Origin of the sequence: Bradyrhizobium forestalis (assembly GCF_002795245.1) — a bacterium.
Taxonomy (GTDB): Bacteria; Pseudomonadota; Alphaproteobacteria; order Rhizobiales; family Xanthobacteraceae; genus Bradyrhizobium; species Bradyrhizobium forestalis.
Genome location: NZ_PGVG01000005.1, coordinates 1 through 56,899, shown reverse-complemented (window position 1 = coordinate 56,899; position 56,899 = coordinate 1). Strand labels below are relative to the sequence as shown.

The window sequence follows — 56,899 nt, the reverse complement described above, 5'->3', positions numbered from 1 at the left end:
TTCTCCTCGACCTCCTGCACGGCATAGCCCTTGGCGGCGATCAGCGCATTACCCAGCGCGATGCGCAGCTCGAGCTCCATCTCGTCCGCGCCCTGCATGCGGGCATTGGCCTGCACGACGCTGAGGCCGCGGCGCAGATGGCCGATCGCCTCCAGATTGGCGCCACTCCTGGCAGCCTGCTTGCCGGCCTTGAGCCAAAAGCTGGCGGCACCCTCGCTCTGGCCGGATTCGGTCAGGTGATGGGCGAGCAGCTCCGGTTCGCGCTCGGTCTTCTCCGGATACATCTCGGCGAGCACCTGGGCGATGCGGGAATGCAGCTTGCGCCGCTCGCTGTGCAACAGGCTCGCATGCGCGGCGTTCTGGATCATCACATGCTTGAAGGAGTAGAGCGCGTCCGGCGGATGGCCGCGGCGCATGATCAGCCCCGCCTCCTCCAGATGATTGAGTGCCGCCTCGATCTGCTCGGCCGGCGTATCGGCGACGGCATGCAGCGTCTCGTAGGAGAACTCGCGGCCGATCGTGGCGCCGATCTGCGCGATCCGCTTGAACGGCCCCATCCGATCGAGCCGCGCCATCAGAGAATCGGTCAGGGTTGCCGGGATTGCGAGCTGCCGCCACGGTCCCGACAGCACATAGCGCCCGTGCCGCTCGGTCAGGAGGTTGGATTCGAGAACCGTCTTGGTCAGTTCTTCCAGGAACAGCGGCACGCCGTCGGTCTTGACGATGATCTCCTCGACGACCTCCTTGGGCAACTCGCGTCCCGCGACACGCTCGACCAGCGTCGTGCGGAGCTGCCGGCTCAGGCGGTTGAGGACCAGGGTGGTGATGTGTGAATGCGCGTTCCAGCTCGGCTGGAACTCCGAGCGCGCGGTCATGATGACCAGCATCGGCCGGTTCTGCGCCCGGTCGACCAGGAGATCGATCACCTCGCGGGAGGTCGGGTCGATCCAGTGCAGATCCTCGAACGCGATCACCAGCGGCATCTCGCGCGCAAGGCCGAGGAAATGGTTCACCAGCGCCGCAACGGTCGCATCCTTCTGCTGCTGCGGCGACAGTTCGAGCGGCGGATAGCGGTCTCCGGTCGGTATCGACAGCAGCGCGGCAAACAGCGGCGCGACCTGCTCGATGTCGCCATGAGCGGCGGCAATCGCGGTCTCGAGGCCCGCCAGCGACAGCGCTGACGGATCCTCGCGATCGAGGCCGAGGGAGAATTTGAGCTGCTCGACGAACGGATGGAACGCCGTGGAGGTGTAGTAAGGCGAGCACTGGAGCGAGACTTGTCCATGGCGGTCGCCGGATATCCGCTCGAAGATTTCCTGGATGATGCGCGACTTGCCGATGCCGGGCTCGCCGAACTTGACCACGACCTGGCCGTCGCCGTCCTTGGCCTGCTGCCAGCGTCCCATCAACAGCGCGATCTCCTCCTCGCGGTTGACGAGCGGCGTCAGGCGCGTGCCCATGGCGGCGGCGAAGCGGGTCTCCACCCGCGAGGCGCGCACCACGTGCCAGGCCTGCGCCTTCTCCGCAATGCCCTTCAGCGCATGGACACCGAGATTGCGGTAGTCGAACTTCCCCTTCAGCAGAGACTGCGTCGAAGCGGAGATCACCACGCCGTTGGGCGGCGCCAGGGCTTGCAGGCGCGCCGCGAGATTGACGGTTTCTCCAACCGCGGAGTCGCGTTCTTCGGTGCCTTGCCCGACGAGGTCGCCGACCACGACGAGGCCGGTCGCGATCCCGATGCGGACGGCGGGTGAATGGCTGAGCGCGCCCCGCGGCTCGACCGCGTGCGCCGTCGACAGCACCCGCACGATCTCGAGCCCGGCGCGCACCGCACGCTCAGCATCGTCCTCATGTGCGGTCGGATAGCCGAAATAGACCAGGATACCGTCGCCGACGAAACGGGCGGCAAAGCCCTCGTACTGCTTGACCACGCGGACGCAGGTTTCGCGAAAGCCAGCGATCATGTCGCGGACGTCTTCCGGATCGAACTGCGCGGAAAGCGAGGTGGAATCCACCATGTCGCAGAACATGGTGGTGAGCTGGCGCCGCTCGGCCCCGACCTCCGCCCGTGCTTGCGGACGCACCGCCGCTGTTGGCGCCTCCGCCGTTTCCGCTCGAAACAGCGCCGCCATCGCCCGCTGCAGCCGCTTGCGATCGCCGAGCGGCAATCCGAGCTCGACCAGATCGGATTCGGTCAGGTCCCCCATGACGTCGAGATCGAGACGGTGCTGCACGAAAAGATCGGTGTAGTGCCCGAGGCCGATACCTTCGAGCCAGCGCTTCAGCCCGCCTTCCGATCCCGTGTCCGGCTCATTCTCCAGCATGGTGATTCTGCCCGACCATCACTCCGTCGAAGGGCTTTAGGGTCCCTCAACCACAGATTTTGGGGACCAAACTTCACCTCGGACTGGACGCGTTCCCTAACTTCTTGGAAGAATAGCTCAATCGGATCAAAAGGGAATGGCGTTGTCGGACATTGCATCCGGAGCGGAAGCAGGATCAGCCGGTACGGCGGCCGAAACCAAGATATTTGCGCATATCGGCGGCCTTCTCGAATTTTACGCCCGCAAGACACCGGCGGCGCCCGCACTCCTCGCCCCTGGCAGGCCGGTCCTCAGCTATGGCGCGCTGGACGGATCGATCCGGCAACTGGTCCGTAGCTTGCGTGAACTCGGCATCGGCCCTGCAGACCGCATCGCGGTTGCGCTGCCGCGCGGCGCCGACAGTGCGCTGGCATTGGTCGCGGTCGCCTCAGCCTGCGCCTGCGTCCCCGTCAATCCCGATCTGACCGCGGACGAGCTGCAACGCTATTTCAGCGAATTGAAGCTGACGGCGCTCGTGACCCGGGCCGACATCAACTCGGCGAGCCGCGACGTCGCCAGGGCGCTCGATATCGCGGTGATCGATTTCGTGGCGGGGCCGGTCGGCGATCTCGGTGGCTGCGCGTTCATCGCGCCGACGATCGGGCCGGCGAATGCCGGCGGCGGCACGCGCGGCGACGACGATGCGTTCATCCTGTTGACGTCAGGCACGGCGGCGCGACCGAAGATGGTACCGCTGACCCAGCGCAATGTCTGCCTGTCCGCTTACAATGCCGGCCATGTGCTGTCGCTCACGTCGCACGATCGCCTGCTCAACGTCCTTCCGCTGTTTCATGCCCATGGCTTGATCTCCGGTCTTCTCACGGCGCTGGCCGCGGGCTCCAGCGTGATCTGCACCGACGGTTTCGACGCATCCTCCTTCTTCGGCTGGATGCGGGAGCTGCAACCGACCTGGTACACGGCGGTGCCGACCATTCATCGCGCCCTGCTGACCGCGGCGGAAGCGAACCCGGACCGCGCTCGACCGTCGTCGCTGCGCGTGATCCGCTCGGCCTCGGCCTCGCTCGCGCCAGCGATTCTCGCAGGGCTGGAGGCGACGTTCGGCGTTCCCGTGCTCGAGACCTACGGGATGACGGAGGCGGCCTCGCAGATCGCCGCCAATCCGTTCGAGCTGCGCAAGGTCGGATCGGTCGGCCGCGCCGCAGGTCCCGAGATCGCGATCATGGACGAAGCCGGCCGCACGCTCGCAAGCGGCGCGCACGGCGAGATCATGCTGCGCGGGCCGAACATGAGCCGCGGCTACTACAATGACGACGCGGCGACAGAGGCCGCGTTCCGCAACGGCTGGTTCCGGACCGGCGACCTCGGCTATCTCGATGCCGACGGCTATCTCTTCATCGTCGGACGCATCAAGGACGTCATCAACCGCGGCGGGCAGAAGATCTCGCCGCTGGAGGTGGAAGAGGTTCTGCTCAGCCATCCCGCGGTGCTCGAGGCCGGCGTGTTCGCCGTTCCGCACCAAAAGCTCGGCGAGAACGTCGCCGCCGTCGTGGTGTTGCGGCCGAATTCCGAAGCGACCTCCGACCAGTTGCGCCAGTTCGCTCGAAAACGGCTTGCAGCCTACAAGATACCGAGCCTGATTCGCAGCGTCGCGGCGCTGCCAAAAGGCGCCAGCGGCAAGGTCAAGCGTAACGCGCTAGCCGGGTTGATCGCGGAGACGGCGGATGCCGGCGAAACGCGACTGCCGCGCAACGCGCTGGAGACGCAGCTCGCCGAGATCTGGGCCGGCCTTCTGGAGCTGCCGCAGGTCGGCGTCGACCAGGATGTCTTCACGCTTGGTGCGGACTCGCTCGCGGTGACTCAGATGCGCTCGCGCCTGCGCGAACGCTTCCATGTCGACTTCTCGTTCGAGGACATCTTCGATTGCTCCACCGTCGCAGCACTCGCGGTCCGGATTGAGACTGCCGCAAGCCGGCGCGAGACGGCGCTGCCGGCCTGGCGCCGCGCTGCGGGCACAGACGCACCGCTGTCATTCCAGCAGCAGCGGATGTACGTGCTCTCGCGGCTCGACCCGACCCGCTACAATTACAATGTCGTCGAAGTCGCGCTTCTCGATGGCGCGGTCGACGTTGCCGCGCTTTCTGCGAGCCTCGCTGCAATCTGCACGCGCCATGAGGCGCTGCGCTCGGTCGTCATCGAACGCCACGGCGAGCCGGCACAGCTTGTGCTGTCATCGCCGCCGCGGTTCGAGCGCATCAAGCTCAAGCCCTGCCCTGCGGAGAAGCGGCCCGCGGTTATCCGGCGCGAGGCGCTCAAGCTCGCGCAACATCCGTTCGACCTGGCCCGCGAGCCGCCGCTGAAGGTCTCACTGCTGTCGTTCGACAAGAACAGCCATGCGCTGGTGATCAACGTCCATCACCTCGTCACCGACGGCTGGTCGCAGCGGCTGTTCTGGGAAGAGCTCGCCATCCATTACGCCGCGGCGCGCAAGAAGCACCCGGCCGCCCTGCCTGCGCCTGCCTTCCAGTATCGCGACTTTGCGCTGTGGCAGCAGAGCTGGGCGCAGACGCCGGCGGCGAAGGAGCAGCTCGACTATTGGAGGGCGCAGCTCGACGGCGTCACCACGCTACCGCTACGGACGGACCGACCGCGGCCGGAGGTCTGGAGCGGTCACGGCGCGCGCCACTATCTCGAATTCTCCAAAACGCTGTCGGGCCAACTGCACGCGCTGAGCCAGAACCAGGGCGTCACACCGTTCATGACGCTGCTCGCCGTCTTCCAGTGCCTGTTGTTCCGTCATACCTCGCATGAGGATGTCGCCACCGGCTCGCTGATCGCCAACCGCAACCAGATCGAGAGCGAGCGCCTGATCGGGCTGTTCGCCAACACCCTGATCCTGCGCAACGATTTCAGCGGCGATCCGAGCTTCGGCGAGATGTTGCGGCGGGTGCGGCAGGTCACGTTGGACGCCTACCGCAACCAGGACCTCCCGATCGAGGAGATCTTGCGCGCGCTCCAGATCCCACGGCGGAGCGACGGCAATCCGCTGTTCCGGATCATGTTCATCCTCCAGAACGCCTCGATCGAGACGGCACGCTTCCCGGGCCTGTCGACGCGGCGGCTGGAAGTCGATCCCAAGGTGGCGCGCTTCGACATCACGCTCGAACTGGTCGAGGCCGATGGCCGCTTCACCGGCTTCTTCGAATACGCCACCGATCTGTTCGACGCCGCGACGATCGAAGGCTTGGCCGGCCAGTTCAGGACGCTGCTCAAGGCCGTCATCGCCAATCCGGAGCAGCGGATCTCGCGCCTGCCGCTCCTGACCGAGGCCGAACGCCAACGGCTGCTGGCGAAAGGCCGAGGCGTGCCGGCCAATTTCAGCACACGCGGCAACTTAAGCGAACGCTTCGACCGCCAGGCAAAGAAGACACCGGACGCCGTTGCGGTGTCGGACGGCCGCGCGTCGCTGAGCTACCGCGAGCTGGCGCGCCGCAGCCAGTCGGCCGCACGCTGGCTGGCCCGCGAAGGTGTTGGCGCCGAGAGCGTCGTCGCCTTGCTCGCGGAGCGCGGGCCTGACCTGCTCGCCGCGATGATCGCGGTGCAGCGCGTCGGCGCGGCCTTCCTCAATCTCGATCCCGACCAGCCGCCGGCAAGGCTCACGACCATCCTCGGATCGAGCTGCGCCCGCGTGCTGCTGACCGGGCGGGCTCAGTCCGCCATGGTCGAGGTCCTGCTCGAGCCGCTGGTCGAGCGCATCCAGGTGGCCGGGCTGGACGACGCTCTTGCAGCCGGATCGACAAAGCCGGCGCGCGCGCTGCGGCGCGCCGGCTCCAGCCTCGCTTATCTCGTCTATACCTCCGGCTCCTCCGGCGCACCGAAGGGCGTCATGATCGAGCAGCGCGGCCTGTCGAACCATCTGGCCTCCCTCATCTCCGAGCTCGGGCTCTCGGCCCGGGATGTGATCGCGCAAACCGCGCCGCAGAGCTTCGTCATCTCGGTCTGGCAATTCCTCGCCGGGCCCATGGTCGGCGCGCGCGTGCATGTCTGCGGCAACGCGATCGTGCAGGACCCGATTCTGCTGGCGCGGGAGATCGAGCGCGAAGGCATCACGGTGATCGAGATCGTGCCGTCGCTGCTGCGCGTCATTCTCGATCGCATGGACGAGGCGCCGATGCTCAGCGCTTTCTCCAAATTGCGGCTGCTGATCTCGACCGGAGAGCCGTTGCCTGTCGATCTCTGCCGCGCCTGGTTCGCCCGCTGTCCGAGAGTGCCGCTGATCAACGCCTATGGCGCATCGGAATGCTCCGACGACGTCTCCCTGCATCGCCTGACCAAGGCGCCGGCGATCGCGACGGGCAACGTTCCGGTCGGCGCGCCGCTGCCGAACACCCAGCTCTACGTGCTCGACGCAAACCTCCAGCCGCAACCGACCGGCGTGACCGGCGAGCTCTGCATCGGCGGCGCCGGCATCGGCCGCGGCTATATCAACGACCCCGCGCAAAGCCGGCAGCGCTTTCTGCCCGATCCGTTTTCGCGCCAGCCAGGCAGCCGGCTCTACCGGACCGGCGATCTTGCCCGGCGCCGCGCCGACGGGACCATCGAATGCCTCGGCCGCGCCGACCAACAGGTCAAGGTCCGCGGCTATCGCATCGAGCTCAAGGAGATCGAGAACGCGCTGGCCCAGCATCCAAACGTGCGCGCCGGCATCGTCGAGCCGCGCCGCGAGGCGAGCGGCGATATCAGGCTGATCGCCCATATCGTCGCCGAGCCCGGCAGCCGGAGCAGCGCCAGCGAGCTACGCGAGTTCCTGAAAGGCAGGCTGCCGGCCCACGCCATCCCGTCCGCCTTCCTGTTCCTGGACCAGATGCCGCTCAACGCCCATGGCAAGATCGACCGCTCCGCGCTGCTGGCGCCCACTCCGCCGGAAACGTCCGGGCCGGATGCGGCCGTGCCGGCGCGGCGCTTCACCGAAAAAGTTCTCTCCGACATCTGGATCGACCTGCTGACGGTCGAGAGCCTCGGTGTCGCCGACAATTTCTTCGATCTTGGCGGCCATTCGCTGCTGGCTGGCCAGGTGATGGCGCGCGTTGCCCGCGCGCTCGGCGTGTCGCTGCCGATCAAGACCATCTTCGAGGCACCGACGATCGAAGCGCTCGCCCGGCAAGTCGACGAGGCCGTGGCGGCGAAGCCGCACAAGCCTGCCGCAAGCGTGCCGCGATTAGCTGCGAGCGGACCGCCTGCGCTTTCCATCGCGCAGGACCAGATGCTGCGGATCGAGCGCAATCTGCCGGGGCTGCCGCTGTTCAACCTGCCCTTCGCCTTCGGGCTGCAGGGCCCGCTCGATTCGGCCGCCCTGGCAAGGGCGATCGATGATGTCGTGCGCCGGCACGAAACGCTGCGGACCGCGTTCGCGTGGAACGGCGATGAGCCGGAAAGCCGCATCGTCGCGCCGCGCACCCTCGGCCGAGTCATGACCGTCGAGACGATCGGCGACGGTCATCCCCACAACAACAAGCGGCGCAAGGCGCTCGAACTCAGGAAGATCAATCTCCTGATCGAGCAGGAGACCTATAGCCCGATCGATATCACGCGCGCTCCGCTGTTGCGTGCCCGGTTGTTGCGGCTCCACGACGACGATCATGTGCTGCTGCTGACGCTGCATCACGCCGTTGTCGACGGCTGGTCGATCGGCGTGCTGTTCGAGGAATTGTCGAACCGATATGCGGCGCTGGCCGGATATCCGTCGGTGCCGCTACTGAGGCCGCCTCCGGCCTTTTCGGCCGTCGCACGCTGGCAGCGCTGGTGGTGCGGCACCGATGCCGCGCGCCGCCAGGCTGCCGACTGGACCGAGAATTTGCGCGGAGCGGGTCCCGTCTTCGACGGCGAGTCAAGCCCGGGCGCCTCCACCGGGCATCATCCGGTCAACATCGAGCGCGAGCTGATCGTCCGGCTGACGGCGTTCGCCGGCCAGCACAATTGCACGCTGTTCATGTGCCTGCTCACCGGCCTGAAGGCCATGCTGCTGGCCCGGACGGGCCGCACCGACACCGCGGTCGCCACCGCCATGGCCAATCGTGCCCAGCCGGACACCGACCGAATCATCGGCCCGTTCGAGAACACGGTGATCGTCCGCACGACCATCACGCCGGATCTGTCGTTCGTGCAGGCCTTGCAGCGCGTGCGTCAGAGCGTGCTCGACGCGCATGCGCGGCAGGAGCTGCCGTTCAACGTCCTCGCCGATCATCTTGAGCAGGAGGGGATCGGTCCGTCCTCGTTGCTGCAGGTCTATTTCACGCTGCAGAATCCGCTGCGCCAGCCGCTCGATCTCCCAGATCTCGCGACAGGATCGATCGGCAACATCGCGCGCGAGGGCCAGCCGGTGCTGCCGATCGACCAGACCTGGCTGTCGCTGATGCTCAAGGAGCGCCCGACCGGCATCACCGGCTCGTGCAATTACAAGCGCGAGTTGCTCGAGGGCCGAATGGTCGGCGAGTGGATGGAGGATCTCGTCGCGCTGCTGACGGCGGCCGTCGCTCAACCCAATGCACCGCTCGGCCGATTACTCGCGCGCAGGGCGGCCTAAAGCTACATCACGTACGAATACGGATTCACGCGTCAAAGCTGTGAATGATCAAGTTGCGTCTTGATTATTTGGCGTCACCGCGCAAGATTATTCCCGCGTTTTGATTTGGACGATTATTTTCAACCGGGGGAGTGTTATGGGTTTCATCAAATTTACCAAGGGCACGTCGCTGAGCGACAAGGACCGCAAGGCCCTGCAAAAGTTGCTGACCGAAGAGAAGAAGAAGCTCCAGTCCGCGCTGAAGGACGTCGACGCCAGCCTTTCGATGCTGAGTGCGGCGAAGAAGAAGGCCAAGAAGAAGAAGTAAGATTCGTCGGCCGGGACGCCGCACGAATTTCCAGCCTTCATCCTTCGAGCTTCAGTTTTCGGAATTGGGCCGCTCGCTCGTCGAGTTGGGGTCTCGCACAAGCTTGCGCCTGTAAACCGGCCTGCAAATCGACAAGAATTCGCCTGGGTGGACCGTTAGGAAAGGTCCTCTTGGTTGATTCTTGCTCAGCTAATTCTTCCGTCGGGACCGGGGATTTGGCCTCGCCTGACGCCATGGGCCCAATTGATGGCAGACGACAGAATTGAACTCTTTGTCGGGCTGATCGAGACCATTGACGCGCCGGGCGCGGTCGAGGCGTGCCGACGCCTGCTCTCGGTCGACGAACGGGCCCGGGCCGATCGCTTCATGTTCGAGCGGCATCGGCGGCAGTACATCTTCGCACATGCCATGTTGCGCCTGGCGCTGTCGCAGGTCGCCTCCAACGTCGCGCCCTCCGACTGGTCGTTCGGCGCGGGCCGCTATGGGCGACCGTTCGTCGCAGCGCCCGTCACCTCGACCGCGCTGCATTTCAGCCTGTCGCATGCCGACGGCTGCGTCGCCTGCGTGGTGTCGCGGCATGAGGCCGTCGGGGTCGACGTCGAAACCGTGTCACGGCGTGTCGCCCCGCTGTCCACCGCGCATCGCTTCTTTGCGCCGGAGGAGGTCGAAACGCTGCGCGGACTGCCGGAGCCCGCGGCGATCGAGCGCTTCTTCGACTATTGGACGCTCAAGGAGGCCTATCTGAAGGCCAGGGGCTTCGGGCTCAATTTGCCGCTCGACGCCTTCGCGATGCAGGTCTCACGCGAGGCCATCGAGATCAGCTTCAAGCCCGGCATTGCCGACGATCCGGACGGCTGGCGTTTCTCGCTGTGCTCGCCATCGCCCTCGCATCGCCTCGCGATCGCCGATGGCTCCCGTGCCGACGGCGGCCTTCCCATCAGCCGCCATGCCTGGCCGCTCCAGGAAGCGGCTGAATGACACCGCCGCGGCGGCGCGATTGGCGTGAGACCCGTCCCCCCCACCCGGAATTTGCTTGCGCAAATTCCGACCTCTCCCCGCAAGCGGCAGGGCTATCGCATTTGAAGCTTCTTCGTCTGCGTCCATCCTTCGAGACGCCCGCCTGTGGCGGGCCCTCAGGATGAGGACGGAGTGTGCGGCAGCAGTTTCAACGGGCACTGACGCTGCTTAGCCTCATCCTGAGCCCCCAGCGCCGAAAGCGGGCGCTGCACATGGAACCATGAACCACCTGTCAGACGTCGTCTGACAGGTGGTTCATGGAGAGGAGACTGCGGAGCAGTCGTCTCGAAGGACGAGGCGCGCGCTCAGGCGCCTCCAACAGTCAAATGCGATAGCCCTGCCGCAAGCGGGGAGAGGCGAAGAGATCTCACCGCGCCTGTTCGAATCCTGCCAGCACCGAAGTCAAATTCGCGCCGAGAATGTCGGAGAGATAGCCGCCTTCCTGCACGAACACGGTCGGCAGGCCCATCCTCGCGATGGCCTGGCCGATGCGGCGGAAGCCGGGCGTGGTGACGGCAAGGCCCTTCAGCGGATCGTGCTCGGAGGCATCGAGGCCAAGCGCGATGACGAGGGCGCCGGGGGCGAAGGATTCGATCGCCTTGCGCGCGAGATCCAGTGCCTGGATGTAGCCGTCATCGCCGGTGCCGATGGCGAGGGGAATGTTGAGATTGGTGCCCAGGCCCGGGCCTTCGCCGCGCTCATGCGCGTAGCCCCACACGAAGGGGTAATAAGCGATTGGGTCGGCGTGGATCGAGATCGTGTAGACGTCGGGCCGCGCATAGAAGATGCCTTGCGTGCCGTTGCCGTGATGGACATCGACATCGAGGATCACGACGCGCTCGTGCTTCTGCCGCAGATGCGCCGCGGCGATCGCGCTGTTGTTGAGGAAGCAGAAGCCGCCGGCCATATCGCGATAGGCGTGATGGCCGGGCGGACGGCAGAGCGCGTAGGTTGCGTCCTCGCCGTCCATCACCATTTGCGCGGCGGTCACCGCAACGTCGGGCGCGGCGCAGGCTGCAGCCCAAGTCCCGGGGCCGATCGGCGCCGCGGTGTCGGCCGTGTGCCAGCCGAGCTTGCCGACGATGTGAGTGGGATAGGTTGCGGCGTGGCGCACGGGATGGATGTTGCCGATCATCTCCGGGCCGGAATCGCCGAGCGCGGTCCAGGCGTCCCAGGCTTCGCTCAGGAACGTAAGGTATTCCGGGCTGTGAATGCGTGCGCGCGGCCCCTGCCCGAACTTGGTCGGCTCGACCAGCTGGTGCTTGCCATCCCGTAATCCCTTGAGCAGGCGGTCGGCGCGCTCGGGCTGCTCGGTGGTGCGCTTGACGACACCGCGAACCAGGAAGAATTGCGGATCGTGGCTGCGGTGCAGTTCGGTATGGACAGCTTTCACTCAAACACTCCGTGGTCGCTTTGACGGTGCCACAGATGTCTTGATCCCCGCGGCGGCCAGATGCAAGCAAGAACAATGCCGCACCTGTCGCGTGAGGCTCGATCGCGGCAACGAGCTCGGTGCACTCCCTCTCCCGCTTGCGGGAGAGGGTTGGGGAGAGGGTGTCTCCGCAATGGGACAATCCCTAAAAGGAGAAAGCCCTCACCCGGCGCTTCGCCATAGCCGAGGCTTCGCCTCGGCGTTTCCAGCACGGCCGCCGAAGGCGGCCTACGCCTCTCCCGCAAGCGGGAGAGGTGAACCACCCGCGGCAACCGATTCAACCTAAGGCAATTGCGCTCAGCAGCGCCCGCGCTGAAGGCAGTGCTCGCGCCCCGGCTGGTCGGTGCGGAAGGATTCGATGAAGCCGCCCTGGCGCTGGGTGACGAAGACGGTCTTGCCGTCGTTGCCGCCGAAGGCAAGGTTGGTCGGCTCCTTGGCCTTCAGCGCGATCTCGCGCTCGACCGCACCGGTCGGCTTCATCAGCGCGATCGTACCCTTGAGAATGCGCGCGACATAGAGACGGCCGGCAACATCGGTGCGCAGACCGTCGACGGTGTCGGGCTGAAACGACTTGACGAGTCTTGCACCGGCGAGCTCATTGCCGCTGATTGCATAGGACCAGATCTGGCCGCTGCTGGATTCGCCCACATAGAGCGTCTTGCCGTCCGGGCTGAGATCGATGCCGTTGGTGGTGCCCATCGCGCGCGGCGCCGGCATGATCTGCCCCTGCACCCTGCCGTCGGCGGCCTTCGCGATGCGCCAGATGTGGCCTTCCCTGCCCTTCCAGTTCGGATCGCTCGCATAGATCGTGCCGTCGCGGGCGATGGTGATGTCGTTGGGCTGGTTCATCTCGTCGGAATGAAACCAGAGGGACGGCTCGGTCGCGCCCTTCGCAATCGCGAAGATGTTGTGTTTCTTGTAGTCGGCAATGAACATGGTGCCGTCGCGTGCAAAGCGGATGGCATTGCCGACACTGCCTTCGGGCAGCGCCGTGAATGGCTCCGACGCCGCGCCGCCCGCCGGCAGCCTACCGATGGTGCCGGGCTTGCCGAGATTGACCACGAAGAGGTTGCCGTCGAGGTCGGCGGCGGGTCCTTCGATGCCGAACGTGTATTCGCCGGCGGGCGTCACCTGCACGCTGTCGAACAGTTTTGTTTCGGCAGCGGCCGGCGGCGTCGCGACGAGCAAGATGCTACTGCACAGGCACCAGAAATTCCTGCCGGATGTAATAGCCATCGTCGTCGGTGCACTCGCCATTCAGATAGGGATCGGCCGGACGGAAGAATCGGCTGAAGCCGGGTTTGTCTACAGCGCTCCTTTGTGTCACGACAACGACCTTGGCGGCCGGTATTTCGCCGCATTCCTTGTTGGTCTTGCCATAGAACTTGCGCTGCGGCGGACCGGCCTTGATCCGCATCCGCGTGCCCGGAACCATCTTCGCGACGAGCAGATCCGCCGCATCCAGCAGACGTTTGTAGCCTAGTTCGGTCTTCGGCAGGCTCTCGCCACCCGGCGGCATCAGCTTCTCGGCGCCAAGGCCGCGCAGGCGCGTGCGCAGCTTGCCGGCGTCGGGATCACCGGGATAGATCCAGCCGTCCTGCGACAGCATGAAACGGAGCACGGCGCCGTCCTTCTCTGCCTCCGACTGGCCCGGCCTCAAGCCGAAATCCGTGTGGCAGCCGACGCAATGCTTCTCGACGAGGCCGTTGCGCAGCGTGGTCAGCCGGGCACTGTTCTGTGCATCCCTGGCGACGAAAACCGCGAGCTGGTCGATCATGGCCTGGCTGCGCATGTCGCACGGCAGCGGCGCCGGCGGATCACCCGCGGCGCGATCGATGCGGATCACGGTCTTGTTCTTGTCCTCGACCAGCCAGATCGCGCCGTCCTCGGCAACCGTCATGCCGACCGGGGCGCCTTGCGGCCGCGCGCCGTTGACGCGGTGCCAGCCTGCAATCAGCTCCTCGAACGGCGCAACAGCGACCTCGCCGGCGTCGGTCTGGAAACTGCGCGTCGGGTCAGCCGCGCAACTGACGTGATAGCGCACCGGTGCCGGCGCAGGTTTGGGGAAGCCGTGATCGTCGACGTCATAGACCAGCAGCCGGCTGCCGGTCGGCCGATAGCCGTGCAGGCCGACCAGCAGCTTGCCCTCCAGCTCCGGGAATTTGGCGCCGTGGTAATACAGCATCGCGAGCGGCGCCCCGTGCGGCGGCAGCAGCGAGAGCGGCGCCTTGTAGAGCGCATTGGCAGAGCAGAGCGACTTGTAGACCCCCGATTGCAGCACGAGCCTGAATTCGGGGCTCGGCGTCGACAGATCGTAGCAATAGGGCCAGCCATAGTGCTTGCCCTGCTCGATCGCGTTGATCTCCTCATTCGGCTTGAAGATGTCAGGCAGATCGCGCGCGTTCTCGGCCTGCAGGAAGGCGTAGCCGGCATCCGGGAAATTCGGATGCAGCGCTAGCGCCATCGAGTTGCGCAAGCCGCGCGCATAGACGGTGTGCGGCGGATCGGGTTCGCGGGGCTTCAATGCCGGGAAGACGCCGCCCGCAGGCGGCGTGAACAGCCAGATCGATGCCAGCGCGGACGCGCCCTCGGCCGCCGCACAGGGTTTTGTGATCGGCGCCGGCGTGATGCAGTCGTCGCTGTGGGAGCCGACATTGACGAAAAGCCGGCCGTTCCTGTCGAACACGAACTGCTTGAGCGGATGCGCGCTCTCATCGAGCCTCGTGCCATCCGGCAGCGTGATCCGGCGGCCGGGCATGTGGCGGATGATGGTCTCGACCGTGCTCCGTGGATTGTCGGCGAGCGGATCGAACCGGAAGATCGCCTCCGCGGTCGAGGCATAGAGCTTCCTGTCCGGGCCGATGACGAGGCCGAACGGATATTCTATCCCCGTCAGCAGCTCCTTGAACCGTAGCCCCTGGGGCGCATGCGGATCGAGCAGCAGCAGCCGCCCGTCGGCATGACCCCAGCCGCCCATGTCGGCGACCACGAACAGGTCACGGCCGGGCACCTGGACGATCGAGCGTGGGAATCTGAGGCGGTCCTCTTCGCTGGCGACGAGGCCGGCGCAGAATCCAGCCTTCATGTCGATCTGGATCCTGGGAAAGGCGAGATCGCCGCTGCCGCAGGATTCCGTGCCGATCGCATAGCCGCTCTTCCTGACCGGCTCGGATGAGGCCGGGGCGAGGCCGAGCAGCGCGGCGGCCAAGACTGCGGCAGGCAAGACCGCTGCAAGCGAGCGCAGATTTCGTCGTCCGCTCTCGAATGTGAACTGGCTCACGGTCGCCCCCGACTTCCCGCGGACGTTGTTCCATGGCGCCTCGGCGCCGTCCAGCCATCACCCGCCTGTGATCAAACCTGTAACGACCTTGGTGCCGACCAACCTCCGTAAATTCCCTTACCGGGCTCGACCCGAATGTTTCGCGAAGGCTTGGGGTGGTATCGATTTGCCGTCCCAATCGCTTTCTACAGGAGGCGCTTATGGTCCAGGTCTATTTTCACTGCTCCAACACCGAGGGCACGCTGATCGACCGCTACGGGGCCGCCGTCGCCAATCTGACCGAGGCGCGCGACCGCGCCACCCAGATCATGAACTCGATGATCCAGACGCCCGGTGCCGAAGACTGGCGCGACTGGGTGATCCATGTCAGCGACGATGATGGCGAGGAGATTTTCGACCTCCCCTTCACCGCCATGCTCGGCAAGCCGCATTGAGGTGATGCCATGTTGCTCGCTTCCTTGAGCCTGCTCCGCCAGCCCCTGAGCTTCGTCGCCACCAAATGGCAGACGCTGATCCGCGTCGCGGGCAACCCCTATCGCCCCGAGCTGCACTACATGCGCGGACCTGGCCCGAAATGGCGCGCCAAGTATCAGGCCAGCCGGCTGGATCGCATGCGCTGAGCGCAGCGGCTTCGCCGTTTTCTCATTGATCTCCGTGGTCATGGCCGGGCTTGTCCCGGCCATTCACGTTGTTGGATCCCGCGCCTGTTTCACACCAGCCATGTCGCGCCTCCCTTTCGATGTTCTCGTTGGCCGCAATGTGCCATTGTCCGCGCGCTTCGCCAATTGCGGAGCCTCGACGTCGACGCAGCGAAGCCAAGACAACAGACCGCAAACATCAAGACGACATCATGCCTCAGCAATTCAGCCTCAACCAAGCCGTCCGCAAGCCCGCCGTCACATCCAAGGGCGGCATTGTCGCCTCGCAATCGCGGCGGGCGGCTGAAGTCGGAGCAGAGGTGCTGGCCGCGGGCGGCGACTGCGTGGACGCGATCGTCGCGACCACGTTTGCCCTCAACGTCCTGGAGCCCTGGAACAGCGGTATCGGCGGCGGTGGTGCGATGGTGCTCTACCGCGCCAAGGAAAATCGCACCGAGGTGATCGACTACGGCATGTGCGCGCCGCAGAGCCTGCGCACGGCCGATTATCCGCTCAGTGGCGAAGGCGCGGCTTCCGACCTGTTTCCCTGGCCGCGAGTGAAGGATGACCGCAACATCCACGGCCCCGGCTCGATTGCCGTGCCCGGCGTCGTTGCCGGAATGGAAGAGGCGCATCGCCGCTACGCCAAAATGCCGTGGAAGGATCTGGTCGCGCCGGCAGCCGTGCTCGCCGGCGAAGGCCTGCTGATCGATTGGTGGACCACGCTGACGATCGCGGGCTCGGCGGCCGATCTCAGGCGCTATCCCGCAAGCGCGGCCGCGTTCCTGAAGGACGGCCTGCCGCCGAGCGCGCCATGGGGCATCAAGTCCGAGACACGGCTGCCGCAGGACACCCTGAAGGCGACGCTGTCACGTCTCGCTGAGGCCGGCCCCCGCGATTTCTACCAAGGTGATCTCGCCAAGAGCATTGCCTCCGACATCAAGGCCGACGGCGGGTCGCTGTCGGTGGAGGATCTCGCCGCGTTCCGCGCCCATTTGCGCGCGCCGCTGGCGATCCCCTATCGCGAGGGCAAGGTGTATGCGACGCCGGAGCTCACGGCGGGGCCGACGATGGCGCATGCGCTGCGCCTGTTGCAGCAGGGCCTGACGCCCGCAGGCGCGCCGGATGGCGCCGCCTATGTCGAATATGCGCTCGCCTTGCAAGCCGCCTTCCGCGAGCGGCTCAAGGACATGGGCGACGCCGACGGCAGGCGCTCGCTCGGCGCGGAATATCTGGCGCCCGCCTGCACCACGCATTTCTCGGTGGTCGACCGTCACGGCAACATCGCGGCGGTGACGCAGACGCTGCTCTCGTCCTTCGGCTCGAAATATGTGACACCGCACACCGGCATCCCCATGAACAACGGCATCATGTGGTTCGATCCGACGCCGGGTACAACCAACTCGCTTGCACCCGGCAAGCGCTGCCTTTGCAATTACACGCCTGTGATCGCCGAGACAAAGCATGGCAAGCGCCTCGCCGTCGGCGCCTCCGGTGGACGTCGCATTCTGCCATCCGTGATGCAGCTCGTGTCCTTTGCGATGGATTTCGGCATGGATCTCGACGCCGCCATCCATCAGCCGCGCATCGACGCCAGCGAGGGCGCGATCGTGATCGGAGACGCCCGCCTGCCGGCGGAGGTGCGCAAAGCCCTGGCCGCGCGCTTCGACTTTGAAGAGAGCCGCGTGCAGGCGCTGCCGCAGAAGTTCGCCTGCCCGAGCGTGGTGATGCGCGAGGGCGAGGTCAATTCCGGCGCAGTCGAGATTTTCCAGCCCTGGGCCGACGCAGTCGCGGAAGGCTGAGCGCACGGATCGATGCGAGATGATGCCAGCGCGCGTTGAGCCCTCGCGCGACCACGTATCTGCGCGAGCGTCACGACTCCTCCACATTCGCAGGGAACTAAGCTGCACATCGTTCGTTCATTGAATGGACAAGTGCGCTCGCCCCACTGGAGGACATGATGAAGAAACTTGCGCTCGCCGCGTCGCTGATCATCGCGGCCGGCTTTACGTTTGCTGGCCCCGCGGTTGCAAAGGGTGGGCATGGTCACGGACATGGTCATGGTCATGGCCACGCGATGGGCCATCATTACTATGGCTCACCGCCCGGCTGGTCGCATGGACGCAAGGTCGGCTGGCGCGGTCACGGGTGCCCGCCCGGGCTTTGGAAGCAGGGCCGCTGCTGACGCCATCTGCAATTCCTGAGAAAGCGCCGCCCGAAACCGGGCGGCGCCTTTTTCATATGCCGAGCCGGTCCCGCACCCGGCCCGCAATCACGGCGGTCGTCACGCCGACCGGCCAGAACGCGTGCATCGGGATCGGCTTGATGCCTGATATCGGCATGTCGATCTCGGCCCTGGCGCCGCCGATCAGGCGGCGGGCGAGCTGCGCGCCCATCGCGGTCGAGAGCGCGACGCCGCGGCCGTTGCAGCCGAGCGAGATCAAAATGCTCTCGGCGGGCTCGTGCACGTGGGGATAATGGTCCCCGGTGATGGCGAGCCGGCTGTTCCAGCCGTGGGTCCAGGCAACGCCCTTGAGCTGCGGCCAAAGCCGCTCCGCATAACGCATGAGATAGGCGACGTCATGCGGCGATTTGATCCAGCGCATCGGACCGCGTCCACCCATCAACAGACGGTTCTGCTGATCGATGCGATAATAGACCGTGATGTGACCGCTCTCGTAGAGCACCGGACGCGTCGGCATGATCGAACGGGCGACCGCGTCGGACAGCGGCGCGGTCGCGGCGATCGAGGAAAATACCGGCACGATGGTGCGGCGGAGCGCCGGCCAGAGATCGTCGGTGAACCCGTTGGTGGCGAGCAGGACCTTGTCGGCATGCACCACGGCGCGCGGCGTCTCGATGCGCCAGCGCGAGCCGTCGCGGCGCAGGGACAATGCCGGCGTCTCGCCATGGACTTTCGCTCCGGCGGAGATCGCGGCGCGCGCGAGGCCACGGGCGTAGCTCAGGGGATGCAGATCGCCGCCGCGCGTATCCAGCATCGCGCCGATGTAGCGGTCGGTGCCGGTCATCTCGCGCAGCTGCTCGCGGTTCAGGTATGTCACCGGCATGCCGCGGCGGATGCATTGCTGCGCAGTCTTCTCGATCGCGGCGGCGCTGGCCTCGTGATAGGCCGCGCGCAGCGTGCCGTTCTGCCGCGCCTCGCAGGGAATCTGGTAGCGGCGGATCAGGTCGTGCGTGAAGTTCGTGGTGCCGTAGGCGAACGCGATCATGCGGCGGCCGAGCTCCGCGCCGAAATCGGCCTCGATCTGATCTGGATCGTGCTTCAGTCCAGGATTGGTATGGCCGCCATTGTTGCCGGATGCGCCCCAGCCCGGCTCCTGCGCCTCCAGCACCAGCGCCTCGACGCCCTGCTCGGCCAGATGCAGCGCCGTGGAGAGGCCGGTGTAGCCGCCGCCGACGATCGCGACAGAGACGGTCTTGTCGGTATCGAGCGGTGGCGTCGCCACCGGCGCGACGGCGGTGTCGGCATAGACTGATGGCGGCAGAGGCAGGCGCGTCATGGCGAAGTCCGGTCAGAGCGGATGCAGCACGCGGCGCAAGAAATCCTGCGTGCGCGGATGCTGCGGCTGGTTGAGCAGCGCCTTGGCTGGCCCCTGCTCGACGATCACGCCGCCGTCGATGAACAGCACGCGGTCGGCGACGTCGCGGGCAAAGCCCATCTCGTGGGTGACGACCACCATGGTCATGCCGTCGTCGGCGAGCTTGCGCATCACGCCGAGGACGTCGCCGACCAGCTCTGGGTCGAGCGCCGAGGTCGGCTCGTCGAACAGGATCGCCTTGGGCTGCATCGCCAGCGCCCGCGCGATCGCGACGCGCTGCTGCTGGCCGCCGGAGAGCTGCGGCGGATGCGCGTCGGCCTTTTCCGCAAGCCCGACCTGGGCGAGCAGCGCGCGGCCGCGCTCCAGCGCAGCGACTCGCGATTCCTTCTTCACATAGAGTGGCCCCTCGACCACGTTCTCCAGCGCGGTGCGATGCGGGAACAGGTTGAAGCGCTGGAACACCATCGAGACTTGGGTGCGGATGTTCACGATCGACGGCGCATCGCGATCGACCTTCAAGCCTTCAACGCTGATCTCGCCGCGATCGTAGCTTTCGAGCCCGTTGATACAGCGCAGGATGGTCGACTTGCCGGAGCCTGATGGCCCGACGATGCAGACCACCTCGCCCTTCTCGACCGAGGCCGTAATGCCCTTGAGCACCTCGACCTTGCCAAAGCTCTTGTGGACGTCGTTCAGCTCGATCATCGCTTGCCCGCCCGCTTCTCGAAGTGACGGACCAGCAGGATCAGCGGGATGCTCATGGTGAGATACATCAGCGCGACAAGCGTGAACACGCTGGTGTTCTTGAAGGTCGAGGACGCGATCAGCTTGCCCTGCAGCGCGAGCTCGGCCACCGTGATGGTGGAGGCCTGCGAGGAATCCTTCAGCATCATGATCATGACGTTGCCGTAAGGAGGCAGCACGATGCGCACCGCCTGCGGCAGCACCACGCGGCGCATGGTGAGCCACCAGCCCATGCCGATCGACTGCGCCGCCTCGATCTGGCCCTTGTCGATCGCCTCGATGCCGGCGCGGAAGTTTTCGGCCTGATAGGCCGAATAGGCGATGCCGAGCCCGAGGATCGCGGCCTGCAAGGCCGTCAGCGTGACGCCGAGATCGGGCATCACGAAATAGAGGTAGAACAACAGCACGATGATCGGGATGCCGCGGATCACGTTGATCAGGCTGGCGCTGAGCATCGACAGCACCTTGATGCCGGAGACCCGCATCATCGCCCAGACGAGGCCGAGCACCGTCGAGAGCAGCAGCGAGCCGACCGTGACGACGATCGTCAGCGCGACGCCGTTCAGCAGGATCGGGAAGAACTCGACGGCGTCGCGCCAGAAGCCTTTCATCGGGCAGCCTTCGATCAGTCGTTATCGATCAGACTTTGACGATCAACCCTGCGCCTTCAGGCCCCATTTATCGAGGATCTTGTCGATGGTGCCGTTGGCTTTCAGCTTCGCCAGCGAGGCGTTGATCTTGCCGAGCAGCGCGGTCTCGCCCTTGCGCACGCCGATGCCGACCGAGCCGACCGTGACCGGCTTGTAGCCGTCGACGAGGCGCACCTCGGGGAACCCGCCCTGCTTCAGATTGTAGGCGAGGATCGGATAGTCGGCGTAGCCGGCCTTGAGGCGGCCGGTGTTCACGTCGCGCAGGATGTCGGGGATGGTGTCGTAAGCCTTCACCTCGGCGAACAGGCCGGTCTTCTTCAGCGCGTCGACGAAGGCGGTGCCGACCTGGGCGCCGACGGTCTCGCCCTTCAGATCGTCCTGCGTGGCGTAAGCCTTGGTGTCGGTCTTCGGCACCACGAGGCCCTCGCCGTAGGTGTAGATCGGGTCGGAGAAGTCGACGACCTCCTTGCGCGGCGGCGTGATGAACATCGCTGCCGCAATGATGTCGATCTTGCTCGACGTCAGCGACGGGATCAGCGCCGAGAACTGCATCGGCTCGATCTGCACATTGAATCCCGCATCCTTGCCGATCTCGGTGATGAGATCGACCATGATGCCCTGGATGGTGTTGGTCTTGGTGTCGAGGAAGGTGAAGGGAATGCCCGTCGGGGTCGATCCGACCTTCAGCACTTGTTGCGCCGAGGCCGGCACTGCTGCGGCAATGGCGAGCGCCGCGATTGCGGCCTGAACAAAACGCTTCATCGCATCCCCCTTTGGGTCTGGCCGGTGGCGGCGGTCGCGCATGTCGTGATCAGACGTTGCGGGCCGGGCCGTTTCGGCCTATTTTCACCAATATGAAAATTTGGTCACACTTTCGCGGACGATGCAAGCGGTTTTCATGCACATGAAGGAAGCGGTTTGACGTGAGCGGTGGCAAAAGAATGCGCAAACCGGCGGCCGCAAAGCCGGCCAGGAAGGTGAAAGCCAAAGCCATCGTCAAGCCGGCCGAGCCGGCGATGGACGTCGCGGTCGGCCGGCGCATCAGGGATCTCAGGCGGATCAGGCAATTCTCGCTGGAGACGGTCGCCGCGCGCACGGAGCTGTCGATCGGCTTTCTCAGCCAGATCGAGCGCGGCCTGTCGTCACCGTCGCTGCGCGTGCTGGCGACGCTCGCCGACGTGCTCGGCGTCGGCATCGCCGCGCTGTTCGGCGCGAGCCCGAGCAGCGACGGTGCATCGGACCAGGTGGTGACGCGCGGCCTGCAGCGGCCGGAGCTAAAACTCTGGCGCACGGGCGTTTCGAAGCAATTGCTGAGCCCGGCCAGCGCCGACAACAAGCTCAACCTGTTCCTGGTGCATCTGGAGCCCGGCGGCTCCACCGGCGACGAGCTCTACACCCATGATGGCGAGGAAGCCGGCCTGGTGCTCGAAGGCGAGATGATGCTGACGGTGGACAGCGAGACGTGGTCGCTGAAGACGGGTGACAGTTTTCGTTTTGCAAGTCGCCGGCCGCACCGGTTTTCCAACCCGGCGCAGGATGCGAAGGCCGTGGTGCTGTGGGTGAACTGCGTGACGGGGGCGTGAGCCTCCTCTTTCCGCGCGCACACTCTCAGCCCGTCATCCTGAGGTGCGATGCGTGGGACGCAACGCGTCCCACGGGGAGCCTCGAAGGATGCACGGCCCCGCTAGAGCCGGGCCGTCGCCCTTCGAGGGCCGCTGAAGAAGCGGCCACCTCAGGGTGACGGTGATGGAGCTATCCGCGGGGAGAGAGTTCTACCCGAACCGGTGCTTGTACCGATCCACCGTCAGCGCGCTGACATCGATGTCGGGCTTCTTGCCTGACAACATGTCGGCGAGCACGCGTCCCGAACCGCAGGACATGGTCCAGCCGAGCGTGCCGTGGCCGGTGTTGAGGTGGAGGTTGGCGTATTGCGTCGGGCCGATCACGGGCGGGCCGTCCGGCGTCATCGGACGCAGGCCGCTCCAGAACGTCGCCTTGGCGAGATCGCCGCCGCGCGGGAACAGGTCGGTCAGCGAGTGATCGAGCGTAGCCCGGCGCGCATCGTAGAGCTTGTCCGAATAGCCGGAGATTTCGGCGGTGCCGCCGACGCGGATGCGATTGCCGAGGCGGGTGATCGCGACCTTGTAGCTCTCGTCCATCACGGTCGATTCCGGCGCGCCGGAGGCGTCCTTGATCGGCACCGTGATCGAATAGCCCTTCACCGGATAGACCGGCAGCGAGATGCCGAGCGGCGCCACCAGCCGCGGCGACCAGCTGCCGAGCGCGAGCACGTAAGCGTCCGCCTGCAACAGGCCGGCGCTGGTGGCGACACCGCTGACGCGCGCACCGTCAGTGACGATGCGATCGATGCCGGTGTTGAACAGAAAACGCACGCCGAGCGCCTGGGCATGCTTGGCCAGCGACTGCGTGAACATGTGGCAATCGCCGGTCTCGTCCTGCGGCAGGCGGAGCCCGCCGACGAACTTCTCCTTCACGCTGCCGAGCGCCGGCTCGACCGCGATGCAGCCCTCGCGGCTCAGCACCTCGAAAGGAACGCCGTATTGCTTGAGCACGGCGATATCCTCGGCCGTGCCGTCGAGCTGGGACTGGTGCCGAAAAAGCTGCAGCGTGCCTTGCGACCGCTCGTCATACTGGATGCCGATGTCGCGGCGCAGATCGCGCAAGGCATCGCGGCTGTATTCCGCGATCGGAATCATCCGGCTCTTGTTGACCGCGTAGCGCGCGCTGGTGCAGTTGCGCAGCATCTTGAGCAGCCAGACCCACATGACAGGATCCAGCTTCGGCCGGATCACCAGCGGGCCGTGCTTCATCAACAGCCACTTGACCGCCTTCACCGGCACGCCGGGGCCGGCCCAGGGCGAGGAGTAGCCGGGCGACACCTCGCCGGCATTGGCGAAAGAGGTCTCCAGTGCCGGCTCCGGCTGACGGTCGACGACCGTCACCTCATGACCGGCACGAGCGAGGTAGTAGGCAGAGGTGACACCGATGACACCGCTGCCGAGGATCAGAACTTTCACGCTTCGTCAAACTCCCGCGGCGCTCGCCGCTGCAAGGACACAACTCGCAACGGCGAGAGCAATTATCAGGCCACCTTCTTGATGGCGTCGCCGAGGATCGAGACCATCTGGTCGATGTGGCTCTTCTCGACGATGAGCGGGGGCGACATGGCAACGGAGTCGCCGCCGGTGCGGAGATAGAGGCCGTTGTTGAAGCATTCGACAAGCATGTCGTAGCCGCGTGCGCCCACCGCGCCGTTGCGCGGTGCGAGCTCGACCGCGCCCATCAGGCCGCAATTGCGGATGTCGACGACGTTCGGCAGACCTTTGAGCGAATGCAGCGCATCGCGCCAGTATTCGGCGAGCGAGGCGCCGCGCGTGAGCAGGCCTTCGTCCTTGTAGATGTCGAGCGTCGCGATGCCCGCGGCGCAGGCGACCGGATGCGCCGAATAGGTGTAGCCATGGAACAGCTCGATCTGGTTCTCCGGGCCGGTCATCATGCCGTCGTGCACCTTGCGGCTCGCGAACACCGCGCCGCAGGGCACGGTGCCGTTGGTGATGCCCTTGGCCGTCGTCATCAGGTCCGGCGTGACGCCGAAGAAATTGGCGGCGAACGGCGTGCCGAGGCGGCCGAAGCCGGTGATGACCTCGTCGAAGATCAAGAGGATGCCGTGCTTGTCGCAGATCTCGCGCAGGCGCTGCAGATAGCCCTTCGGCGGCGGCAGCACCGCGGTCGAACCCGGCACCGGCTCGACGATGACGGCGGCAATCGTCTCGGCGCCGTGCAGGGCGACCAGACGCTCGAGATCGTCGGCGAGCTCGGCGCCATGCTCGGGCAGGTCCTTGGCGAAGGCGTTACGGGCGAGATCATGGGTGTGGCGGATGTGATCGACGCCGGGCAGCAGGGTCGTGAAGGCGCGGCGGTTGGCGACCATGCCGCCGACCGAGGTGCCGCCGAAGCCGACGCCGTGATAGCCGCGCTCGCGGCCGATCAGCCGGGTGCGGCTCGCCTGGCCGTTGGCGCGGTGATAGGCGAGCGCGATCTTCAGCGCGGTATCGACCGATTCCGAGCCGGAATTGGTGAAGAAGACGCGGTCGAGGCCATCAGGCGCGATCTCGGCGAGACGCTCGGCGAAGTCGAACGCCAGCGGATGGCCCATCTGGAACGACGGCGCGAAATCCAGCGTCATCAGCTGCCGCTCGACGGCGGCGGCGATCTGCTTGCGGCCGTGGCCGGCATTGACGCACCAGAGCCCGGCGGAGCCATCGATCACCTGGCGGCCGTCGACGCTGGTGTAGTACATGCCCTCGGCCGAGGAGAACAGGCGCGGCGCCTTCTTGAACTGCCGGTTCGCCGTGAACGGCATCCAGTACGAATCGGTCTTGATGGTGTTCGGGATCTGGTGAAGGGTCACGGCCGCGCTCCTTTGCTGACGGGCTAGCTGAGCCACGGCTTCGAAACCGCAACAAGTCCTTTTCTGACGACCTGCAAGCCATTGATTTGACTGGGGCTACCGGTCCATATTTGCGCGATCCGCAACACTTGCAACAGGGCTTGGGCCATGAGCGTCGACATCGGTGGACGGCTGCGATTCATCCGGGCGCGCCACAAGCTGTCACAGCGCGAGCTCGCCAAGCGCGCCGGGGTCACCAATTCGACGATCTCGCTGATCGAATCCAACCAGATGAACCCCTCGGTCGGCGCGCTCAAGCGCATCCTCGACGGCATCCCGATGGGGCTCGCCGAGTTCTTCGCGCTGGAGCCGGAGTCCAGGCGCAAGATCTTCTACCGCGCGGAGGAGCTGACCGAGGTCGGCAAGAAGCCGATCTCGTATCGCCAGGTCGGCGACAATCTGTTCGGCCGCAGCCTGCAGATCCTGAAGGAGCGTTACGAGCCCGGCAGCGACACCGGGCGCGTGCATCTCGTCCATGACGGCGAGGAAGGCGGCATCGTGATCTCGGGCAAGCTCGAAGTCACCGTCGAGGACGAGCGCCGCATCCTCAATCCCGGCGATGCCTATTATTTCGAGAGCCGCAGGCCGCATCGCTTCCGCTGCGTCGGCGGCAAGCCGTGCGAGGTGATCTCGGCCTGCACGCCGCCGACGTTTTGAGGGCGCTCCGCAAGAAGCTGCATTAAAGCGAAATTACTTTAGGTTGAATCGATTGCCGCCGCTCGTTCACCTCTCCCGCTTGCGGGAGAGGTCGGCGCGAAGCGCCGGGTGAGGGTTCTCACCTCTTGGGGACTGTCCCCTTGCGGAAGCACCCTCTCCCCAACCCTCTCCCGCAAGCGGGCGAGGGGGCGCACCTCCGTCGTTGCAGCGATCAAGCCTCATTTCATCGCGCTCTAGCGGGACGCGGCGGAGCGAGAAGATCTCGCCCCGCCCTCTGCTTCAACGCTGCGTCAGCAACTCCTCGATCCGGATCGGAAAGCGGCGGACGCGTACGCCGGTCGCGTGCCAGACGGCGTTGGCGACCGCGCCGGCACTACCGGTGATGCCGATCTCGCCGACGCCCTTGATGCCGAGCGCATTCACATGCGGATCGTGCTCCTCGACCGTGATGACGTCGAGCGGTGGCACGTCGGCATTCACGGGGATGTGGTACTCGCCAAGATTGGCGTTCATGATCCGCCCGGTACGGCGGTCGGTGACAGCCTCCTCGTGCAGCGCGAAGGACAGGCCCCAGATCATGCCGCCGAACAGCTGGCTCTGCACCATGCGCGGATTGACGATGCGCCCGGCGGCGAAGGCGCCGACCATGCGGCTGACGCGGACCTGGCCGAGCTCGGGATCGACCTTCACCTCCGCGAACACCGCGCCATGGGCGTGCATCGCATATTCCTCCATTGCCGCAGGATTCGGCGCGCCGGTGCCGCGCGCCTCGACCACGGCAACCCCGGCGCGCGCGAGAATTTCGCCATAGCTCTCGCCGCGGCTCTCGTCGTCACGCCGGACCAGCCTGCCGTCCCGCGCGATTACGCCCGCATTGCCGGCACCGAACAGCGGCGAGCGTTCATCGTTGGTAGCGAGATCGGCGAGTTTTGCGATCACGGCCGCACCGGCGCTGTGGATCGCCGCACCTGCGGTTGCCGTGTGCGCCGAGCCGCCGGCGATGCCGGCATCCGGCAGGTCGGAGGTGCCGGCCTTGAATTCCACGCGATCGATATCGAGGCCGACGGCATCGGCCGCGATCTGCGCCAGCGCCGTCCAGGCGCCCTGCCCCATGTCATGTGCGCCGATCTCCATCTCGCCCGAGCCGTCGCGGCGGATCGCCGCGCGTGCTTCGGCCTGGAACATCAGCGCCGGGAAGGTCGCGGTGCCCATGCCCCAGCCGACCAGGAGGCCGGCATCGTCGCGCAGCTGCCGCGGCTGGAGCGGACGCTTCGCCCAGCCGAACCGCGCAGCGCCCTGTTCGTAGCACGCGCGCAGCGCCTTGGACGAGAACGGCTTGCCGGAGATCGGCTCGACCTCGGCGTAGTTCTTGAGGCGGAAGGCGAGCGGATCCATGCCGCAGGCCCAAGCCATCTCGTCGATCGCGCTCTCGAGCGCGATCGAGCCTGTCGCCTCGCCCGGCGCGCGCATGAACAGCGGCGTGCCGGTATTGACGCGCACGGCATCGTGCGAGGTGCGGATCGCAGGCGAGGCGTAGAGCGCGTGCGAGGCGCCGGCGGCGGGCTCGTAGAAGTCGTCGAAGGTGCTCGACACCGTTCGCGCGTGATGGTCGAGCGCAGTCAGGCGCCCCTTGCCATCGGTGCCGAGGCGCAGCCGCTGGCGGGTCGGCGCGCGATGGCCGACCGGGCCGTACATCTGCTCGCGGCGCAGCACCAGCTTGACGGGCCTGCCGACCAGCTTGGCAGCCATGATGCCGAGGGTTGGCGGGCCGGCCATCAGTCCCTTGGAGCCGAAGCCGCCGCCGAGAAACGGGCTGCGGATGTGGATCTTGTCGTGCGTGATGCCGAACAATTCGGCGATGCGCGCCAGCGACATCATCAGACCCTGGGTCGGCATGTCGACCGACAGATTGTCGCCGTCCCAGCTGGCGACGATGGCGTGCGGCTCCAGCGCGTTGTGATATTGCGGCGGCGTCTCGTAAACCGCCTCGATCTGCTTCTCGGCCGAGGCAAGGCCCGCCTCGACATCGCCGTGATGATGCTCCGCGGGGTTGCCGACACCGACGACCGGCGGCACGAAGCTCTCGCCGGCATCGAGGCCGACCCGTGCCGGCAGCACCTCATAGCGCGGCGCCAGCAGCGCCGTGCCTTCCGTTGCGGCCTCCAGCGTCTCGGCAATCACGACCGCGATCGGCTGGTTGGCGTAGCGGACCTCATTGCTCTGCAACACCTCCATCCGGAACACGAAAGGATTGGTCTTGATCTCGGGGTCGATCGCCAGCCGTGGCTTGTGGTCGGACGTCATGACGTCGACCACGCCGGGATGGCGCTTGGCGGCAGCGACATCGAGCGAGACCACGCGGCCGTGCGCGATGCTCGATACGGCCATGACCGCAAACAGCATGCCGGGTGGATGATTGTCCGCGGCATAGGTTGCCCGCCCCGTGACCTTGAGGATGCCGTCACGGCGGGTCAGCGGCTGGCCGATATTCGAGCCGTGCCGCAGATGGGCGGGAGCGCTGGTGAGATTCAGCTCAGGCATGGATGGCTCCGGAGATCGAGGTAAAGGGAGAGGCCGGCAGCGCGGGGATACGCGCTGGCGTACCGGCGGCGGCGAGGAGCAGCGCGCGCACGACGATGCGGCGCGCGAGCTCGATCTTGAAGGCGTTGTCGCCGGACGGTTTTGCCTCGGCGAGCGCACGGAAGGCCGCCTCCTGGAACGCGTCTGCGGAAGGCGCAACATTCCTGAGCACGTCCTCCGCTGCGCGAGCGCGCCAGGGCTTTGCGGCGACACCACCGAGTGCAAGCCGCGCCTCCGCGATGCTGCCGTTCTCGATCCGCAGCGCAGCGGCGGCCGAGACGACGGCGAAGGCGTAGGAGGTGCGCTCGCGAACCTTGAGGTAGCGCGCATGCGCGGCAAAGCCGCACGCGGCGGGCGGCAGGCGCACCGCGACGATGAGGTCGCCGGGCTCCAGCGCGGACTCGCGCTCGGGCGCATCGCCCGGCAGGCGATGCAGTTCGTCGAGCGCGATCTCGCGCCGGCCGTTCCTGCCCTCGATCTCCACGACCGCGTCGAGCGCGACCAGGGGCACGCAGAAGTCGGACGGATGCGTGGCGATGCAGCTCTCGCTCCAGCCGAGCACGGCATGGCTGCGGTTCTCGCCGTCGCGGGCGTCGCAGCCGGAGCCGGCTTCGCGCTTGTTGCAGCGGCTGGCGGTGTCGTAGAAATACGCGCAGCGCGTCCGTTGCAGGAGATTGCCGCCGACGGTCGCGGCGTTGCGCAGTTGCGCGGACGCACCGGAAAGCAGTGCTTCCGCCACCGCGGGATAGGACCTGGCGAATTCGGCGTCATGTGCGAGGTCGGCGTTGCGCACGAGCGCGCCGATACGCAACGCCCCGTCGGCGAGGCGTTCGATGCCATCGAGTCCATCGAGATGCGTGACGTCGACGAGACGATCCGGATGGCTGACACCGCCCTTCATCAGATCGAGCAGGTTGGTGCCGGCTGCAAGATAGACGGCGCCCGGCTGGGCCGCGGCAGCGACGGCTTCAGTGACCGTGGCGGGCCTGACGTAATCGAACTGTTTCATGCGGAGCGCCTCTGATTGGTCTCGTCCATGCCGGCCTGCGCCTCCAGCACGGCATCGACGATGCCGGCATAGGCGCCGCAGCGGCACAGATTGCCGCTCATGCATTCGCGGACGCGTTCGGGATCATTGCCGGCCTGGCCTTCGCGCATCATGCCGATCGCGCTCATGATCTGGCCGGGCGTGCAGAAGCCGCACTGAAAGCCGTCATGGGCGATGAAGGCGGCCTGCGCGGGATGAAGCTGGTCGCCGCGCGCGACGCCTTCGATGGTGAGGATGTCGGCGCCGTTGTGGCTGATGGCGAGCGCGAGGCAGGAGTTGATGCGCTTGCCGTCGACCAGAATGGTGCAGGCGCCGCATTGGCCGCGGTCGCATCCCTTCTTGGTTCCGGTCAGATGGAGGCGCTCACGCAGGAGATCGAGCAGCGTGACGCGCGGATCGTCGAGGACGAAGTCGCGCCGCGCACCGTTCACGGTGAGGCTGATGGAGTGGTTCATACAAGGCTCCGATCAGATATGGACATGAGTGATCGCGCAGCGCGCCACCGCCGTGGCCGCCGTCGATACCGCGCCGCCCGAACATGATGCGGGCCAACGCTCGCGTGAAGATACGGAGGCACCCTCCGTTTAACAAGGTCGCCAGGAAATATTTGGAATTCGTCAAAACACCGTGCGCATACAACGCGATGCAGCCCCACAAGGGTTCAAGAAGGGTTCAATCTAACCAATTCGTGATCTACATTGCCGGCATGGATGATCACACCGACCAGACCCGCAAGCCCCGCGCCGACGCCGTGCGCAATCGCGAGCGCGTGCTCGAAGCGGCCAAGGTGGTGTTCAGCGCGGGCGGCCCCGAAGCGAGCCTGGAGGCCGTGGCCAAACGCGCCGGCGTCGGCATCGGCACGCTTTATCGGCACTTTCCGACGCGCGAGGATCTGTTCGAGGCGGTCTACCGGCGCGAGGTCGAGCAGCTCAGCGAGCTGGCCGAGCAACTGAAGAATGCCAAGGACCCGGTCGACGCGCTGCGGCGCTGGCTGCGCTCCAACGTCGAATTCGTCGCCACCAAGAAAGGCATGTCGGCCGCGCTGGCGCTGACGTTCCAGAGCTCGTCGGAGCTCGCGGCATTCTCGATGGACCGGCTGACCAAGGCGATCGGCTCGTTGCTCGATCGCGCGGTTGCGGCCGGCCAGATGCGCGGCGATGTCAGTCCGGAGGATCTGCTGAGGGCGCTCGTCGGCATGTGCTACATGCACGACCAGCCCGGCTGGCAATCCTCGGTGCTGCGGATGCTCGACGTGTTCGTGGACGGATTGCGGGTGCAGCCGCCCAGCAAGATCAAGGCGCGCCCGTCCAAGACGACGAATCCGGCGACAACGCGAAAGCGCTAGGCCGTGTACTCATAAAAGGAATGTCGGCTCCTGAGGGCCAAGCGGACATCTGCTGATCGGCCAGAACATTACTGCTTGTGGCCCGCAGCGGACCTTGTCGCGCAGCCCACCAACCGTCTGCTTGTGACCCGAAGCTGACGTAGTCGGGCGATGCGCGTGGCGTTTAATCGTCTAGGCTTTTGCCAGATAAACTACAGATGGTTCCACCTCGACAAGAAATTCATCGTTCGCGAGGCTTGGCACTCCAATCCATGTAGCACACGGCGGATTGTCACCGAACATCGCTCTGAGTGCGCCGCTAATGGCCTCGCCCTCGTGCATATGGCTTTGCTTTATGTAGAGCCGCAATGCACCGACCTGATCAAGTTTTGCGCCTACCGATGCAAGTGCGACAGCGAGGTTCTCCAAGCTCTTTCGGAGTTGGCGCCCGATATCTCCCGCGCCCACGACCTTTCGATCGGCGTCCCAGGCGACTTGGCCGGACACGTGCACGGTGTCGCCGAAGGGCGTCGGGATAACTACCACTTGCGCGAATCCATAGTGCAGGCTGTCAAAGATTCCGGTCGAAGAATGTACCCGTCGGCTCATGGGCGCTCCTTAGTCAGGGTGGCCCAATCAGCGACGCCACCGCTCTGCAAATAGACCACATGAATATATAAGGGAAACTTCGGCTTTTGGCCCGTAGAGGACCTTTACGGCGACGCCCGCTAAAGGCTGCTTCTGACCCGAAGCTGACATTCCCGGATAAGTTGATATTATAAAGCGGCACTCCCAGATGAGGCGCTCCGGCCATGCTAAATCGCCGCCAAATACTTTCAGGCATAGGAACAATGGCTATGGGGACGCCGATCCTGCCGGTTTTGGGGCAGCGATCGTCCACGGATACTTCTGACAAATTCGCTAGCGACGTGATCCGAAAGCTCGACCAAGCGATGGCCGAGCGGCGCATCTGGAATCTCCACGGGCTCGTCGTTGTGCAAAACGATAACCTAATTGTTGAACGCTATTTCGAGGGGCAAGATCACGAGAGAGGCGTTGGCGATATCGGGACCGTAAAGTTTGACGCGAATACGATACACGATCTGCGATCCTGCTCGAAAAGCATTGTTGCGTTGCTCTACGGAATCGCCCTTCAATTTGGGAAGGTACCGGCGCCAGAGGTAAGCCTGATTTCGGCGTTTCCCGAGTATGATCTCGCCAACGAGCAACGCTCGCCCATAACTATCCACCATGCTCTTTCAATGACGATGGGTACGGATTGGGACGAAACCAGCTTGCCCTATGAGGATACACGCAACAGCGAAATCGCGATGGACAGCGCGCCAGACCGCTACCGTTACATATTGGAGCGCCCAGCAATCGACACTCCGGGGATGCATTGGACCTACTGCGGCGGCGCCACGGCTTTGCTCGCTCGCTTGATCTCAAAAGGGTCAGGCAAATCCCCACATGAATTCGCACGCGAGTTTCTTTTCGAGCCGCTCGGCATGGGTCCGACTAAATGGGCCACCACACAGGACGGCGAGCCAATAGCTGCATCGGGCGCTCGCATGTCCGTGCGCGACCTCGCAAAGATCGGGACGTTGATGCTTCACGGCGGTCGGCATGACGACCGTCAGATTGTTCCCGCTGAGTGGATTCGTCGCTGCACTACGCCCACCGTGAGTTGCGACGAACTGCGGCGCTACGGCTATCAATGGTTTTTGCTAGATGTGTCATTCGGGAAACCAAAAGGATGGGCCGTAGGAAGATTGGAGCGCATGTGCATGGCGCAAGGCGAAGGCGGGCAGCGTTTGTATATTATACCGGCCCTTCAGCTAGTCATTGCCTTGACATCCGGAAATTATGGGACTGACGATCAGGGCGTCCCTCCTACCCGTATTCTGCGTGAGGTGGTTCTGGCGAGCATATCCTGAGCGTTTCCACGTGTCCGCTCTTGGCCCATCGGTGCCCCTCAACGACCTCTGCTGTTCGTGCCGCTGGTGAGGGATGAGCGGGCATCTGGAGCACCCAAGCTAAGCGCGTGATCTATGAGTACACGCCCTGGCGCCGCAGATGTGCTACGATCGCCTTCGCCCGGGATATCAACGCGGAGCCTGTCATGCGCATCGCAGCCTTGCTGGTCGCTCTCATTGTTGCCTGTAGTCACGCTTCAGCGTTTGCCGGCGACGTCGCGACGGCCCAAAGCGTCATCCGCGCCCAGGAGCAGGCCTTCGTTCGCGACGATGCGACGGCGGCCTATTCCTATGCGGCGCCTGCGATCAAGGAAATCTTTCCCGCTCCAGACATCTTCATGTCCATGGTGCAGAACGGCTACGCGCCGGTCTATCGTCACAAGAGTTTCGAATTTGGCGAGAGCAAGACCGATGGCGGCTGGATCGCCCAGCGCGTCCATATCATCGACGCCAATGGCGAGGCCTGGGAGGCGCTTTACACGCTCGAGCAGCAGGGCGACGGCAGCTACAAGATCACCGGCTGCTCGCTGCTGAAGGCGGGACAGTCCGTTTAGGTGGCAAAACCCGGCCCGGTCTTGACCGAGCCCATCCGCGCGCGGATCAGCAGCAGCACGACGATGCCGATGTTCAGCGCATTCCACGCCACGCCGTTGGCGAACGCCGCGGCATACGAGCCGGTGGCATCGAAGATGACGCCGGACACCCAGCCGCCGAAGGACATGCCGAACACGGAGGCGAAGATCACGATGCCGACGCGGGTCGCCGCTTCGCTCGCCGGCATCGCCTCGCGCACGATGATGGCGTAGCTCGGCACGATGCCGCCCTGGAACAGGCCGAACATCGCGGAGATCAGATACAGCGAAGTAAGGCTGTCGAAGAACAGATAGAACACCAGCGCAAAGCCCTGCGCCAGTGATCCCACCAGCAGCGTGCGGATGCCGCCGATCTTGTCGGCGAGATAGCCGGAGCCGATCCGGCTGACGATGCCGCAGCCCATCATCAGCGACAGCATCTCGGCGCCGCGCGCCACGCCATAACCGAGATCACCGCAATAGGCGACGATGTGCACCTGCGGCATCGCCATGGCGACGCAGCAGGAGATGCTGGCGATCGAGAGCAGCACCGTCAGTGTGTTGGTCGACAGCTTCAGATCGACCCGCGGCGGCGGTGCGTTGGCGTGATCGCGGATATGGTCGTCGCCCATCTGCGCGCGCAGCACGATCACCAGAAGCGCCATCGTGCTCGCGCAGACGATGCCGATGCCGATATGGGTGGAGCGCCAGCCAATCTCCTGCGTGCCCCAGCTCACGATCGGCGGCCACATCGCGCCGGCGACATAATTGCCGCTGGCGACGATGGTCACGGCCAGTCCGCGATAGCGCTCGAACCAGTGCGAGGCTTCGGCCATCAGCGGCGCGAAGGTCGCGGAGGTGCCGAGGCCGATGAGGAAGTAGGCGGCCACGAATTGCCAGAGCTGGCCCGACAGCCCCGCGAGCACATTGGCAACGCCGAGGAAGGCGATGCTGATCGCCATCGCCGGCACGATGCCGAACCGGTCGGTGATCTTGCCGGCGATCACGCCGCCAAGCCCGAAGCCGAACATCATGAGGGTGAAGGCCAGCGACACCGCGCCGCGCGTGGCAGCGAATTCGGCCTGCACCACGGGAATCACGACCACGACCGCCCACATGCCGACGGCGCCGATCGAGCCGATCACAAGGGCAACGACGAGGCGCACCCAGGCCTGACGGGAGTCAGGGGTGAAGGAAGCAGGTGTTTGCCCTGGATGGTTTGGCGCGTGCACGGGCGGACCATGTTCGTGGATCGCCACATGGTCAAGCAGCGTGGCGCGATATTGGGCATGCGCGGTGCACTGCGGTAATAAGCACTTGGCGAATGCGTCTTTTGCCATTAGTTTGCAACAAGCGTGTGCAAACATTGGCGCGCGAGGAGCATATCGGCGGGATGTTGTTGCGATTGACGCGATCGATGCGGATCAGGGTGGGGCGCCTTGTCGCCCTCGCCTATCTGTTCTGCGTGCTCGCGCCGGCGGCAAGCCTCGCTTGGGGCAGCGGTCCAGCACCGTGCCTCGACGAAGCACGCCTTGCCGATCTCGTGCCGGCGCATCACCAGATGGCGAGCCATGTTCATGGCGATGCCTCGCACGAACATGCGGGAACCTACGCGCATCACCAGACTGCCGCAAAGGATATCCCCGCCCAGCATCGTCATGGCGGCAAGGGAACCGTGGGTTCGTGTTGTGGGATGATGTGCGTCAGCGCGCTGCCGGCCGATCTGCCTGAAGTCGCCAAGCCGCTTCTGCCTGTCTCCGCCTGCGCGCCCGAGATCATGGCCAGCCTGCACAGCGCGGCGCCGCCGCAGCACTACCGCCCCCCCATCGCCTGATCTGACGCGACGATTTCGGGCCGAGCGCGCTTTTTGCGCGCGCGAACCTGTGGTCTCCAGATCAAGGACTGGTCATGTTTGCGCTTTCCGGGGCGAAGTCCGCCGCATCTGCGGTGGAGCGACGATATTTTCGAATCAATTGCCCGCTGCTCGCCTTTGCCGCGCTGGCGCTGTCCGGCTGCATGCCGGCAACGACACAGCTCGCCAGCGCCGACCCCGCCGATCCGACGGCGAAGGTGGCGCGCATCGGCTATCGCTCGACCATTGCGCCCTATACCAGCCTACGGCCCGCGACGCCGGCGCCGTGGCGCGGCCGCAACGACGCGGTGACGCCGCAGCCGAAGCAAGACCGATAGGAGCGCGCCATGACACGCCATCTTGCGCGCGGCCTGCTCGTCCTTGCTGCGTTCAGCGTTTCCGGCTGCGCCGCGTTCTCGCCCGACGGCGGCATGACCACAGTCTCGGATCTGACGAGCCAGACCATCAACAAGGACGTCGCCTTTGTGCGAACAGCCGAGGGCGCCAGCGCGGTCGACGCGCGCGTTCGCCAGCTGCTGTCGCGGACGCTCAGCGCGGACGCGGCCGTGCAGATCGCGCTGCTCAACAACAAGGGACTGCAGGCCGCCTATAACGAGCTGGCGCTGGCCGAGACCGATCTCGTCGAGCAGAGCCTGCCGCCCAATCCGGTATTCTCGATCTCGCGGATCTCAGGCAATGGCGCCAGCGAGATCGAGCGCCAGGTGGTCGGCGACATCCTCGCGCTCGCCACCCTGCCGTTCCGCTCCGACATCGCCCGCGACCGCTTCCGCGGAGCGCAGTTGCGCGCGGCCCTGGCGACGCTGCGGCTCGCCGCCGACGTGCGCCGCGCCTATGTCCGCACTGTCGCCGGCAACGAGATGGTGGTGCTGCTGACGGATGCGAAGGCGACGGCGGAATCGACCGCACAGCTCGCGGTCAAGCTCGGCGAGACCGGCTCGCTCAACAAGCTCGACCAGGCCCGCGAGCAGGTGTTTTACGCCGAGACCACCGCCGACCTCGCCACCGCGCGGCAGACGGCGACGAGCGCGCGCGAAAGGCTGGCGCGCCTGATGGGGCTGTGGGACGACGGTCTCGACTTCCGCCTCCCCAATCAACTGCCGCCGCTGCCGCGCCGGCCCCAGGCATTGCCCTCGATCGAGGCCGACGCGGTCGCCCATCGCATCGACCTGCAGATCGCGCGGCTGGAGCTGACGGCGCTGGCAAAGTCGCTGAACCTCACTGAAGCGACCCGTTTCGTGACGCTGCTCGATCTCGCCGGCATCTCCCGCCGCACCCAGGATCCGGAAGGGCCGCCGTTCCGCGAACGAGGCTTCGACGTCCAGTTCCAGATTCCGATCTTCGACGGCGGCGAGGTGCGCGTGCGCCAGGCGGCGGAGAGTTATAACTTTGCCTTCAATCGCCTGACCGAGCGCGCCATCAACGTTCGCTCCGAGGCGCGCGATGCTTATCGTGTCTATCGCTCCAGCTACGACATCGCCAGCCACTACCAGCGCGAGATCATCCCCTTGCGCAAGATCATCACCGAGGAGATGCAGCTGCGCTTCTCCAGCATGCAGGTCGACATCTTCGCGCTGCTCACCGAGGCGCGGCAGCGCCTGGCGGCGCTGCGCGGCGCCATCGACGCCAGGCAGAGATTCTTCCTCGCCCAGGCCGATTTGCAGACCGCCGTCAATGGCGGCGGCGCGCCGGCGGCCGTCAGCGACAATCCAACCACCATCGCCGCGGCAGCACCTGCCGATGGCGGCGGCCACTGAGATGGAGGCCAAGATGTTTTCCCGCCGAGGATTTTTGGGCACCGCCGCGCTTGCCGGCGCGTCGGCTATTCAAGGCCGCGTGCAGGCCGCCTCGATTCCGGAAGCCCCCACCATGGACCAGGTGGTGATGCAGCCGCCGCTGCATCCGAGCAGCGGCCCGGACTATCGCCCCGTGGTCACGCTGAACGGCTGGTCGCTGCCGTTCCGCATGAACGGCGACTGGAAGGAATTCCATCTCGTCGCAGAACCGGTGGTGCGCGAGTTCGCCGAAGGCATGAAGGTGAATCTGTGGGGCTACAACGGGCAGTCGCCGGGCCCGACGATCGAGGCCGTCGAGGGCGACAAGGTCCGCATCTTCGTCACCAACCGACTGCCCGAATACACCACCGTGCACTGGCACGGCATGATCATTCCGAGCGGAATGGACGGCGTCGGCGGATTGAACCAGCCGCACATCGAGCCGGGCAAGACCTTCGTCTACGAATTCGAGATGAAGAAGAGCGGAACCTTCATGTACCACCCGCATTCCGACGAGATGGTGCAGATGGCGATGGGCATGATGGGCATGGTGGTCGTGCATCCGCGCGATCCGGGCTTCCGCGCCGTCGACCGCGACTTCGTGTTCGTGATGAGCACCTATCGCGTCGACCCCGGCACCTATCTTCCGCATGTCAACGAGATGACCGACTTCAACATGTGGACCTGGAACGCGCGGGTGTTTCCCGGGATCGATCCGCTGCCGGTCAGGCTCGGCGACAAGGTGCGCGTGCGCATGGGCAATCTCAGCATGACCAATCATCCGATCCACCTGCACGGCCACGCCTTTGCGGTGACCTGCACCGACGGCGGCTGGATTTCCGAGAGCGCACAGATTCCCGAGACGACGACCGACGTGCCGGTCGGCGCTGTCAGGGTGTTCGACGTGCTCGCCGACAATCCCGGCGACTGGGCGTTCCATTGCCACAAGTCGCACCACACCATGAACGCGATGGGACACGACGTGCGCAACCTCATCGGCGTGTCGCGCAAGGATCTCGCCAAGGCCGTCGGCAAGCTCGCGCCTGACGGCATGGCCATGGGCTCGACCGGCATGGCGATGGGCAACATGGAGATGCCCGCGCCCGACAACACGCTGCCGATGATGACCGGCACCGGCCAGTTCGGGCCGATCGAGATGGGCGGCATGTTCACGGTGATGAAGATCCGCGAAGACCTCGCGCGCGACGATTACCGCGATCCCGGTCCGTACAAATTCCCGCAAGGCACCGTCGCCTACGAGGTCGCGGCGCCGGCCGCAGAGCCGGCCCGGCAAAAACCCGGCGGCTCGCCGATGAAGAACATGAAGATGTGAGCGTTTCGATGAACCACCAACTGGAGACCACGATGAAGACCACTATCAAGCTCGGCCTCGCGCTGGCCGCGCTTTCGATCGCACCGGCCTTTGCTCACGACAAGCATGGGCACGGAAACTATTCGGCCGGCGAGCCCGGCGATCCCAAGAGGCCCGCGCGCACGATCGAAATTCTGATGAACGAGATGGACTATTCACCCGCCCGGATCGAGGTCAAACGCGGCGAGCAGATCCGCTTCGTGCTGCGCAATGTCGGCAAGGAGGACCACGAATTCCTGCTCGCCACCACCAAGGAGAATCTCGCGCATGCGGTGGAGATGAAGAAGCACCCGCACATGGAGCACGACGATCCCAACGGCGATCGTCTTGCCCCGAACAAGACGGCCGAGATCCTCTGGAAGTTCAGCAAGCCAGGCACGTTCGAATTTTCGTGCCTCATTCCCGACCACCGCGACTACGGCATGGTCGGCCACGTCACCGTGAAATAGCGAAGGAGACTGCCATGAACCGCATCATCCGTATCACTGCTGTGCTGGCGCTGACGTTGAGCTTTGCCACCGGAGCTTTGGCGGCCGGGGCTGCCGAGATCAGCGGTGAGGTCAAGAAGATCGACGAAGGCGCCGGCAAGATCACGCTCAAGCACGGCCCCGCCAAGAGCCTCGGCATGGAGGAGCCCATGACCATGGTCTACCGCGTCAAGGACGCCGCGATGCTCAAGCAGGTGAAGGTCGGCGACAAGGTGACCTTCGAGGCCGAGGAGGCCAGTTCGGGGTACACCGTGACCAAGATGCAGAAGGCGAAGTAGGGCTGCTTGCCCCCACCACGGTCATTCCGGGGCGCGCCACTTGGCGCGAACCCGGAATCCATTTCTCCACATTGCCAGCGGCACGATGGATTCCGGGCTCGCGCTGCGCGCGCCCCGGAATGACGAGCTAAATCACCCTCCCCGCACCCCCGCGTTAACCCTTTGCTAACCATACACCGGGCAAAAATTGCCGGGTGAAGTCGAGTGTCGTCGGCCGCGTTTAGAACGGGAGAGCCCCCGTGGACGCCAGTGCGGTGCCTCACTTTCGGAACGGCGGCCCTTCGGCCGCCGCGCAGACGTTTGGGGCGCGCGGACGGCAGTCGCGCGGGGAGGCAGCTACCATGGTCGACGTCACCGCGGGACAGGGCGTAGGCAGCGCCAAGCCCGGTATCCCCTCCGTCAACGAGATCGTCAACATCCTCAAGCGCGGCGACATCGCGCTGGCGCTCGGCATCCTCACCATCCTGGTGGTGCTGATCCTCCCCCTGCCCGCGATCGTGCTGGACCTGTTCCTGGCGATCTCGATCACGCTCTCGATCCTGATCCTGATGACGTCGCTGTTCATCCAGGCACCGCTGGAATTCTCCGCCTTCCCGACCATCCTCTTGATCTCGACCATGCTGCGCCTGTCGCTCAACATGGCCTCGACCCGCCTGATCCTGTCGCACGGCCACGAGGGCACGGCCGCCGCCGGTCACGTCATCGAGGCCTTCGGCAGCTTCGTGATGGGTGGCAATTTCGTCATCGGCATCATCGTCTTCGCCATCCTGATCATCGTCAACTTCGTCGTCATCACCAAGGGTTCGGGCCGCATCGCCGAAGTCGCCGCGCGCTTCCACCTCGACGCCATGCCCGGCAAGCAGATGGCGATCGACGCCGATCTCTCCGCCGGCCTGATCGACGAGAAGGTCGCCAAGGAGCGGCGCAAGGAGCTGGAGGACGAGAGCGGCTTCTTCGGCGCCATGGACGGTGCCTCCAAGTTCGTCCGGGGCGACGCCATCGCCGGCCTCCTGATCGTCTTCATCAACGTCGTCGGCGGCATGATCATCGGCGTCGCGCAGCAGGGCATGTCCTTCGCCGACGCCGGCCGCAGCTACACGCTGCTGACCGTCGGTGACGGCCTCGTCACCCAGGTGCCGGCGCTGATCGTCTCGACCGCGGCCGGCCTGCTCGTCTCCAAGGCCGGCGTCTCCGGCGCCGCCGACAAGGCGCTGATGAAGCAGTTCTCCGGCTATCCGCAGGCGCTCGCCATGTCCTCGGCGGTGATGCTGGTGCTGGCGGCGCTGCCGGGCATTCCGACCATCCCTTTCCTCGCGCTCGGCGCCGGCGCCGGTGCGCTGGCCTGGCATGCCCGCCACCACAAGAAGACCGCCGTCAAGGCCGAGGAAGCCGCCAAGGCCGCGCCGGCTGCAGGAATGCCCGGCGCGCCGGGCGCTGCCGCAGCCGAGGAGCCGATCTCGGCGGCGCTCAAGATCGACGATCTCAAGATCGAGCTCGGCTACGCGCTGCTGCCGCTCGTCAACGGCCCCGACGGCACCGACCGCCTCACCGAGCAGATCAAGGCGCTGCGCCGCTCGCTCGCGATCGAGATGGGTTTCGTGATGCCGGCGGTGCGCATCCTCGACAACGTCCAGCTCGAGGCCAACACCTACATCATCAAGATCAAGGAGGTCGACGCCGGCACCGGCAAGATCTGGCCGAACCAGTTCATGGTCATGGACCCCGGCGGCAGCCAGGTGCAGGTGCCCGGCATCCACACCACCGAGCCCACCTTCGGCCTGCCCGCGACCTGGGTCGATGCCAGCCTCAAGGAAGAGGCTTCTCTCAAGGGCTACACCGTCGTCGACGCCGCGACCGTGCTCTCGACCCATCTCACCGAGCTGCTCAAGGCCAACATGTCGGACCTGTTGTCCTATGGCGAAGTGCAGAAGCTGCTCAAGGAGCTGCCGAAGGAGCAGAGCGAGCTGGTCAAGGACATCGTCCCGGGCCAGGTCACTGTCTCCGGCATCCAGCGCGTGCTGCAGCTCTTGCTCGCCGAGCGCATCTCGATCCGCGACCTCTCCACCATCCTCGAAGGCATCGCGGATTCGCTCGCGTTCTCGCGCAATCCGGCCACCATGGTCGAGCACGTCCGCGCGCGCCTCGCGCGGCAGATCTGCGCGCAAAACACCTCCTACAACGGCTATCTGCCGCTGATCGCGCTGTCGGCGAAATGGGAGCAGGCCTTCGCCGAATCCATCATCGGCCAGGGCGAGGAGCGCAGCCTCGCCATGCAGCCCTCGAAACTGTCGGAGTTCATGACCGCCGTGCGCGAGGCCTTCGAGCGCGCCGCCCGCGAAGGCGAGGCGCCGGTGCTGGTCACCTCTGCGGCCATTCGTCCGTTCGTGCGGTCCCTGGTGGAACGGTTCCGGGCCCAGACCACCGTGCTGTCGCAGGCTGAAATCCACCCCAGGGCGAGGTTGAAAACGGTCGGAAGCATCTGATTTGCCTTAAGAAGCCGTGTGTTTTTCAGTCACAGGCAAATGGTTTTTGGGTTCCTGGTGCCTTGTCGACCAAGAGCGGAAAAATCATCCAACAGGCACATTACAGCTTTGAAATAATTATAGAAAAGCACGATCAAGGATCGCTTTTGATCGCGATCTTTCACGTCCTGTCACGCTCTTGTGATCGCCACTTGGGAACGAATCCCCCCAATACTAGGTTGTTGGGCACCGGAAGCATGAACCTGCCTGAACGGGCTGGCGACTACTTCGGGTAGATGGCGGCAGGAGGCTTCCATGAACCACTCGATCTACAGCGCAGATCGCTCGACCCATGTGAAGATTGTGGTCGTGGCGCTCGTCGCAGGGATCGCGGTGGCGGGCTTTGGCATGACGGCGCGCTCGGGTTCGGATGAAGGCCTGACCCAGACCGCCCGCGTCATCAAGGCCGGCAAGCCGGTCGTTGTCACCAGTTCGGACGCGTCCCTCGTTCGCTGAGGAGATCTGACGAGTTTTGTGAATTCACGCGGCTCTTTACCAGCCCCCCAAAGTCGCCACGTGGATATGTAGACGACCCCAACCCCAAGTCGACTACAGAAAGCGCCCGCCCCCCACGGGCGCTTTCTCATGTCTGGGGTGTGCATATTCTGCAACTGAAGCGCGGACATTCCTCGACTAACACTGCTGTCATTCCCCGCGAAGGCGGGGAATCCAGTACGCCGCAGCTCCTCCGTATCCACTACTGTCTCTGGAATACTGGATCGTCCGCCTTCGCGGACGATGACAGCGAGTTTGCGGCACGACGGCTGCCTCACCACTACCGCGCCCCGTAGGTCGGCGGTGGCGCCTGCACTGTCGGCGCGGCGGCAGCAAACAGATCGTCCTTGCTGCCGGTGAGCGGCGGATAGATGCGCTTGCGGTTGATGGTCTGCTTGGTGGCCTTTGCGGCCGCGCCGGTCGTCTTGACCTCGCGGTCCCAGCCCTCCGTGTAGAGCGCGCCCCAGGCGCCGAGATCGAGCACGGTGACGTACCAGTCGATGCGCAGCGGCAGCAGCGGCAAGCCCGCGAGATCGGCGACCACGTTGTGGCCGGCGAAGCGGCCCATGGGGCGGGCGAACTGGCAGGACATGACGGTCGGATGCAGCCCGTCGACCACGCTGGAGGCGACATCACCGGCCGCGAACACGCCAGCCACATCCGCAACCCGCATGAACGGATCGACCAGGAGGCGCCCGAGCCGGTCGCGTGCGTCGGGAAAGCTTGCCGCCAAAGGGCTCGCGCGCATCCCGGCACACCAGATCACCGTCTGCGCCGGAATGAACTCACCCGAGTTCAGGCGCATGCCGGCGGCTTCCACAGAGGCGACGCGGACGCCGAGCCGTGTCTCGACCTCGAGCGCCGACAATGCTGTCGCGATGACCGGCTGCGCGTGCGCGCCGATGGTCGCGCCGACCGCCGGATTGGGATCGATCAGAATGATGCGCCGGGGGCCGGTGATGCCGGCGCGCGCCAGCCTGTCCGGCAATTCGGCTGCAACCTCGATGCCGGTGAAGCCGGCACCGACCACGACAACGGTGGATCGTCCCGGAGACGGCGCGCTGCATCCGAGCGAGACGAGATGATCATCGAGGCGAAGCGCCGCGGGATAGGTGTCGACGTCGAAAGCGTGCTCGGCAAGGCCTGGAATGTCGGGACGCATCACCTCGCTGCCAAGCGCCAGCACGAGGCGGTCATAGTCCAGCGTCTCCTCGCCATCGCTCGTCACCAGCGATATCCGACGATGCGCCGGGTCGATCGCCGCGACCTCGCCGAGGCCATGCGCGACACCGATCGGATCGAGCAATGAGCCGAGCGGAAGCGCGACCTCGCTGAGATCGGCTTCGTAATTGCGCACGCGGATATTGTGATAGGGATTGCGGTCGATCAGGCGGATCTCGATCTCGTCGTTCGCACCGATCTCGTCGCGCTTGCGCGCAGCACCGATGGCCGCCCACAGGCCTGCAAACCCGGCGCCGAGCACGACGATACGCGCCATGTCTGCCTGCTATACTTTCCAAAGCAATCCCGCGGTCTGGCCGCGCGGGCAAATATAGCTCAACAGCCCTCATCGACCAACTGTGCCAGCGACGCGCCGCTGCACGAAGTCGCCCGCCTCACGCCTCGCGCAGTTCCGACGGCGTCGCGCCGAAGCGCTTGCGGAAGGCGCGGTTGAAATAGGACAGATCGGAGAAGCCCGAGGAATGCGCGATGTCGCTGATCTTGCGCGCCCTGGCGCGGGGATCGCCGAGCAGCTTGCGCGCATGAAGCAGGCGCTGCTCCAGAACGAATTCGGTGAAGGTCGTGCCGGCCTGCTCGAACAGGCGCTGTGCCTGGCGCGGGCTTAAGCCCGAGCGCGTCGCAACTTCGGCGAGGCAGAGATCGCTGCGGCCGAGTGCGGCCATCACGTCGGCGCGCATGAGATCGAGGCGAGCCGCCGTCTGCCCCCGGCCGCGGGCGCGGCTGGCGTGCTCGGCATCGGTGCCGAGCAGGAGGCCGACGAGATCGACCATGTGCTGCGCGGTCAGACGCTGGCCAACGGCGTCGAGATGCGGCCCCTGATTGGCGGCGAGTGCGTGGTAGCGGAAGATGGTCTCGGCGACCGCGCCGTCGCAGAGCACCTGCGAGAGCTTGTCCTCGGCGCGCGGATTGATGTCGAGCAGCGCGCGGCGCGGCATGCGAATGGTGGTGAAGCGGTCTGCATCGGTGTGGCCGACGGTCCCGGTCACGCTCATGTCGACGAGCACCATCTGCGCGGGCGCAAGCTCGACGGTGTGGCCGTTCTGCCCGACGCGGACGAGCCCCGCATGGGCCGATATCAGCACGAGATCGTCGCTGCCGTCGGCAAGATGGCTCTGCGTGCGGGAATATTGCGCCGAGGCACCTTCCGGAATGGCGAGCGCGATGTTGTCGACGACGCTGATCTGCAGCCGGCAATCGATGCCGTCGCCATGGCTCGGCCCGATATCGAGGCCGCAGGGACCGACGGCCCGCTCGCGCCAATGTTCGAATGCCGCGCCGTGTGGCAGGCCTGCATATTGGTGAAGGAAGATGCCCGGCGTTCTCGCTGCATCCATCTGATTTTCTCGCCCTTTCCGGCATCGCGATCGGCCGCGTCGACTTCAAATTCCGGGGATTTGACGCCGCCAATCGCGAGGAGGTTCAAATCGGGGGCGGATTCGGCCGGACTTGTCGGGATGCGACGGCGGGATGGACCGTGGCGACAGGTTCGTAGCCCGCATGAGCGCAGCGACATGCGGGACCAGACGTCCCGGATATCGCTTTCGCTCATCCGGGCTACGGCAGCTATTTTTGGGTGGGCGCCTGCGGCTGCGTGGGCGGCACGGTCTCGATCAGCTTGCCGGAAAACACGGGGGACGAGGTCGGCTGGCCGTTCGGCGAACCGCCGGCCTGCTCGACCGTGACGGCGTAGGTCGCGCCGTTGACGACCTCGGCATCGTAGGAGGCGAGCAGCGGACGCGCGGTGAAATCGCTGGCGCCGATGACGCCGAGCGAGCGCGGGCGCGGCAGCTTGTCGGAGATCAGCCAGAGCTCGAAGCTCTTGCCGGGCTCCGGCGTCGCGCCGACCTTCCGCACCGTGAAATTGCGCGTCGCGCCGTCGATGGTGAGGATGAAGGCGGGACCGCCGGCCTGGCCTTGCAGCAGCGCGACATATTGCGCGGACGCCGCGAGCGGCGCGGCCGGGGTCTTCACCTCGACCGTCTGGATGCGCGGCGCGGGACGCAGGGCCCCCGGCAGCGCGTCGGGCAGGAAGATTTGCAGCGACAGCGTGACGAGCAGCGCGGCCGCAAGCGCGCCGACGGCGGATGCGACGTTGCGCCAGCGCTTCACCCGGCCCTCGAGCCGAATCACATTGCTGTCGTCGACGACCGGCGCCTGCGGCGCGCGGACGATGTTGAGATCGGGAGCGTGGACTTGCGGGATGAATTGTGGCGCGATGTCAGGGATGGCGTCCGGCTCGGGACGCGACGTCTCAGGCGGCCGGGCTTCGGGATGCTGCACCTCTGCCGACTGCGAGCTCTCGGTCGGGGCCTCCGCAGTCTGCAATGAGGATGACTCCGGCACAGGCGGCGGCGAAGCCTCGGCAAGCGGAGGCGGCTCCTGCGCAAGGGCCGCGCGCGCGATCTCGGACCTGATGTTCTCCCACACGATCGGACGCGGCTCGACCGAGCCGACCATCTGGTTGAGCGCGCCGAGCCGATAGGCCCAGGCGCGCACGATCTCGGCGAACGCCTCGTCCACCGCCATCATGGTCTCGACCTGCGCGCGCTCATCGGCGTCGAGCGTGCCGAGCGCGTATTCCGCGGCGAGCGCGATATGGTCCTCCGTATAGGCCATCACATTCCCTCACCTCTCCCGAAGGGAGAGGTCGATTTGCCCCGGGCGATGCGAAGCATCGTCCCGCGCAAATCGGGTGAGGGGCTCAGGTCCCATGAGAGAGCGTAACCCCTCACCCGGATTGCATCTTGCGATGCAATCCGACCTCTCCCTGCGGGAGAGGGGAAGCGAGACCGCTGCGCCGACTTATACACTCTCGCCACCCTCTAAAGCCCGAGGCACTCCCGGATATCCAACATGCTGCGCCGGAGCCACGTCTTCACCGTGTTGACGGGCGCTGAAAATTTCTCCGCCAATTGCTCGCGGCTCCAGCCGTTGTAATAGGCGAGCAGCACGAGCTTCTGACGGTCCGGCTCGAGCCGGCCGATACATTCCAGGAGCCGCTTCAGCTCCTCGGTCATCTCGCGGCGCGCCAGCGGATCGGGACTCTCGCTTGCGACCTCCATCGCCTGAGGCTCTTCCTCGATGGAGGTTTCCGACTTCTTGCGCACGATGTCGATCGCACGGTTGCGCGCGATCGAGGCCATCCACGTGATCGGCGACGACAGCGCCGGATTGAACTGGCCGGCGCTGTTCCAGATCTTGACATAGGTCTCCTGAATGACCTCCTCTGCGAGATCCTGCCGACGCAAGATACGGAGCACGACGCCATAGAGTTTCGCGCGCGTGGCGGCGTAGAGGCGCTCGAACGCGGCCTGATCGCCCTTCGCCACCGCCTCGATCAACCCGACCAGCTCTGCTGGCGTCAGCATTCAGCCCCCTGAAACGCGGCCCGTCGCTTCCCTTCACCTCTCCCCGACGGGGAGAGGTCGATTTGCGCAGCAAATCGGGTGAGGGGGCGCAGGGCTGACGGAAGACCGTCACCCCTCACCCGGCGCTCCGCGCCAACCTCTCCCAAGGGAGAGATGGGCACCGCCGTCGCTGGCACAGCATTCATTCCCGCTACCATAGCGCGCGGCAAAGCCGACCACCAAGGGGCGCGGCGCCACACTGTGGACAGCAGATACGAAAACCCGGACCTTGCGGGTCCGGGTTTTGGCAAATTCCTGGATGGTCTGGCTGCTGGCGCCCTTAGGCGACGGCGCCGATGCGGGCACGCATCAGGCCGATGCTGTCGAGGTCGGCCTGCTCACGGGCGTTCTCTTCGGCGCGCTCGCGGGCCTGATCGCGCTCGTCCAGGAGCTCGACCTTCTTCAGCTCCTCGAAGGCCTCGGCCAGCGCGGCCTTGGCTTCCTCGAGCTGACCCTTGAGCTCGTCGGCCGAACGGGTCAGGTTCTCGCGGCGCTGGATCGCGGCTTTGGCATAAGTCGGATAGGCGAAGTGCGAGGGATCGTTGATCCCGGCACGCTCCTGCTCGGTCTGGATCTCGCGTTCGAGATCGACCGACATCCGCTGGAAGTCGGCGATCATGGTCTCGATCTGGGTGACCCGGCGGCGCTTCTCGTCGACCTGAAACTTCTTCAGGCGGATGAGGGTATCTCGTGACTTCATCGACTCGTACTCCCCAGAAGTCCCCCCGCTGCACGTGGGACGGCACCGGTCACCCCATAGGCCCTGTCAGGGCCGAGACCGGCTCTGCTACTCTGTGGGATCGGATGATGACCTGACAAAGTTAGCGTTCCGTTTCCAAATTGCCCAGGATTTGCGCCAATTGGCGGTAGCCGTCCGCGAGTGATGCCTTTTCGTCCTTGCGCTGGCGCAGGAAGGCCTCCAGCGGCTCATGCAGGCGGATCGCCTCGTCGACCTCGGGGCTGGAGCCGGCCCGGTAGGCGCCCAGCCGGATCAATTCCTCCATGTCGGCATAGGTCGCCATCACCGCCCGCGCCTTCTGGATGGTCGGCCAGAATTGCGGATCGGCCGATTTCGGCATCGTCCGCGAGACGGATTTGAGGATGTTGATCGCGGGATAGCGGCCACGCTCGGCGATCGACCGCTGCATCACGATGTGGCCGTCGAGGATGCCGCGGACGGCATCCGCGATCGGCTCATTATGGTCGTCACCGTCGACCAGCACCGTGAAGATCGCGGTGATGGCACCCTCCCCCAGGCCCGGCCCGGCGCGCTCCAACAGCTTCGGCAATTCGGTGAAGACGGTCGGCGTGTAGCCCTTGGCGGTCGGCGGCTCGCCGGCGGACAGGCCGATCTCGCGCTGGGCCATGGCAAAGCGCGTCACCGAGTCCATCAGGCAGAGCACGTCCTTGTCCTCGTCGCGAAAATACTCGGCGACCGCGAGCGTGAGATACGCCGCCTGGCGGCGCATCAGCGCGGGCTCGTCGGAGGTCGCGACCACCACGACCGAACGCGCGAGGCCCTCCTCGCCGAGATCGTCCTGCAGGAATTCCTGAACCTCGCGGCCGCGTTCGCCGATCAGCCCGATGACACTGACATCGGCATCGACGTTGCGTGCCAGCATCGACAGCAGCACCGACTTGCCGACGCCGGACCCTGCGAAGATACCCATGCGCTGGCCACGGCAGCAAGTGAGGAACGTGTTCATCGCGCGCACGCCGAGATCGAGCGGGCTGCCGACGCGCTTGCGCGAATGTGCGGGCGGCGGCGTGTTGCGGAACGGCATCGGCGAAGAGCCCTGCGGCAGCGGTCCCTTGCCGTCGATCGGCTCGCCCAGCGCGTTGACGACGCGGCCGAGCCAGGCTGCGGACGGCCGCACCTGATTGGCGGCATTGGCAATGACCGCCTTGCAGCCGCGGCGCACGCCATCGAGGCCGGCAAACGGCATCACGACAGCATTGTTGCCGGAGAAGCCGATCACCTCGCAGGGAATGGTGCGGTTGGCGCCGGTCTCGATCACGAGCCGCGCGCCGACCGACATCGCGTGAATCGGACCGGCCACCTCGACCATCAAGCCGCGCACGCCGACCACGCGGCCGTAAATGTTGATGCCGTCGATGTCGCCGATCTGTTCGGCAAGAGCCTTCATCGGTGAGCCTTCATTAAGAGGCGCGCCTTGGTCATCCGGGACTTCACGGTGAAACTCTTAAGTTTCGCCATATTTCTGAACGGCGCTTAACTTCGTGTTTACCCGCATCATTAATCATTGCGTCACTGTCTTTGTGACTGAGCGTGACTCCCCTTCAGAAGAAGGCTGAGTCGCGGGAGTCGGTTAGGCCCGTCTCTTAAAGTGGAGCTTGAACGGAATCGGGTAACGAAAGCTGCTTCGCGCGCAAGACCTTAGGGCGATTCGACGAAAATTGCACCGGGGGGACTTGCGTTCCAGAATCAGAGTTTGTTAACCATCTGTTGTCAGGATCCGAATCAGTTGTTCAAAGGCGTTTTGTTGAGTGCCGCGAATGCGGCCGACCTGACGCCCAGGAGCGGCGACTATGGGGAACTGGCATGCGCGTTTTGCTGATTGAAGATGACAGCGCCGTCGCGCAGTCGATCGAGCTGATGCTGAAGTCGGAGAGCTTCAACGTCTACACGACCGATTTGGGGGAAGAAGGCGTCGATCTCGGTAAACTATACGATTACGACATTATTCTCCTCGACCTCAACCTGCCCGACATGTCCGGCTACGACGTGCTCAAGCAGCTCCGGGTCTCCAAGATCAAGACACCGATTCTGATCCTCTCCGGCCTCGCCGGCATCGAGGACAAGGTCAAGGGTCTCGGCGTCGGCGCCGACGACTACATGACCAAGCCCTTCCACAAGGACGAGCTGGTGGCCCGCATCCACGCGATCGTGCGCCGCTCCAAGGGCCACGCCCAGTCGGTCATCCAGACCGGCGACCTCGTCGTCAACCTCGACACCAAGACGGTGGAAGTCGGCGGCCAGCGCGTGCATCTGACCGGCAAGGAATATCAGATGCTGGAGCTGCTCAGCTTGCGCAAGGGCACGACCCTCACCAAGGAAATGTTCCTCAATCACCTCTATGGCGGCATGGACGAGCCCGAGCTGAAGATCATCGACGTCTTCATCTGCAAGCTCCGCAAGAAGCTCGCCAACGCCTCCGAGGGCCGCAACTTCATCGAGACCGTGTGGGGCCGCGGCTACGTGCTGCGCGAGCCGCACGAGGCCGACGAGCGCATCCCCGCCTGATCCTCTGGGTTTACGTCGCGAGTCCCACGGGCTCGCTCCTCCCAGCCTGGACCCCGCCGCAAATGGCGGGGTTTTGTTTTTGGGGGGACCCGATTTCTCCCTCTCCCGCTTGCGGGAGAGGGTCGGGGAGAGGGTGTCACATCGGGACAATCCCTGTGTGGAGAGAACCCCCACCCGGCGCTCCGCGCCGACCTCCCCCGCAAGCGGGAGAGGTACACCGCCATCGCGGCTACAGCTTCAGCTCTTAACCTTTGAACCGCTACGCTCTCCCCGCCGACGAATGGTCGCTGCACGATGGGGGAACGATGATCCTGCAATCACTCGCCGGCCTGCCCGCCTTCCTGGTCTATTTCTGCACCGGGCTGATCGCGACCGTGGCCTATCTGTTCGTCTACACCCGCATCACGGCCCATAACGAATTCCAGCTCATCCGCGACAACGAGCCGGCCGCGGCGATCGCGCTCGGGCTCAGCCTGCTCGGCTTCGTGGCACCGCTGGTCAGCGCCATCGCGCATTCGGCCAATGTGCTGGACTGCCTGATCTGGGCGACGATCGCGCTCATCGTGCAGGTCATCGTGTTCTTCCTCGTCAAGGTCCCGGTCCCCAATCTGTCGGAGCGGATCTCCGCCGGCGAGCTTGCCCCGGCGATCTGGCTCGGCCTGTCCTCGTTCGCCGCGGGGCTGCTCAACGCCGCCAGCATGATCTACTGACATGGCCGACAAGCCCGCCAAGAAGGAGTTCGGCAAGCGCCGGCCGGTGGCCGAGCCGCCGCGACCGCCGGTGAAGCGCTCCGGCCATGTCGCGCTGCTGGTGATGGGCACGATCGCAGTCGGGACCACCGCCTACACCTTGATGCCGCGGCAGACCTGCGAGCCCACTCCCGGAGCCGTGCCGGGGCAGACGACCACGACCTGCACCAGCAGCAGCAGTTCATCAGGCGGCAGCAGCTCGCGCTGGTCGTCGCGATCGAGCTTCTTCAGCAGCGATTCATCGAGCCATTCTTCGTCGAGCACGTCATCGGACTCAGGCCACAGCAGCGTGAGCCGCGGCGGCTTCGGCTCGTTCGGCCACGGCTTCTCGGGCGGCGGCTGACCATGCAGCGCATCACCTGCCTCGAGCGCGACGACTGGCGAGAGACCGCAGCGAAATGCGGCTTCGTCTTCCACACCATCGACGGCGAGCGCTATTGGGACGAGCGCGCCTATTACGGCTTCACGCTGGACGAGATCGAGCGCGGCATCGAGACGCCGACCGGCGAGATCGACGCGATGTGCCTGGAGCTTGCCGGCCGCGTCATCGGCGACGAGCGCTACTTGCGGCGCTTGAAGATCCCGGAAGCGTTCTGGAGCCTGATCGCCGAGAGCTGGAAGCGCGACGACCGCAGTCTCTATGGCCGGCTCGATTTGAGGTTCGACGGCAAGTCGCCGGCAAAGCTGCTCGAATACAACGCGGACACGCCAACCTCGATCTTCGAGGCCGCGGTGTTTCAATGGACCTGGCTCGAGCAGGCGATCGAACGCCGCGTCATCCCGTCGCGTGCCGATCAATTCAACTCCATCCATGAGCGGCTGATCGCGGCGTGGAAGGAGATCGCCGGCGGCCGCCACGTCCATCTCACCGGCATCACCGGCAATGACGAGGACGCCGGCACGCTCGCTTATCTCGAAGACACTGCACGCCAGGCGGGACTTTCGACCAGGCTGCTCGACATCGAGCAGATCGGCTGGCGCGACGAGCCCGGCGGCTTCGTCGATCTCGACGATGGCGATATCGCGCTCGCCTTCAAGCTCTATCCCTGGGAGTGGATGTTCCACGACGCCTTCGGCGCAAAGCTCGAGGACGCACCGACGCGCTGGATCGAGCCGCCGTGGAAGGCGGTGCTCTCCAACAAGGGCATTTTGCCGCTGCTCTGGGAGATGTTTCCGAACCATCCCAATCTGCTGCCGGCCTTCTTCGAGGACGACGCGCGGGCCGCGGAGCTCGGAACGTCGTATGTGCGCAAGCCGCTGCTGTCGCGCGAGGGCGCCAATGTCACGCTGGTGTCCGGCGGCACGCCGCTCGACGAGCAGGCAGGTCCCTACGGCGCCGAAGGTTTCGTGCGCCAGGCATTGTCACCGCTGCCGAATTATTCCGGTTTTTATCCGGTGGTCGGAAGCTGGCTGGTGAATCACGAGCCGTGCGGTCTCTCGATTCGCGAGGACGAGAGCCCGATCACGGGCAACCGCTCGCGGTTTCTGCCGCATGCGATTTTGTGAGGGATGGGCTTCTTCCCTTCTCCCCTTGTGGGAGAAGGTGGCGCGAAGCGCCGGATGAGGGGTTCTATCCATGCGCTTCAATGCGAGAGGTTCACTCGCGGAGACATACCCCTCACCCGGCTTCGCTTTCGCGAAGCCACCCTCTCCAAGGGGAGAGGGTAAGAAGCACCTCACCTCACCTCGCCGCGGCAACCTTCAGCGGCTGCGGCATCAGCCCGCCCATCGCCCTGCCGGAGCGCGCGGGGTTGAGCTGATAGAGACCGCGGCGCTCGGTGACCGGGCGGAACGCGTCAGTGATGCCGACGACGGATTCGGCGGCGCCGAGCAGCAGCGTGCCGTCGGTCTCCATCGCCTTCGCCATCCGCTCGAAGATCACCGCCTTGGTGTCCTGGTCGAAATAGATCAGCACGTTGCGGCAGAAGATCACGTCGAACGTGCCGAGATGCGAGAAATCCTGCAGCAGATTGAGCTGACGGAACTGCACCATCGCGCGAATGTCGGCGTTGAGCTGCCAGAGCTCGCCGACTTGCGTGAAGTACTTCATCAGGTGCTGGATCGGCAGGCCGCGCTGCACCTCGAACTGGCTGTAGACACCGGCCTTGGATTTCTCCAGCACCTCCTGCGACAGATCGGTGGCGACGATCTCGATGCGCCAACCGGCGAGGACTGCCCCCATCTCCTTCACGCACATTGCGATCGAATAAGGCTCCTGCCCCGTCGAGGCCGCCGCCGACCAGATGCGCAAGCTCTTGCGTGCCGCGCGCGCCTGGATCAGGCCGGGCAGGATGGTCTCGCGTAAGTGGTCGAACGGAATCTTGTCGCGGTAGAAGAAGGTCTCGTTGGTGGTCATCGCCTCGACCACGTCGGTCGCGAGCCGGCCGTCGCCGTTCCTGATCTTCAACACGAGATCGGGGATGCCGGGAAGGCTCGCCTTGCGGGCGAGCGGCAGCAGCCGGCTCTCGACCAGATATTGCTTGTCGGCGGAGAGATCGAGACCCGAGCGCTCCTTCAGGAACTTGCGCAGATAATCGTAGTCCGTCGGGGTCACGAGCGCTCTCCCGCGAACAGGCGATTGACCTTGGCGCCGATCTGGTTGAGCGGCAGGATCGCCGCGCAGATGCCGGCATTGGCCGCCGCCCCCGGCATGCCCCAGACCACGCTGGAGGCTTCGTCCTGGGCGATCACGCTACCGCCGGCGGCAACGATGTCCTTGCCGCCGCGCATGCCGTCCGAGCCCATGCCCGTCAGGATCACGGAGAGAATGGCGCCATGCCAGACGTCGATGGCGGAGGTGAAGAGCGGATCGACCGCAGGCTTGCAGAAATTGACGGCGGGGCCGTCGTCGAGCGCGATCACGGCGTCCGCGCCGCTGCGCGCGACGCGCATGTGCTTGCCGACGGGCGCAAGATAGATCCGTCCCGGCTTCACCGGCTCGCCGTCGACCGCCTCGGCTGCCGGCCGGCGGCTCGAACGCGCCAGATGCTCGGCAAGGATGGTGGTGAAGGTCGGCGGCATGTGTTGGGTGATCAGCACCGGGAAGCGGTCGATCACCGGGCCGAGCTCGGTGACGAGCGACATCAGCGCCTGGGGACCGCCGGTCGAGGAGCCGATCAGCAGCACCTTCGGCGCCTGGGCCGAGAACGGACGCGTCGACAGCACTCCTGACGCGGGGGCATGCACGGCCGGAGCGGGTGCAGGCGCGGCAGGCCTTGCAACTGGACTGCGCGCAGCCGGAGCCGGGCTCGCGGGCGCCAGCGGCGGGCTCGCAACCGCTGGCTTGCGGCGCAGCCGCGCGCCGAGATGGCGGATCTTCTGGATCAAGTCGTGATGGAAGGTGTCGGCGGCCGACGCTTCGCGCGTCGACTCCGGCTTGGGGATGTAATCGGCCGCGCCGAGCGACAGCGCCTTGAAGCTGATCTCCGCGTTGCGGCGGGTCAGCGTCGAGGCCATGATGATGACGAGATCGCGCTTCTTCGCCAGCAGCTGCGGCAGCGCCGAGAGGCCATCCAGCTCGGGCATCTCGATGTCGAGCACGGCAACGTCAGGATTGATGCGTTCCAGCTGGTTGACCGCCTCGAGCCCGGTGCGCAGCGAGGCCGCGACCTCCATGTCATGCTCGGCGCCGATCCAGCGCGAGATCAGACCGCGGATGACGACGGAGTCGTCGACGATCATCACCCGCAGTGGCCCGGCTTCGCGCGACGTGCCCGTAGTCGAATTACCTGCGAACGCAACACTCATTACTCACCAACTCAGACTGAAACGGTTCAGTTGAAAACAAGCGCCGAAGGATCCGTTCAGCCTCCGGGCGATCGCTCAGATCAGGCCGACTTCCTGGAACTTCGCCGTCACGATGTCCTTGTCGAACGGCTTCATGATGTACTCGTTGGCGCCGGCGTGCAGCGCGCGCGCGATATGCGCGACGTCGTTCTCGGTGGTGCAGAACACCACCTTGGGCTGGTCGCCGCCGGGCATGCGGCGGAGGTGGCCGAGAAACTCGTAGCCGTCCATGACTGGCATGTTCCAGTCGAGCAGCACCGCGTCGGGCAGGCCGCGCTTGCAGGCCTCCAGCGCCTTCTCACCGTCCTCGGCTTCGAGGATCTGGAAGTCGAGGCCCTCCAGGATCCGGCGCGCAACCTTGCGGATGACGCTGGAATCATCAACGACGAGACAAGTTCGCATGTGAACCTCTGCTTCCTCCCCTTTGCGGGGACACTTCCAATTGCAGGCCCGCCGGCGGCAGCGCCGCCGTATCAGGCCGCCATCATTTCGGGCGCGAGCTCGAGGACGCGATCGACGTCGAGCACGACCATGAGCTGGCCGTCGAGGCGGTGGACGCCGCCGGCGAGCTTGGCCATGCGGGGGTCGAGGTTGACGGGGTTCTCTTCCTTGCCGTCCTCGGGCAGGCGCAGCACCTCGCCGATCTGGTCGATCAAGAGGCCATAGGATTCACCGCGCAGGTCGACGCCGACCGCCATCGGGGTCTTGCCGTCCTCGTCCCTGGGCAGGCCGAGACGCGAGCGCATGTCGACGACGGTGACGATGCGGCCGCGCAGGTTCAAGACGCCCGCGATCTCGCGCGAGGACAGCGGCACGCGGGTGACGCGCTCGGGCATGAACACGTCCTGGACGCGGGAGATCGGCAGGCCGAACAGCTGGCCGCCGATCATCGCGGTGACGTATTCGACCATGGCGCCTTCGCTGGACTGGGTCTTGCTGCTCATCGATCTCTCTCCTCGTCCCGCCCTCTTGTTTTGAGCATGATCTGATCGGAAAACCGCTTCGCACTTTTCCGGATCATGCTCTACGCCGCGGCCCGGCTCAGCTCGGAGGCGCCGGCGGCGCCCGCGGTCTGCTCCTTCAGCGCCGCGATCAGGCCGGGACGGTCGAACTTGGCGACATAGTCGTGGAAGCCGGCCTGACGGCCGCGCTCGATCGCCGCCGGCGACACCAGCGCCGACAGGCCGATGATCGGCGTCGCGGCGAGGTTGTTGTCGGAGCGGATCACTTCCGCGAACTCGAACCCGTTCATGTCGGGCATCTCGATGTCGGTCAGGATCACGTCGAAGCTCTGGGCGCGCAGTGCCGCGAGGCCCTCCTGCGCGGTCGGCGCGGTGCGGACGCGGTAGCCGGCCGCCTTCAGCACCGGCGCCAGCATGTTGCGGAAGAACGCGCTGTCGTCGACCAAGAGCACCGATTGCGAGTGCATCGACGGCTTCATCTCCTTGCGGGTGAACCAGTCAGCGAACGCCATCGGCAGGAAGTGGCCGACATCGATCACCTCGGTGGCCTGGCCCTTGATCACGGCCGAGCCGAGAATGCCGGAGGAGGAGCCGCCGACCTCGATGTTGAGCCGTTCCTCGACGATGTCGATGATCTCGTCGACGACGAGGCCCATGGAGCGGCCGTCGTCGGCGAACACCAGGATCGGCTGGGCGCCCTGGCTCGCGATGGTGACGCCTTCCATGGCGACCAGCGGCATCAGCTGCTCGCGGTACTGCACCATGTAGCGGCCGTTGGAGAACTCGATCTTGTCGGCCGGCAGCTCTTCCAGGCGCGTGACCAGCCCGAGCGGGACCGCCTTGGGCTGCGACGAGCCGGCGCGGAACACCAGCAGCGAGGTGGTCTGCTCGCCGCTTCCGATGTGGTGCGCGCCATTCTCATCACCCATGTCATGGGCCGAGGAGCCGGCGGCGCCGAGCGCCTTGGCAATGCCGTTGGGGTCGATGATCATGATCACCGCGCCGTCGCCCAGAATCGTGTTGCCGGAGAACATGTCGATGTGACGCAGCTTGGTCGACATCGGCTTCACGACGATCTCTTCGGTGTGGAACACGCCGTCGACGACGATGCCGAAGGTCTGGCTGCCGACCTGCGTCACCACGATGAAGCCGTTCTCGGGATCGGAGGCCGCGCCGTCGTCGATCTTCAAGAGCTTCTTGAGGTGGATCAGCGGCAGCAGCTTGTTGCGCAACCTGAGGACCGCGGTGTCCTTGATGCGCTCGATGCGGTGCTCGGAGTTGGCGCGGGCCCGCACCAATTCGACCACCGAGAGCTGCGGGATCGCAAAGCGGTCGCCGGCGGCTTCGACGATCAGGGCGGAGACGATGGCGAGCGTCAGCGGGATCTTGATGGTGACGCTCGAGCCTTCACCGGCCACGCTCTTGATGTCGATGGTGCCGCCGATCTGGTCGATATTGGTGCGCACCACGTCCATGCCGACGCCGCGCCCCGACACCGAGGTGATGGCGGCCGCGGTGGAGAAGCCCG

General features: G+C 65.5%; 50 protein-coding genes (1 of these 50 cut by a window edge). 24 read left to right on the top strand and 26 right to left on the bottom strand.

The window, feature by feature from the left end:
* Positions 1-2,324: the 5' portion of an ATP-binding protein gene (locus tag CVM73_RS08195; RefSeq protein WP_100231498.1), read on the bottom strand. Its footprint begins 1,141 nt before the window's first position; 2,324 of the gene's 3,465 nt are visible here — the first part of the coding sequence; its start codon is at positions 2,322-2,324; its stop codon lies off the left edge, out of view.
* Between the two features lie 136 nt (positions 2,325-2,460).
* Between CVM73_RS08195 and CVM73_RS08190 the strand changes: the two genes are divergently transcribed.
* The 3 genes from CVM73_RS08190 to CVM73_RS08185 all read left to right on the top strand — a co-directional run bounded on the left by CVM73_RS08190 (position 2,461) and on the right by CVM73_RS08185 (position 10,189).
* Positions 2,461-8,904 carry a non-ribosomal peptide synthetase gene (locus tag CVM73_RS08190; RefSeq protein ID WP_100231497.1) on the top strand — a complete coding sequence of 2,148 codons (6,444 nt, stop codon included), beginning with the start codon at positions 2,461-2,463 and terminating at the stop codon, positions 8,902-8,904.
* A 136-nt stretch (positions 8,905-9,040) separates the two neighbouring features.
* Entirely contained in the window at positions 9,041-9,211 is a 171-nt protein-coding gene (locus CVM73_RS40060) for a hypothetical protein (protein ID WP_167406713.1), read from the top strand.
* Positions 9,212-9,457: 246 nt separating this feature from the next.
* Positions 9,458-10,189 carry a 4'-phosphopantetheinyl transferase family protein gene (locus CVM73_RS08185; protein WP_100231496.1) on the top strand — a complete coding sequence of 244 codons (732 nt, stop codon included), beginning with the start codon at positions 9,458-9,460 and terminating at the stop codon, positions 10,187-10,189.
* Positions 10,190-10,595: 406 nt separating this feature from the next.
* Here the strand turns inward: CVM73_RS08185 and CVM73_RS08180 are convergent, their stop codons facing one another.
* The 3 genes from CVM73_RS08180 to CVM73_RS08165 all read right to left on the bottom strand — a co-directional run bounded on the left by CVM73_RS08180 (position 10,596) and on the right by CVM73_RS08165 (position 14,940).
* Positions 10,596-11,621, bottom strand: a complete 1,026-nt coding sequence (locus tag CVM73_RS08180) for a histone deacetylase family protein (RefSeq protein ID WP_100231495.1) — start codon at positions 11,619-11,621, stop codon at positions 10,596-10,598.
* A 336-nt stretch (positions 11,622-11,957) separates the two neighbouring features.
* A complete protein-coding gene (locus CVM73_RS08170) occupies positions 11,958-12,896 on the bottom strand; it encodes an SMP-30/gluconolactonase/LRE family protein (protein WP_167406712.1) in 939 nt (312 codons plus the stop codon).
* Positions 12,853-14,940 (bottom strand): PQQ-dependent sugar dehydrogenase, encoded by a 2,088-nt coding sequence (locus CVM73_RS08165; RefSeq protein WP_100231492.1) that lies wholly within the window; start codon positions 14,938-14,940, stop codon positions 12,853-12,855. Before CVM73_RS08165 ends, CVM73_RS08170 begins: the two co-directional genes overlap by 44 nt.
* A 200-nt stretch (positions 14,941-15,140) precedes the next feature.
* On the opposite strand from CVM73_RS08165, the gene CVM73_RS08160 reads away from it, so the two are divergent.
* The 4 genes from CVM73_RS08160 (at position 15,141) to CVM73_RS08150 (ending at position 17,763) form a co-directional block, all read left to right on the top strand.
* Positions 15,141-15,374 carry a DUF6894 family protein gene (locus tag CVM73_RS08160; RefSeq protein ID WP_027571536.1) on the top strand — a complete coding sequence of 78 codons (234 nt, stop codon included), beginning with the start codon at positions 15,141-15,143 and terminating at the stop codon, positions 15,372-15,374.
* Between the two features lie 9 nt (positions 15,375-15,383).
* Positions 15,384-15,560: a hypothetical protein gene (locus CVM73_RS40055; RefSeq protein ID WP_167406711.1), complete on the top strand. Its 177-nt coding sequence runs from the start codon at positions 15,384-15,386 to the stop codon at positions 15,558-15,560.
* Positions 15,561-15,790: 230 nt separating this feature from the next.
* The gene (locus tag CVM73_RS08155) at positions 15,791-17,380 is read left to right on the top strand and encodes a gamma-glutamyltransferase family protein (protein WP_167406710.1); all 1,590 of its coding nucleotides are present in this window, start codon (positions 15,791-15,793) and stop codon (positions 17,378-17,380) included.
* Positions 17,381-17,538: 158 nt separating this feature from the next.
* Positions 17,539-17,763, top strand: a complete 225-nt coding sequence (locus CVM73_RS08150) for a hypothetical protein (RefSeq protein WP_245452244.1) — start codon at positions 17,539-17,541, stop codon at positions 17,761-17,763.
* A 52-nt stretch (positions 17,764-17,815) separates the two neighbouring features.
* Here CVM73_RS08150 and CVM73_RS08145 read toward each other — a convergent pair whose 3' ends face one another.
* The 4 genes from CVM73_RS08145 to CVM73_RS08130 are packed head-to-tail and all read right to left on the bottom strand — an operon-like array spanning position 17,816 to position 21,294.
* Positions 17,816-19,099 (bottom strand): NAD(P)/FAD-dependent oxidoreductase, encoded by a 1,284-nt coding sequence (locus tag CVM73_RS08145; protein WP_100231490.1) that lies wholly within the window; start codon positions 19,097-19,099, stop codon positions 17,816-17,818.
* A gap of 12 nt (positions 19,100-19,111) precedes the next feature.
* Complete coding sequence (locus tag CVM73_RS08140) at positions 19,112-19,843, bottom strand: amino acid ABC transporter ATP-binding protein (protein ID WP_100231489.1); 732 nt, start codon at positions 19,841-19,843, stop codon at positions 19,112-19,114.
* The gene (locus CVM73_RS08135; protein ID WP_100231488.1) at positions 19,840-20,493 is read right to left on the bottom strand and encodes an amino acid ABC transporter permease; all 654 of its coding nucleotides are present in this window, start codon (positions 20,491-20,493) and stop codon (positions 19,840-19,842) included. The genes CVM73_RS08140 and CVM73_RS08135 overlap by 4 nt, the downstream gene beginning before the upstream one ends.
* A gap of 42 nt (positions 20,494-20,535) precedes the next feature.
* Positions 20,536-21,294: an ABC transporter substrate-binding protein gene (locus tag CVM73_RS08130; RefSeq protein WP_100231487.1), complete on the bottom strand. Its 759-nt coding sequence runs from the start codon at positions 21,292-21,294 to the stop codon at positions 20,536-20,538.
* Positions 21,295-21,473: 179 nt separating this feature from the next.
* Here CVM73_RS08130 and CVM73_RS08125 point away from each other — a divergent pair, with 179 nt between their 5' ends.
* Positions 21,474-22,115, top strand: a complete 642-nt coding sequence (locus tag CVM73_RS08125; protein ID WP_167406708.1) for a helix-turn-helix domain-containing protein — start codon at positions 21,474-21,476, stop codon at positions 22,113-22,115.
* A gap of 189 nt (positions 22,116-22,304) precedes the next feature.
* Here CVM73_RS08125 and CVM73_RS08120 read toward each other — a convergent pair whose 3' ends face one another.
* Both CVM73_RS08120 and aptA read right to left on the bottom strand, forming a co-directional pair.
* Positions 22,305-23,570, bottom strand: a complete 1,266-nt coding sequence (locus tag CVM73_RS08120) for a D-amino acid dehydrogenase (protein WP_100231485.1) — start codon at positions 23,568-23,570, stop codon at positions 22,305-22,307.
* 65 nt (positions 23,571-23,635) lie between these two features.
* Positions 23,636-24,964 carry an omega-aminotransferase AptA gene (gene aptA / locus CVM73_RS08115; RefSeq protein ID WP_167406707.1) on the bottom strand — a complete coding sequence of 443 codons (1,329 nt, stop codon included), beginning with the start codon at positions 24,962-24,964 and terminating at the stop codon, positions 23,636-23,638.
* Positions 24,965-25,111: 147 nt separating this feature from the next.
* Between aptA and CVM73_RS08110 the strand changes: the two genes are divergently transcribed.
* Positions 25,112-25,660: a cupin domain-containing protein gene (locus CVM73_RS08110; RefSeq protein WP_018646206.1), complete on the top strand. Its 549-nt coding sequence runs from the start codon at positions 25,112-25,114 to the stop codon at positions 25,658-25,660.
* A 279-nt stretch (positions 25,661-25,939) separates the two neighbouring features.
* Here CVM73_RS08110 and CVM73_RS08100 read toward each other — a convergent pair whose 3' ends face one another.
* From CVM73_RS08100 to CVM73_RS08090, 3 genes are read right to left on the bottom strand one after another with little or no spacing between them, the layout of a single operon-like run.
* Positions 25,940-28,201 (bottom strand): xanthine dehydrogenase family protein molybdopterin-binding subunit, encoded by a 2,262-nt coding sequence (locus tag CVM73_RS08100; protein WP_100231483.1) that lies wholly within the window; start codon positions 28,199-28,201, stop codon positions 25,940-25,942.
* On the bottom strand, positions 28,194-29,249 hold the full coding sequence (locus tag CVM73_RS08095; RefSeq protein WP_100231482.1) for an FAD binding domain-containing protein: 1,056 nt from the start codon (positions 29,247-29,249) through the stop codon (positions 28,194-28,196). The genes CVM73_RS08100 and CVM73_RS08095 overlap by 8 nt, the downstream gene beginning before the upstream one ends.
* Positions 29,246-29,743 (bottom strand): (2Fe-2S)-binding protein, encoded by a 498-nt coding sequence (locus CVM73_RS08090; protein WP_100231481.1) that lies wholly within the window; start codon positions 29,741-29,743, stop codon positions 29,246-29,248. Before CVM73_RS08090 ends, CVM73_RS08095 begins: the two co-directional genes overlap by 4 nt.
* Before the next feature lie 251 nt (positions 29,744-29,994).
* Between CVM73_RS08090 and CVM73_RS08085 the strand changes: the two genes are divergently transcribed.
* Positions 29,995-30,633, top strand: coding sequence for a TetR/AcrR family transcriptional regulator (locus CVM73_RS08085; RefSeq protein ID WP_208639185.1), 639 nt, complete (start codon positions 29,995-29,997; stop codon positions 30,631-30,633).
* A 171-nt stretch (positions 30,634-30,804) separates the two neighbouring features.
* On the opposite strand, the gene CVM73_RS08080 is transcribed toward CVM73_RS08085, so the two are convergent.
* Positions 30,805-31,221: a RidA family protein gene (locus tag CVM73_RS08080; protein ID WP_100231479.1), complete on the bottom strand. Its 417-nt coding sequence runs from the start codon at positions 31,219-31,221 to the stop codon at positions 30,805-30,807.
* A gap of 248 nt (positions 31,222-31,469) precedes the next feature.
* Here CVM73_RS08080 and CVM73_RS08075 point away from each other — a divergent pair, with 248 nt between their 5' ends.
* Entirely contained in the window at positions 31,470-32,549 is a 1,080-nt protein-coding gene (locus CVM73_RS08075; RefSeq protein ID WP_245452243.1) for a serine hydrolase domain-containing protein, read from the top strand.
* Positions 32,550-32,734: 185 nt separating this feature from the next.
* A complete protein-coding gene (locus tag CVM73_RS08070) occupies positions 32,735-33,142 on the top strand; it encodes a DUF4864 domain-containing protein (RefSeq protein ID WP_100231477.1) in 408 nt (135 codons plus the stop codon).
* Here the strand turns inward: CVM73_RS08070 and CVM73_RS08065 are convergent.
* Positions 33,139-34,326 (bottom strand): MFS transporter, encoded by a 1,188-nt coding sequence (locus CVM73_RS08065; RefSeq protein ID WP_245452242.1) that lies wholly within the window; start codon positions 34,324-34,326, stop codon positions 33,139-33,141. The two genes, CVM73_RS08070 and CVM73_RS08065, sit on opposite strands and share 4 nt — an antisense overlap.
* A gap of 251 nt (positions 34,327-34,577) precedes the next feature.
* Between CVM73_RS08065 and CVM73_RS08060 the strand changes: the two genes are divergently transcribed.
* The 8 genes from CVM73_RS08060 to CVM73_RS08025 all read left to right on the top strand — a co-directional run bounded on the left by CVM73_RS08060 (position 34,578) and on the right by CVM73_RS08025 (position 41,921).
* Positions 34,578-34,994, top strand: coding sequence for a hypothetical protein (locus CVM73_RS08060; RefSeq protein ID WP_245452241.1), 417 nt, complete (start codon positions 34,578-34,580; stop codon positions 34,992-34,994).
* Positions 34,995-35,068: 74 nt separating this feature from the next.
* Positions 35,069-35,350: a hypothetical protein gene (locus tag CVM73_RS08055; RefSeq protein WP_100231476.1), complete on the top strand. Its 282-nt coding sequence runs from the start codon at positions 35,069-35,071 to the stop codon at positions 35,348-35,350.
* A 9-nt stretch (positions 35,351-35,359) separates the two neighbouring features.
* A complete protein-coding gene (locus CVM73_RS08050; protein ID WP_100231475.1) occupies positions 35,360-36,787 on the top strand; it encodes a TolC family protein in 1,428 nt (475 codons plus the stop codon).
* A 13-nt stretch (positions 36,788-36,800) separates the two neighbouring features.
* Positions 36,801-38,138 (top strand): copper oxidase, encoded by a 1,338-nt coding sequence (locus tag CVM73_RS08045; protein WP_100231678.1) that lies wholly within the window; start codon positions 36,801-36,803, stop codon positions 38,136-38,138.
* 32 nt (positions 38,139-38,170) lie between these two features.
* Positions 38,171-38,626 carry a cupredoxin domain-containing protein gene (locus tag CVM73_RS08040; protein WP_167406732.1) on the top strand — a complete coding sequence of 152 codons (456 nt, stop codon included), beginning with the start codon at positions 38,171-38,173 and terminating at the stop codon, positions 38,624-38,626.
* A gap of 14 nt (positions 38,627-38,640) precedes the next feature.
* Positions 38,641-38,943 carry a copper-binding protein gene (locus CVM73_RS08035; protein WP_100231473.1) on the top strand — a complete coding sequence of 101 codons (303 nt, stop codon included), beginning with the start codon at positions 38,641-38,643 and terminating at the stop codon, positions 38,941-38,943.
* A 341-nt stretch (positions 38,944-39,284) separates the two neighbouring features.
* On the top strand, positions 39,285-41,426 hold the full coding sequence (gene flhA / locus CVM73_RS08030) for a flagellar biosynthesis protein FlhA (protein ID WP_167406706.1): 2,142 nt from the start codon (positions 39,285-39,287) through the stop codon (positions 41,424-41,426).
* A gap of 294 nt (positions 41,427-41,720) precedes the next feature.
* Positions 41,721-41,921 (top strand): hypothetical protein, encoded by a 201-nt coding sequence (locus CVM73_RS08025; RefSeq protein WP_100231471.1) that lies wholly within the window; start codon positions 41,721-41,723, stop codon positions 41,919-41,921.
* 319 nt (positions 41,922-42,240) lie between these two features.
* On the opposite strand, the gene CVM73_RS08020 is transcribed toward CVM73_RS08025, so the two are convergent.
* From CVM73_RS08020 to fliI, 6 genes are all read right to left on the bottom strand, one after another.
* On the bottom strand, positions 42,241-43,458 hold the full coding sequence (locus CVM73_RS08020; RefSeq protein WP_100231470.1) for an NAD(P)/FAD-dependent oxidoreductase: 1,218 nt from the start codon (positions 43,456-43,458) through the stop codon (positions 42,241-42,243).
* 118 nt (positions 43,459-43,576) lie between these two features.
* Positions 43,577-44,536 (bottom strand): helix-turn-helix transcriptional regulator, encoded by a 960-nt coding sequence (locus CVM73_RS08015; RefSeq protein WP_100231469.1) that lies wholly within the window; start codon positions 44,534-44,536, stop codon positions 43,577-43,579.
* A 229-nt stretch (positions 44,537-44,765) separates the two neighbouring features.
* Complete coding sequence (locus CVM73_RS08010; protein ID WP_100231468.1) at positions 44,766-45,818, bottom strand: anti-sigma factor; 1,053 nt, start codon at positions 45,816-45,818, stop codon at positions 44,766-44,768.
* Positions 45,819-46,024: 206 nt separating this feature from the next.
* On the bottom strand, positions 46,025-46,570 hold the full coding sequence (locus CVM73_RS08005; RefSeq protein ID WP_100231467.1) for a sigma-70 family RNA polymerase sigma factor: 546 nt from the start codon (positions 46,568-46,570) through the stop codon (positions 46,025-46,027).
* Between the two features lie 319 nt (positions 46,571-46,889).
* The gene (gene fliJ, locus CVM73_RS08000) at positions 46,890-47,309 is read right to left on the bottom strand and encodes a flagellar export protein FliJ (protein ID WP_025032035.1); all 420 of its coding nucleotides are present in this window, start codon (positions 47,307-47,309) and stop codon (positions 46,890-46,892) included.
* A 121-nt stretch (positions 47,310-47,430) separates the two neighbouring features.
* The gene (fliI, locus tag CVM73_RS07995) at positions 47,431-48,756 is read right to left on the bottom strand and encodes a flagellar protein export ATPase FliI (protein ID WP_100231466.1); all 1,326 of its coding nucleotides are present in this window, start codon (positions 48,754-48,756) and stop codon (positions 47,431-47,433) included.
* A 416-nt stretch (positions 48,757-49,172) separates the two neighbouring features.
* On the opposite strand from fliI, the gene ctrA reads away from it, so the two are divergent.
* The 4 genes from ctrA (at position 49,173) to CVM73_RS07975 (ending at position 52,129) form a co-directional block, all read left to right on the top strand.
* The gene (gene ctrA, locus CVM73_RS07990; protein ID WP_016848562.1) at positions 49,173-49,874 is read left to right on the top strand and encodes a response regulator transcription factor CtrA; all 702 of its coding nucleotides are present in this window, start codon (positions 49,173-49,175) and stop codon (positions 49,872-49,874) included.
* Between the two features lie 305 nt (positions 49,875-50,179).
* Complete coding sequence (locus CVM73_RS07985) at positions 50,180-50,584, top strand: DUF350 domain-containing protein (RefSeq protein ID WP_100231677.1); 405 nt, start codon at positions 50,180-50,182, stop codon at positions 50,582-50,584.
* A 1-nt stretch (position 50,585) separates the two neighbouring features.
* The gene (locus tag CVM73_RS07980) at positions 50,586-50,966 is read left to right on the top strand and encodes a hypothetical protein (RefSeq protein ID WP_100231465.1); all 381 of its coding nucleotides are present in this window, start codon (positions 50,586-50,588) and stop codon (positions 50,964-50,966) included.
* Positions 50,967-50,968: 2 nt separating this feature from the next.
* Positions 50,969-52,129, top strand: a complete 1,161-nt coding sequence (locus CVM73_RS07975; protein ID WP_100231464.1) for a glutathionylspermidine synthase family protein — start codon at positions 50,969-50,971, stop codon at positions 52,127-52,129.
* A gap of 175 nt (positions 52,130-52,304) precedes the next feature.
* Here CVM73_RS07975 and CVM73_RS07970 read toward each other — a convergent pair whose 3' ends face one another.
* The 5 genes from CVM73_RS07970 to CVM73_RS07950 form a co-directional block, all read right to left on the bottom strand.
* On the bottom strand, positions 52,305-53,177 hold the full coding sequence (locus CVM73_RS07970) for a CheR family methyltransferase (protein ID WP_100231463.1): 873 nt from the start codon (positions 53,175-53,177) through the stop codon (positions 52,305-52,307).
* Positions 53,174-54,370: a protein-glutamate methylesterase/protein-glutamine glutaminase gene (locus CVM73_RS07965; protein WP_100231462.1), complete on the bottom strand. Its 1,197-nt coding sequence runs from the start codon at positions 54,368-54,370 to the stop codon at positions 53,174-53,176. The genes CVM73_RS07970 and CVM73_RS07965 overlap by 4 nt, the downstream gene beginning before the upstream one ends.
* Positions 54,371-54,445: 75 nt before the next feature.
* Entirely contained in the window at positions 54,446-54,811 is a 366-nt protein-coding gene (locus CVM73_RS07960) for a response regulator (protein ID WP_007600538.1), read from the bottom strand.
* Positions 54,812-54,882: 71 nt separating this feature from the next.
* Positions 54,883-55,353, bottom strand: coding sequence for a chemotaxis protein CheW (locus tag CVM73_RS07955; protein ID WP_100231461.1), 471 nt, complete (start codon positions 55,351-55,353; stop codon positions 54,883-54,885).
* 80 nt (positions 55,354-55,433) lie between these two features.
* Positions 55,434-56,899, bottom strand: a 1,466-nt coding sequence (locus CVM73_RS07950; RefSeq protein WP_146006575.1) for an ATP-binding response regulator, incomplete at its 5' end; no start/stop codon positions are given.

What these genes read in the sequence shown, in the direction of transcription:
- CVM73_RS08190 (WP_100231497.1), top strand. Translation starts at nt 2,461, where the DNA reads ATGGCGTTGTCGGACATTGCATCCGGAGCGGAAGCAGGATCAGCCGGT.
- CVM73_RS40060 (WP_167406713.1), top strand. Translation starts at nt 9,041, where the DNA reads ATGGGTTTCATCAAATTTACCAAGGGCACGTCGCTGAGCGACAAGGAC.
- CVM73_RS08185 (WP_100231496.1), top strand. Translation starts at nt 9,458, where the DNA reads ATGGCAGACGACAGAATTGAACTCTTTGTCGGGCTGATCGAGACCATT.
- CVM73_RS08170 (WP_167406712.1), bottom strand. Translation starts at nt 12,896, where the DNA reads ATGGCTATTACATCCGGCAGGAATTTCTGGTGCCTGTGCAGTAGCATC.
- CVM73_RS08160 (WP_027571536.1), top strand. Translation starts at nt 15,141, where the DNA reads ATGGTCCAGGTCTATTTTCACTGCTCCAACACCGAGGGCACGCTGATC.
- CVM73_RS40055 (WP_167406711.1), top strand. Translation starts at nt 15,384, where the DNA reads ATGTTGCTCGCTTCCTTGAGCCTGCTCCGCCAGCCCCTGAGCTTCGTC.
- CVM73_RS08155 (WP_167406710.1), top strand. Translation starts at nt 15,791, where the DNA reads ATGCCTCAGCAATTCAGCCTCAACCAAGCCGTCCGCAAGCCCGCCGTC.
- CVM73_RS08150 (WP_245452244.1), top strand. Translation starts at nt 17,539, where the DNA reads ATGAAGAAACTTGCGCTCGCCGCGTCGCTGATCATCGCGGCCGGCTTT.
- CVM73_RS08145 (WP_100231490.1), bottom strand. Translation starts at nt 19,099, where the DNA reads ATGACGCGCCTGCCTCTGCCGCCATCAGTCTATGCCGACACCGCCGTC.
- CVM73_RS08140 (WP_100231489.1), bottom strand. Translation starts at nt 19,843, where the DNA reads ATGATCGAGCTGAACGACGTCCACAAGAGCTTTGGCAAGGTCGAGGTG.
- CVM73_RS08135 (WP_100231488.1), bottom strand. Translation starts at nt 20,493, where the DNA reads ATGAAAGGCTTCTGGCGCGACGCCGTCGAGTTCTTCCCGATCCTGCTG.
- CVM73_RS08130 (WP_100231487.1), bottom strand. Translation starts at nt 21,294, where the DNA reads ATGAAGCGTTTTGTTCAGGCCGCAATCGCGGCGCTCGCCATTGCCGCA.
- CVM73_RS08125 (WP_167406708.1), top strand. Translation starts at nt 21,474, where the DNA reads ATGCGCAAACCGGCGGCCGCAAAGCCGGCCAGGAAGGTGAAAGCCAAA.
- CVM73_RS08110 (WP_018646206.1), top strand. Translation starts at nt 25,112, where the DNA reads ATGAGCGTCGACATCGGTGGACGGCTGCGATTCATCCGGGCGCGCCAC.
- CVM73_RS08100 (WP_100231483.1), bottom strand. Translation starts at nt 28,201, where the DNA reads ATGCCTGAGCTGAATCTCACCAGCGCTCCCGCCCATCTGCGGCACGGC.
- CVM73_RS08095 (WP_100231482.1), bottom strand. Translation starts at nt 29,249, where the DNA reads ATGAAACAGTTCGATTACGTCAGGCCCGCCACGGTCACTGAAGCCGTC.
- CVM73_RS08090 (WP_100231481.1), bottom strand. Translation starts at nt 29,743, where the DNA reads ATGAACCACTCCATCAGCCTCACCGTGAACGGTGCGCGGCGCGACTTC.
- CVM73_RS08085 (WP_208639185.1), top strand. Translation starts at nt 29,995, where the DNA reads ATGGATGATCACACCGACCAGACCCGCAAGCCCCGCGCCGACGCCGTG.
- CVM73_RS08080 (WP_100231479.1), bottom strand. Translation starts at nt 31,221, where the DNA reads ATGAGCCGACGGGTACATTCTTCGACCGGAATCTTTGACAGCCTGCAC.
- CVM73_RS08075 (WP_245452243.1), top strand. Translation starts at nt 31,470, where the DNA reads ATGGGGACGCCGATCCTGCCGGTTTTGGGGCAGCGATCGTCCACGGAT.
- CVM73_RS08070 (WP_100231477.1), top strand. Translation starts at nt 32,735, where the DNA reads ATGCGCATCGCAGCCTTGCTGGTCGCTCTCATTGTTGCCTGTAGTCAC.
- CVM73_RS08060 (WP_245452241.1), top strand. Translation starts at nt 34,578, where the DNA reads ATGCGGATCAGGGTGGGGCGCCTTGTCGCCCTCGCCTATCTGTTCTGC.
- CVM73_RS08055 (WP_100231476.1), top strand. Translation starts at nt 35,069, where the DNA reads ATGTTTGCGCTTTCCGGGGCGAAGTCCGCCGCATCTGCGGTGGAGCGA.
- CVM73_RS08050 (WP_100231475.1), top strand. Translation starts at nt 35,360, where the DNA reads ATGACACGCCATCTTGCGCGCGGCCTGCTCGTCCTTGCTGCGTTCAGC.
- CVM73_RS08045 (WP_100231678.1), top strand. Translation starts at nt 36,801, where the DNA reads ATGTTTTCCCGCCGAGGATTTTTGGGCACCGCCGCGCTTGCCGGCGCG.
- CVM73_RS08040 (WP_167406732.1), top strand. Translation starts at nt 38,171, where the DNA reads ATGAAGACCACTATCAAGCTCGGCCTCGCGCTGGCCGCGCTTTCGATC.
- CVM73_RS08035 (WP_100231473.1), top strand. Translation starts at nt 38,641, where the DNA reads ATGAACCGCATCATCCGTATCACTGCTGTGCTGGCGCTGACGTTGAGC.
- flhA (WP_167406706.1), top strand. Translation starts at nt 39,285, where the DNA reads ATGGTCGACGTCACCGCGGGACAGGGCGTAGGCAGCGCCAAGCCCGGT.
- CVM73_RS08025 (WP_100231471.1), top strand. Translation starts at nt 41,721, where the DNA reads ATGAACCACTCGATCTACAGCGCAGATCGCTCGACCCATGTGAAGATT.
- CVM73_RS08020 (WP_100231470.1), bottom strand. Translation starts at nt 43,458, where the DNA reads ATGGCGCGTATCGTCGTGCTCGGCGCCGGGTTTGCAGGCCTGTGGGCG.
- CVM73_RS08015 (WP_100231469.1), bottom strand. Translation starts at nt 44,536, where the DNA reads ATGGATGCAGCGAGAACGCCGGGCATCTTCCTTCACCAATATGCAGGC.
- CVM73_RS08010 (WP_100231468.1), bottom strand. Translation starts at nt 45,818, where the DNA reads ATGGCCTATACGGAGGACCATATCGCGCTCGCCGCGGAATACGCGCTC.
- CVM73_RS08005 (WP_100231467.1), bottom strand. Translation starts at nt 46,570, where the DNA reads ATGCTGACGCCAGCAGAGCTGGTCGGGTTGATCGAGGCGGTGGCGAAG.
- fliJ (WP_025032035.1), bottom strand. Translation starts at nt 47,309, where the DNA reads ATGAAGTCACGAGATACCCTCATCCGCCTGAAGAAGTTTCAGGTCGAC.
- fliI (WP_100231466.1), bottom strand. Translation starts at nt 48,756, where the DNA reads ATGAAGGCTCTTGCCGAACAGATCGGCGACATCGACGGCATCAACATT.
- ctrA (WP_016848562.1), top strand. Translation starts at nt 49,173, where the DNA reads ATGCGCGTTTTGCTGATTGAAGATGACAGCGCCGTCGCGCAGTCGATC.
- CVM73_RS07985 (WP_100231677.1), top strand. Translation starts at nt 50,180, where the DNA reads ATGATCCTGCAATCACTCGCCGGCCTGCCCGCCTTCCTGGTCTATTTC.
- CVM73_RS07980 (WP_100231465.1), top strand. Translation starts at nt 50,586, where the DNA reads ATGGCCGACAAGCCCGCCAAGAAGGAGTTCGGCAAGCGCCGGCCGGTG.
- CVM73_RS07975 (WP_100231464.1), top strand. Translation starts at nt 50,969, where the DNA reads ATGCAGCGCATCACCTGCCTCGAGCGCGACGACTGGCGAGAGACCGCA.
- CVM73_RS07965 (WP_100231462.1), bottom strand. Translation starts at nt 54,370, where the DNA reads ATGAGTGTTGCGTTCGCAGGTAATTCGACTACGGGCACGTCGCGCGAA.
- CVM73_RS07960 (WP_007600538.1), bottom strand. Translation starts at nt 54,811, where the DNA reads ATGCGAACTTGTCTCGTCGTTGATGATTCCAGCGTCATCCGCAAGGTT.
- CVM73_RS07955 (WP_100231461.1), bottom strand. Translation starts at nt 55,353, where the DNA reads ATGAGCAGCAAGACCCAGTCCAGCGAAGGCGCCATGGTCGAATACGTC.